Annotated in this window: 58 protein-coding genes (2 of these 58 cut by a window edge); 49 read left to right on the top strand and 9 right to left on the bottom strand. The window is 63.8% G+C overall.

The genetic code is table 11. The features are described 5' to 3' along the window. From ACFWEM_RS09900 to aroQ, 11 genes are all read left to right on the top strand, one after another. On the top strand, positions 1 to 520 hold the final stretch of the coding sequence (locus tag ACFWEM_RS09900; protein ID WP_378534517.1) for a replication-associated recombination protein A. 890 nt of this gene lie to the left of the window's left edge; the window shows 520 of its 1,410 coding nt (coding positions 891–1,410); the start codon falls outside the window, past its left edge; it ends in the stop codon at positions 518 to 520. Positions 521 to 597: 77 nt separating this feature from the next. Further along, positions 598 to 3,270 carry an alanine--tRNA ligase gene (alaS, locus tag ACFWEM_RS09895; RefSeq protein WP_378445931.1) on the top strand — a complete coding sequence of 891 codons (2,673 nt, stop codon included), beginning with the start codon at positions 598 to 600 and terminating at the stop codon, positions 3,268 to 3,270. Positions 3,271 to 3,272: 2 nt separating this feature from the next. Continuing rightward, positions 3,273 to 3,806, top strand: a complete 534-nt coding sequence (gene ruvX / locus ACFWEM_RS09890; protein ID WP_230815526.1) for a Holliday junction resolvase RuvX — start codon at positions 3,273 to 3,275, stop codon at positions 3,804 to 3,806. Further along, positions 3,803 to 5,113, top strand: coding sequence for an endolytic transglycosylase MltG (mltG, locus tag ACFWEM_RS09885; protein ID WP_378533172.1), 1,311 nt, complete (start codon positions 3,803 to 3,805; stop codon positions 5,111 to 5,113). Before ruvX ends, mltG begins: the two co-directional genes overlap by 4 nt. Next, the gene (locus ACFWEM_RS09880) at positions 5,103 to 5,942 is read left to right on the top strand and encodes a shikimate dehydrogenase (RefSeq protein ID WP_378533170.1); all 840 of its coding nucleotides are present in this window, start codon (positions 5,103 to 5,105) and stop codon (positions 5,940 to 5,942) included. The genes mltG and ACFWEM_RS09880 overlap by 11 nt, the downstream gene beginning before the upstream one ends. Positions 5,943 to 6,031: 89 nt before the next feature. Further along, entirely contained in the window at positions 6,032 to 6,676 is a 645-nt protein-coding gene (locus ACFWEM_RS09875) for a prepilin peptidase (RefSeq protein ID WP_378533168.1), read from the top strand. A 226-nt stretch (positions 6,677 to 6,902) separates the two neighbouring features. Next, positions 6,903 to 7,601 carry a S1 family peptidase gene (locus ACFWEM_RS09870; RefSeq protein ID WP_378445936.1) on the top strand — a complete coding sequence of 233 codons (699 nt, stop codon included), beginning with the start codon at positions 6,903 to 6,905 and terminating at the stop codon, positions 7,599 to 7,601. Positions 7,602 to 7,712: 111 nt separating this feature from the next. After that, positions 7,713 to 8,900, top strand: a complete 1,188-nt coding sequence (aroC, locus tag ACFWEM_RS09865) for a chorismate synthase (protein WP_003944974.1) — start codon at positions 7,713 to 7,715, stop codon at positions 8,898 to 8,900. A gap of 13 nt (positions 8,901 to 8,913) precedes the next feature. Then, on the top strand, positions 8,914 to 9,423 hold the full coding sequence (locus ACFWEM_RS09860; RefSeq protein WP_230815531.1) for a shikimate kinase: 510 nt from the start codon (positions 8,914 to 8,916) through the stop codon (positions 9,421 to 9,423). A gap of 25 nt (positions 9,424 to 9,448) precedes the next feature. Beyond that, positions 9,449 to 10,558 (top strand): 3-dehydroquinate synthase, encoded by a 1,110-nt coding sequence (gene aroB / locus ACFWEM_RS09855; RefSeq protein WP_283304619.1) that lies wholly within the window; start codon positions 9,449 to 9,451, stop codon positions 10,556 to 10,558. Continuing rightward, a complete protein-coding gene (gene aroQ / locus ACFWEM_RS09850) occupies positions 10,555 to 10,983 on the top strand; it encodes a type II 3-dehydroquinate dehydratase (protein ID WP_378445938.1) in 429 nt (142 codons plus the stop codon). The genes aroB and aroQ overlap by 4 nt, the downstream gene beginning before the upstream one ends. 87 nt (positions 10,984 to 11,070) lie before the next feature. On the opposite strand, the gene ACFWEM_RS09845 is transcribed toward aroQ, so the two are convergent. Then, positions 11,071 to 11,679 carry a B-4DMT family transporter gene (locus ACFWEM_RS09845; RefSeq protein ID WP_230815534.1) on the bottom strand — a complete coding sequence of 203 codons (609 nt, stop codon included), beginning with the start codon at positions 11,677 to 11,679 and terminating at the stop codon, positions 11,071 to 11,073. 111 nt (positions 11,680 to 11,790) lie between these two features. Here ACFWEM_RS09845 and ACFWEM_RS09840 point away from each other — a divergent pair, with 111 nt between their 5' ends. From ACFWEM_RS09840 to ACFWEM_RS09750, 19 genes are all read left to right on the top strand, one after another. Further along, a complete protein-coding gene (locus tag ACFWEM_RS09840) occupies positions 11,791 to 12,885 on the top strand; it encodes a M24 family metallopeptidase (RefSeq protein WP_378533166.1) in 1,095 nt (364 codons plus the stop codon). Between the two features lie 34 nt (positions 12,886 to 12,919). Continuing rightward, positions 12,920 to 13,483, top strand: a complete 564-nt coding sequence (efp, locus tag ACFWEM_RS09835) for an elongation factor P (RefSeq protein WP_230815536.1) — start codon at positions 12,920 to 12,922, stop codon at positions 13,481 to 13,483. After that, a complete protein-coding gene (nusB, locus tag ACFWEM_RS09830; protein ID WP_214886555.1) occupies positions 13,484 to 13,981 on the top strand; it encodes a transcription antitermination factor NusB in 498 nt (165 codons plus the stop codon). It begins immediately after the preceding gene. A gap of 206 nt (positions 13,982 to 14,187) precedes the next feature. Then, entirely contained in the window at positions 14,188 to 14,826 is a 639-nt protein-coding gene (gene pyrR / locus ACFWEM_RS09825; RefSeq protein ID WP_378445940.1) for a bifunctional pyr operon transcriptional regulator/uracil phosphoribosyltransferase PyrR, read from the top strand. Next, positions 14,823 to 15,767: an aspartate carbamoyltransferase catalytic subunit gene (locus tag ACFWEM_RS09820; RefSeq protein WP_230815538.1), complete on the top strand. Its 945-nt coding sequence runs from the start codon at positions 14,823 to 14,825 to the stop codon at positions 15,765 to 15,767. Before pyrR ends, ACFWEM_RS09820 begins: the two co-directional genes overlap by 4 nt. A gap of 26 nt (positions 15,768 to 15,793) precedes the next feature. Further along, on the top strand, positions 15,794 to 17,101 hold the full coding sequence (locus ACFWEM_RS09815) for a dihydroorotase (RefSeq protein ID WP_378445941.1): 1,308 nt from the start codon (positions 15,794 to 15,796) through the stop codon (positions 17,099 to 17,101). 6 nt (positions 17,102 to 17,107) lie between these two features. Next, the gene (locus ACFWEM_RS09810; RefSeq protein WP_003944773.1) at positions 17,108 to 17,674 is read left to right on the top strand and encodes a transporter; all 567 of its coding nucleotides are present in this window, start codon (positions 17,108 to 17,110) and stop codon (positions 17,672 to 17,674) included. Continuing rightward, a complete protein-coding gene (gene carA / locus ACFWEM_RS09805; RefSeq protein ID WP_378533164.1) occupies positions 17,671 to 18,846 on the top strand; it encodes a glutamine-hydrolyzing carbamoyl-phosphate synthase small subunit in 1,176 nt (391 codons plus the stop codon). Before ACFWEM_RS09810 ends, carA begins: the two co-directional genes overlap by 4 nt. After that, positions 18,846 to 22,202, top strand: coding sequence for a carbamoyl-phosphate synthase large subunit (gene carB / locus ACFWEM_RS09800; RefSeq protein WP_378533161.1), 3,357 nt, complete (start codon positions 18,846 to 18,848; stop codon positions 22,200 to 22,202). The genes carA and carB overlap by 1 nt, the downstream gene beginning before the upstream one ends. Then, positions 22,199 to 23,020 carry an orotidine-5'-phosphate decarboxylase gene (gene pyrF, locus ACFWEM_RS09795; RefSeq protein WP_378445944.1) on the top strand — a complete coding sequence of 274 codons (822 nt, stop codon included), beginning with the start codon at positions 22,199 to 22,201 and terminating at the stop codon, positions 23,018 to 23,020. The genes carB and pyrF overlap by 4 nt, the downstream gene beginning before the upstream one ends. 57 nt (positions 23,021 to 23,077) lie before the next feature. Continuing rightward, positions 23,078 to 24,277, top strand: a complete 1,200-nt coding sequence (locus ACFWEM_RS09790; protein WP_378533156.1) for a glycosyltransferase 87 family protein — start codon at positions 23,078 to 23,080, stop codon at positions 24,275 to 24,277. Positions 24,278 to 24,646: 369 nt separating this feature from the next. Further along, complete coding sequence (gene mihF / locus ACFWEM_RS09785) at positions 24,647 to 24,967, top strand: integration host factor, actinobacterial type (RefSeq protein ID WP_003944825.1); 321 nt, start codon at positions 24,647 to 24,649, stop codon at positions 24,965 to 24,967. A 33-nt stretch (positions 24,968 to 25,000) separates the two neighbouring features. Further along, complete coding sequence (gmk, locus tag ACFWEM_RS09780; RefSeq protein ID WP_230815545.1) at positions 25,001 to 25,600, top strand: guanylate kinase; 600 nt, start codon at positions 25,001 to 25,003, stop codon at positions 25,598 to 25,600. 98 nt (positions 25,601 to 25,698) lie between these two features. After that, positions 25,699 to 25,998 carry a DNA-directed RNA polymerase subunit omega gene (rpoZ, locus tag ACFWEM_RS09775; RefSeq protein ID WP_003944996.1) on the top strand — a complete coding sequence of 100 codons (300 nt, stop codon included), beginning with the start codon at positions 25,699 to 25,701 and terminating at the stop codon, positions 25,996 to 25,998. After that, positions 25,995 to 27,293 (top strand): bifunctional phosphopantothenoylcysteine decarboxylase/phosphopantothenate--cysteine ligase CoaBC, encoded by a 1,299-nt coding sequence (gene coaBC, locus ACFWEM_RS09770; protein WP_020969581.1) that lies wholly within the window; start codon positions 25,995 to 25,997, stop codon positions 27,291 to 27,293. Before rpoZ ends, coaBC begins: the two co-directional genes overlap by 4 nt. A 188-nt stretch (positions 27,294 to 27,481) precedes the next feature. Next, positions 27,482 to 28,696: a methionine adenosyltransferase gene (gene metK, locus ACFWEM_RS09765; RefSeq protein WP_230815546.1), complete on the top strand. Its 1,215-nt coding sequence runs from the start codon at positions 27,482 to 27,484 to the stop codon at positions 28,694 to 28,696. A 25-nt stretch (positions 28,697 to 28,721) separates the two neighbouring features. After that, on the top strand, positions 28,722 to 30,740 hold the full coding sequence (locus ACFWEM_RS09760; RefSeq protein ID WP_378533153.1) for a primosomal protein N': 2,019 nt from the start codon (positions 28,722 to 28,724) through the stop codon (positions 30,738 to 30,740). Between the two features lie 190 nt (positions 30,741 to 30,930). Then, positions 30,931 to 31,599 carry a PadR family transcriptional regulator gene (locus ACFWEM_RS09755; RefSeq protein ID WP_378534515.1) on the top strand — a complete coding sequence of 223 codons (669 nt, stop codon included), beginning with the start codon at positions 30,931 to 30,933 and terminating at the stop codon, positions 31,597 to 31,599. Positions 31,600 to 31,693: 94 nt separating this feature from the next. After that, entirely contained in the window at positions 31,694 to 32,713 is a 1,020-nt protein-coding gene (locus ACFWEM_RS09750; RefSeq protein WP_378533151.1) for an esterase/lipase family protein, read from the top strand. Between the two features lie 27 nt (positions 32,714 to 32,740). On the opposite strand, the gene ACFWEM_RS09745 is transcribed toward ACFWEM_RS09750, so the two are convergent. Beyond that, positions 32,741 to 32,947 (bottom strand): hypothetical protein, encoded by a 207-nt coding sequence (locus ACFWEM_RS09745; protein ID WP_003944900.1) that lies wholly within the window; start codon positions 32,945 to 32,947, stop codon positions 32,741 to 32,743. Between the two features lie 288 nt (positions 32,948 to 33,235). Here ACFWEM_RS09745 and fmt point away from each other — a divergent pair, with 288 nt between their 5' ends. The 16 genes from fmt (at position 33,236) to tpiA (ending at position 49,200) form a co-directional block, all read left to right on the top strand. Further along, a complete protein-coding gene (gene fmt, locus ACFWEM_RS09740) occupies positions 33,236 to 34,159 on the top strand; it encodes a methionyl-tRNA formyltransferase (RefSeq protein WP_378445948.1) in 924 nt (307 codons plus the stop codon). Further along, positions 34,156 to 35,604, top strand: a complete 1,449-nt coding sequence (locus ACFWEM_RS09735; protein ID WP_378533148.1) for an RsmB/NOP family class I SAM-dependent RNA methyltransferase — start codon at positions 34,156 to 34,158, stop codon at positions 35,602 to 35,604. Before fmt ends, ACFWEM_RS09735 begins: the two co-directional genes overlap by 4 nt. Before the next feature lie 40 nt (positions 35,605 to 35,644). Beyond that, the gene (locus ACFWEM_RS09730) at positions 35,645 to 35,992 is read left to right on the top strand and encodes an MmcQ/YjbR family DNA-binding protein (RefSeq protein ID WP_378533146.1); all 348 of its coding nucleotides are present in this window, start codon (positions 35,645 to 35,647) and stop codon (positions 35,990 to 35,992) included. An 85-nt stretch (positions 35,993 to 36,077) separates the two neighbouring features. After that, positions 36,078 to 36,761: a ribulose-phosphate 3-epimerase gene (rpe, locus tag ACFWEM_RS09725; RefSeq protein ID WP_230815552.1), complete on the top strand. Its 684-nt coding sequence runs from the start codon at positions 36,078 to 36,080 to the stop codon at positions 36,759 to 36,761. Positions 36,762 to 36,769: 8 nt separating this feature from the next. Next, a complete protein-coding gene (ribD, locus tag ACFWEM_RS09720) occupies positions 36,770 to 37,822 on the top strand; it encodes a bifunctional diaminohydroxyphosphoribosylaminopyrimidine deaminase/5-amino-6-(5-phosphoribosylamino)uracil reductase RibD (protein ID WP_378533144.1) in 1,053 nt (350 codons plus the stop codon). A 5-nt stretch (positions 37,823 to 37,827) separates the two neighbouring features. Beyond that, complete coding sequence (locus tag ACFWEM_RS09715) at positions 37,828 to 38,436, top strand: riboflavin synthase (RefSeq protein WP_003944892.1); 609 nt, start codon at positions 37,828 to 37,830, stop codon at positions 38,434 to 38,436. 110 nt (positions 38,437 to 38,546) lie between these two features. Continuing rightward, positions 38,547 to 39,821 carry a bifunctional 3,4-dihydroxy-2-butanone-4-phosphate synthase/GTP cyclohydrolase II gene (locus ACFWEM_RS09710; RefSeq protein ID WP_378533142.1) on the top strand — a complete coding sequence of 425 codons (1,275 nt, stop codon included), beginning with the start codon at positions 38,547 to 38,549 and terminating at the stop codon, positions 39,819 to 39,821. Further along, complete coding sequence (ribH, locus tag ACFWEM_RS09705) at positions 39,818 to 40,315, top strand: 6,7-dimethyl-8-ribityllumazine synthase (protein WP_230815555.1); 498 nt, start codon at positions 39,818 to 39,820, stop codon at positions 40,313 to 40,315. The genes ACFWEM_RS09710 and ribH overlap by 4 nt, the downstream gene beginning before the upstream one ends. After that, a complete protein-coding gene (locus ACFWEM_RS09700) occupies positions 40,312 to 40,785 on the top strand; it encodes a PH domain-containing protein (protein ID WP_378533140.1) in 474 nt (157 codons plus the stop codon). Before ribH ends, ACFWEM_RS09700 begins: the two co-directional genes overlap by 4 nt. Positions 40,786 to 40,859: 74 nt before the next feature. Beyond that, entirely contained in the window at positions 40,860 to 43,052 is a 2,193-nt protein-coding gene (gene uvrC, locus ACFWEM_RS09695) for an excinuclease ABC subunit UvrC (RefSeq protein WP_378533138.1), read from the top strand. Continuing rightward, positions 43,049 to 43,948, top strand: a complete 900-nt coding sequence (gene rapZ / locus ACFWEM_RS09690; RefSeq protein ID WP_172436543.1) for an RNase adapter RapZ — start codon at positions 43,049 to 43,051, stop codon at positions 43,946 to 43,948. Before uvrC ends, rapZ begins: the two co-directional genes overlap by 4 nt. After that, positions 43,945 to 45,027: a uridine diphosphate-N-acetylglucosamine-binding protein YvcK gene (yvcK, locus tag ACFWEM_RS09685; protein WP_378533136.1), complete on the top strand. Its 1,083-nt coding sequence runs from the start codon at positions 43,945 to 43,947 to the stop codon at positions 45,025 to 45,027. The genes rapZ and yvcK overlap by 4 nt, the downstream gene beginning before the upstream one ends. Further along, a complete protein-coding gene (whiA, locus tag ACFWEM_RS09680) occupies positions 45,018 to 46,001 on the top strand; it encodes a DNA-binding protein WhiA (protein WP_230815559.1) in 984 nt (327 codons plus the stop codon). The genes yvcK and whiA overlap by 10 nt, the downstream gene beginning before the upstream one ends. Before the next feature lie 158 nt (positions 46,002 to 46,159). Then, positions 46,160 to 47,179 carry a type I glyceraldehyde-3-phosphate dehydrogenase gene (gene gap / locus ACFWEM_RS09675; RefSeq protein WP_003944851.1) on the top strand — a complete coding sequence of 340 codons (1,020 nt, stop codon included), beginning with the start codon at positions 46,160 to 46,162 and terminating at the stop codon, positions 47,177 to 47,179. A 17-nt stretch (positions 47,180 to 47,196) separates the two neighbouring features. Continuing rightward, positions 47,197 to 48,408, top strand: coding sequence for a phosphoglycerate kinase (locus tag ACFWEM_RS09670; protein ID WP_378533134.1), 1,212 nt, complete (start codon positions 47,197 to 47,199; stop codon positions 48,406 to 48,408). A 6-nt stretch (positions 48,409 to 48,414) separates the two neighbouring features. Continuing rightward, entirely contained in the window at positions 48,415 to 49,200 is a 786-nt protein-coding gene (tpiA, locus tag ACFWEM_RS09665) for a triose-phosphate isomerase (RefSeq protein ID WP_214886570.1), read from the top strand. A gap of 88 nt (positions 49,201 to 49,288) precedes the next feature. Here the strand turns inward: tpiA and ACFWEM_RS09660 are convergent, their stop codons facing one another. Beyond that, positions 49,289 to 50,074, bottom strand: coding sequence for a tyrosine-protein phosphatase (locus ACFWEM_RS09660; protein ID WP_378533131.1), 786 nt, complete (start codon positions 50,072 to 50,074; stop codon positions 49,289 to 49,291). A gap of 209 nt (positions 50,075 to 50,283) precedes the next feature. Between ACFWEM_RS09660 and secG the strand changes: the two genes are divergently transcribed. The 3 genes from secG to ACFWEM_RS09645 all read left to right on the top strand — a co-directional run bounded on the left by secG (position 50,284) and on the right by ACFWEM_RS09645 (position 54,303). Next, a complete protein-coding gene (gene secG / locus ACFWEM_RS09655) occupies positions 50,284 to 50,517 on the top strand; it encodes a preprotein translocase subunit SecG (RefSeq protein ID WP_003944946.1) in 234 nt (77 codons plus the stop codon). A 103-nt stretch (positions 50,518 to 50,620) separates the two neighbouring features. Beyond that, positions 50,621 to 53,395 (top strand): phosphoenolpyruvate carboxylase, encoded by a 2,775-nt coding sequence (ppc, locus tag ACFWEM_RS09650; protein WP_378533129.1) that lies wholly within the window; start codon positions 50,621 to 50,623, stop codon positions 53,393 to 53,395. A 122-nt stretch (positions 53,396 to 53,517) separates the two neighbouring features. After that, entirely contained in the window at positions 53,518 to 54,303 is a 786-nt protein-coding gene (locus ACFWEM_RS09645) for an oxidoreductase (RefSeq protein ID WP_378533127.1), read from the top strand. Here ACFWEM_RS09645 and ACFWEM_RS09640 read toward each other — a convergent pair. The 6 genes from ACFWEM_RS09640 to pgl all read right to left on the bottom strand — a co-directional run. Then, on the bottom strand, positions 54,290 to 54,790 hold the full coding sequence (locus tag ACFWEM_RS09640) for a hypothetical protein (RefSeq protein WP_378533125.1): 501 nt from the start codon (positions 54,788 to 54,790) through the stop codon (positions 54,290 to 54,292). The genes ACFWEM_RS09645 and ACFWEM_RS09640 overlap by 14 nt on opposite strands. 121 nt (positions 54,791 to 54,911) lie before the next feature. Then, on the bottom strand, positions 54,912 to 55,232 hold the full coding sequence (locus tag ACFWEM_RS09635) for a TfoX/Sxy family protein (RefSeq protein WP_230815565.1): 321 nt from the start codon (positions 55,230 to 55,232) through the stop codon (positions 54,912 to 54,914). 29 nt (positions 55,233 to 55,261) lie between these two features. Beyond that, on the bottom strand, positions 55,262 to 55,984 hold the full coding sequence (locus ACFWEM_RS09630; protein WP_378533123.1) for an AAA family ATPase: 723 nt from the start codon (positions 55,982 to 55,984) through the stop codon (positions 55,262 to 55,264). 32 nt (positions 55,985 to 56,016) lie between these two features. Next, positions 56,017 to 56,361, bottom strand: coding sequence for an iron chaperone (locus ACFWEM_RS09625; protein ID WP_378533121.1), 345 nt, complete (start codon positions 56,359 to 56,361; stop codon positions 56,017 to 56,019). 25 nt (positions 56,362 to 56,386) lie between these two features. Next, positions 56,387 to 57,307, bottom strand: coding sequence for an SDR family oxidoreductase (locus ACFWEM_RS09620; protein ID WP_378533119.1), 921 nt, complete (start codon positions 57,305 to 57,307; stop codon positions 56,387 to 56,389). 327 nt (positions 57,308 to 57,634) lie between these two features. Beyond that, positions 57,635 to 57,671, bottom strand: partial view of a 6-phosphogluconolactonase gene (pgl, locus tag ACFWEM_RS09615; protein ID WP_378533117.1) — the end only. It continues 704 nt past the right edge of the window; the window shows 37 of its 741 coding nt (coding positions 705–741); its start codon lies off the right edge, out of view; the stop codon is at positions 57,635 to 57,637.

Below are 57,671 nucleotides of genomic sequence, written 5' to 3'. Positions count from 1 at the left end.
CGGCTCCGACGTCGACGCCGCGCTGCACTACCTCGCACGGATGCTGACCGCGGGCGAAGACCCTCGATTCATCGCACGGCGTCTGGTCGTTCACGCCAGCGAAGACATCGGCATGGCCGATCCGACAGCTCTGCAGACTGCGACCGCCGCCGCGCAGGCAGTGCAGCTGATCGGCATGCCCGAGGCGCGTCTTGCTCTGGCACAAGCCACCATTCATCTGGCGACAGCCCCCAAATCCGGTGCGGTCATCGCCGCTCTCGGCGCTGCCATGGCCGACGTGGCCGCCGGAAAATCAGGACTCGTGCCGCCGCATCTGCGTGACGGGCACTACAAGGGCGCCGAGCAATTGGGCAACGCAGTCGGTTACAAGTACCCGCACGACACACGTGATGGTGTTCTGCGGCAACAGTATCCGCCGGACGATCTGGTGGGTGTCGACTACTACCAGCCCACCGCGCACGGCAACGAGCGAGAGATCGCCGATCGGGTGAGCAAACTCCGCCGAATAGTTCGTGGCTGACGCCTGCCAGGTTCCACCGGTCGACGCGTTAGTCTGGACACCCATAGCTCGACGCTCTTGAAGGTAAGGACCGGTTAGTGCAAACCCACGAGATCCGCAGGCGATTCCTCGACCACTTCGTCAAGGCCGGCCACACCGAGGTGCCCAGCGCCTCGCTGATTCTCGACGACCCGAACCTTCTGTTCGTCAACGCGGGCATGGTTCCGTTCGTGCCGTTCTTCCTCGGGCAGCAGACGCCGTCCTACTCGCGCGCGACGTCCGTGCAGAAGTGCGTCCGCACCCTGGACATCGAAGAGGTCGGCATCACCACCCGCCACAACACCTTCTTCCAGATGGCGGGCAACTTCTCCTTCGGTGACTACTTCAAGAAGGAAGCCATCTCCCACGCCTGGCAGTTGCTGACAGGTTCGGTCGAGGACGGCGGATACGGCATCGATCCCACCCGCCTGTGGGCCACCGTCTACCTTGACGACGACGAAGCATTCGCGATCTGGCGCGACGAGGTCGGACTGCCCGAAGAGCGCATCCAGCGCCGCGGCATGAAGGACAACTACTGGTCCATGGGCATCCCAGGACCCTGTGGTCCCTGCTCGGAGATCTTCTACGATCGCGGCTCCGAATACGGCGTAGAAGGCGGCCCGGAAGCCGACGAGGACCGCTACATCGAGATCTGGAATCTCGTGTTCATGCAGAACGAGCGCGGCGAGGGCACCAACAAAGGCGACTACCCGATCCTCGGACCGTTGCCGAAGAAGAACATCGACACCGGCATGGGCGTCGAGCGCGTCGCGTTCCTCCTGCAGGGTGTCGAAAACGTCTACGAGACAGATCTTCTCCGCCCCGTCATCGACAAGGCCGCCGAACTGACCGGCAGTGTCTACGGGACCGACCACACTTCAGACGTCCGTTTCCGCGTCATCGCCGACCATGCACGCACCGCCGCGATGTTGATCGCCGACGGTGTGAACCCCGGCAACTACGGCCGCGGGTACGTCCTGCGTCGGTTGCTGCGTCGTATCGTGCGCTCGGCCAAACTGCTCGGCAGCGAGCAGCCCACCATGCGCGAGTTCATGATCGTCGTCCGCGACACGATGGCGCCGTCGTACCCGGTTCTGGAAACCGACTTCACGCGCATCGAGAACGTTGCCGTCGGTGAGGAGACCGCGTTCCTCAAGACGCTGGCCTCGGGATCGGCACTCTTCGAGAATGCTGCCGAGTCGGTCAAGTCGTCCGGAAAGTCGGTCATCGCCGGCGATCAGGCGTTTGCACTGCACGACACCTACGGCTTCCCGATCGACCTCACGCTCGAGATGGCGTCCGAGGCCGGTCTCACCGTCGACGAAGACGGTTTCCGCTCGCTCATGGCTGAGCAGCGCAAGCGCGCCAAGGACGACGCGCAGGCTCGTAAGCACGCTCACGCCGACCTCACGGTCTACAAGGAACTGCTCGATCGAGGCGCCACCGAGTTCACCGGTTTCGACGAACTCGTCTCCGAGGCTCACGTTCTCGCGTTGATCGTCGACGGCGTCCGCGTGCCGGTGGCGAAGGCCGGCCAGGACGTCGAGGTCATCCTCGACCGAAGCCCGCTCTACGCAGAGTCCGGCGGACAGATCGCCGACATCGGTTCGCTCACCGCTCCGGGCCTCGAGGCCAAGGTCAACGACGTGCAGAAGATCGCCAAGAAGGTCTGGACGCACAAGGTGACGGTCAAGAAGGGCGAGATCACCGAGGGTGACGTCGTACTCGCGCACGTCGACGCCGAGTGGCGCAAGGGCGCAACCCAGGGGCACTCCGGCACCCACATGGTGCACGCTGCGCTGCGTCAGGTGCTCGGCCCCAACGCGGTGCAGGCCGGCTCGCTCAACAAGCCGGGTTACCTCCGCTTCGACTTCTCCTGGCAGGGCGCGTTGTCCGAGTCCCAGAAGCAGGACATCGAAGCCCTCACCAACGAAGCCGTGGCGTCGAACTACGCGGTCAACACCTTCGTCACGGATCTCGACAAGGCCAAGTCGATGGGTGCGATGGCACTCTTCGGCGAGAACTACGGAGACGAGGTTCGCGTCGTCGAAATCGGCGGCCCGTTCTCGATGGAACTGTGCGGCGGTACTCACGTCGGAAGCTCCGCTCAGATCGGTCAGGTCACGCTGCTCGGTGAGCAGTCGGTCGGCTCCGGAATCCGACGCGTCGAGGCGTACGTCGGTTTGGATTCGTACCGCTACCTCGCCAAGGAGCGCGCGCTTCTGGCCGGACTGTCCTCCTCACTGAAGGTTCCTTCGGAAGAGGTGCCTGCTCGAGTCGAGGCACTCGTCGAGCGACTCAAGGTGGCAGAGAAGGAACTCGAGCAGACCAAGGCCAAGGCTGTGCTGGCGTCGGCAGGCGAGTACGTCGCCAAGGCCAAGCGCATCGGCAGCGTCCTGGTGATCGCCGAACCGGCTCCTGCCGGAGTCGGTGGAAACGATCTGCGCAGCCTGGTCACGGACATCAAGGGTCGCCTCGGCTCCGAACCTGCCGTCGTAGCTCTCCTCGGTGACGTCGACGGCAAGGTTCCGTTCGTGGTCGCCTCGAGCAAGGCAGCTCAAGGTCTCGGTGTGAAGGCCGGCGAACTGGTCGCGTCGTTCGGACCCAAGATCGGCGGCCGCGGCGGCGGAAAGCCCGACATGGCCCAGGGCTCGGGTTCGGACTCCGCAGGAATCCCGGCGGCGCTCGATGCGATCCGGGACAGAGTCGGAGAGCTGGCGGGCGGCAGCTGACGGTGGTGGCTACGCAGCAGGGTCCCGATCGCCCCGGCATCGACGACCCTGGTCGCGGGCGGCGCATCGCCATCGACGTCGGCAGTGTTCGCATCGGCGTCGCGTCCAGCGACCCCGACGGCATCCTCGCGACACCGGTGGAAACGGTTCCACGCTCGAAGGAGCGTGGGCCCGACGCGCCGGATATCCGGCGCATTATCGACATCGTGTCCGAATACGAGGCCGTGGAGGTTATCGTCGGACTGCCACAGACGCTGCGCGGTGAGCAAGGTAAAGCCGCCGGTATCGCGACTGCATTCGCCAAACGACTGCAGCGGGCCGTCGAACCGATCCCGGTGAGGCTGTCCGACGAACGACTGACGACTGTCACGGCTGCGCGCAATCTCCGCGAAAGTGGAGTCAAGGCACGCGGTCAGCGGCCGATGATCGATCAGGCTGCGGCGGTGGAAATCCTGCAAGGCTGGCTGGACGAGCGGAGTAGAGCTGTGAAACCAGGGGAGTCGTCGAAGGACGCTGCACTGGAGGGCGATCTGTGAACGCGCGGTGGGATGAGGGCGGCGGAAGCCGGCCCACCAGTTCGTTCGACTTCGACAACGACGAGACAATGGTCATGCGTGCGCTGCCGCAGAACATCGATCCGCCGCACATGTCGCGAGCGGAGGCACGCAAGCAACGCGAAGCGCGCAACAAGCGCGCCAAGCGAGGCAAGAAGGTCGGTGTTCTCGCCCTACTGGTGTTGGTGATCGCGGTTCTGGGTGTCGGTGCATACGGCGCTCTCTGGTACATGGATCGCAACAAGGCCGCAGAGGATTTCGCCGGCCCCGGCGGCGCACCCGTGGTAATCCAGATCAACAGTGGAGAAACCGCATCGGAAATCGGTGCGACGCTCGAGGCGAAGAACGTCGTCGCGAGTTCCGCTGCTTTCTACAACGCGGCGATCGCCAATCCGTCTGAGATCCAGAAGGTGCAACCCGGCTTCTACCAGGTGCCGGTGCAGAGTAGCGCCGCGAGCGCACTCGACACCTTGGTTGCCCCGGACTCCCGAGTCGGCAGTGTTGTCATCGCCGAGGGGCGTCAGCTGCACGACAGTTCGGACGCGCAGACGGGCTCACTCAAGAAGGGCATCTACAACCTCATTTCCGAGGCGAGTTGTGTCGGCCCGGTTTCCGCTCAGAAATGCGTATCGACAGATGAATTGAACACTGCGGGAGCATCTTCCGATCTGGCTTCGCTCGGCGTCCCGGACTGGGCCATGTCTTCGGTCAAGAGCGTGCCGGACAAGGATCGTCAGCTGGAAGGTTTGATCGCCGCCAGCAGTTGGGATTTCGACCCGACTGCGACGCCCACCGAGATCTTGCGTGCGTTGGTCGAGGGCAGTGCCGCCAAGTACGAGGCCACCGGGATTCTGACAGCCGGAAGCGGCGTCGGGATGTCGCCGTACCAGTTGTTGGTGGCAGCGTCGTTGGTCGAGCGTGAGGCATTGCCTGGCGACATGGCCAAGGTCGCGCGAGTGATCGTCAACCGACTCGCCGTCGATCAGCCGTTGCAGTTCGACTCCACGGTCAACTACTCACTCGACACCACCGAGGTCGCCACCACGGATGCCGACCGTGAGCGCGTCACTCCCTGGAACACGTACGCGATGCCCGGCCTGCCCGCGACGCCTATCGCTTCGCCGAGCATCGACGCTCTCAAGGCCGTGGAATCCCCGGCAGACGGTGACTGGTTGTACTTCGTCACGATCAACAAGGAAGGCCAGACGCTCTTCACCAAGAGTTACGAAGAGCATCTCGCCAACATCGAACTGGCACAGCAAAGTGGGATTCTCGACAGTGGACGGTAGTACCGCGGCAACACTCGAGACGCCGCGTAAGGCAGCTGTTCTCGGAAGTCCGATTGCTCACTCGAAGTCGCCGTTGCTGCACCTTGCGGCGTACGAGGCTTTGGGGCTGAGCGATTGGACCTACGAGCGGATCGAGTGCACCGGCGAGCAGTTGCCTGCCCTCGTGGATTCACTCGGCCCCGAATGGGTCGGACTCTCGGTGACGATGCCCGGCAAGATCGCGGCACTCGAGTACGCCACCGAACGCACACCGCGGGCGGTGACCATCGGCTCGGCCAACACCTTGGTTCGCATCGATGGCGGTTGGCGTGCCGACTGCACGGACGTCGACGGAGTCAGTGGTGCCCTGATCGCCGGCGGTGTCGGCGATCTGAGCGGGAGTTCGGCGGTAGTTGTCGGCGCGGGCGGCACCGCGCGGCCGGCACTGGTCGCGTTGGCCGACATGGGAGTTCGGGCAGTCACCGTGGTCGCACGTGATCCGGGACGCGCATCCGGTGCCATCGAATGTGGTGGTGCTGTCGGGTTGGACGTTGATCTGGTTGCGTTCGACGACGCACGGCTCGGTGGGATCTGCGCCGAATCCTCGGTCTTGGTCAGTACTGTTCCCGCAGATGCGGCAACGCCCTTCGCCCAGCAATTGGGGAAGGCGCGGTTTGTCCTTGACGCGATCTACAACCCCTGGCCGACGCCACTCGCTTCGGCTGTCGAGGCGGCTGGTGGCACGGTGATCGGTGGCCTCGAGATGTTGCTCAATCAGGCCTTCGGACAGGTCGAGCAGTTCACGGGCAAGCCCGCTCCGCGAGAGGCCATGGCAGCCGCTGTCGCCTAGCTCTGTTCACAGGGCCCAGGTAGTCCACAAGACGATTCGTAGTCTGCCGCTGGTGAACGCCAGACCCCATGCTCGAAACCATGTGGACAATGGTGGTCTTGGCAGGCGCTGGGGTCGTCGCAGGTGCCTGCGCTCGGGCGATCGCCGACAGTTGGTTGCGGCGACACGGTTATCGACCAGTCACGACTCGCTGGTGTGCGCCGCAGTGCGCCGTCGCAACAGGTTGGGTTGTCGTCGGTGCGCTGAATACTTCAGTGGTGCAGCTAATTTCAGGTCTCGCTGTGGTGTGGTGGTGCGTTGCGATCTCGACTGTCGACCTGGCTGTGCGCCGGCTGCCCAACAGTTTCACCTTGCCGGGTTACGTAGTCGTGATGGTCTACGCGACGGTGTCGGGAACGGTGTGGGCAGCCGCGGTGGGATCGGTACTGCTCGCCGGAATCCATCTCCTGGCGCACGTGATGTCGCCTGGATCCATGAGTCTCGGCGATGTGAAGCTTTCTCTTCCGTTGGGTGCGCTGACCGGATTGGTGGGGGCGGACGCCTGGCTGTGGTCGTTGATCTCCGCGTCGGTACTCACTGCAGCTCTGGGTATGGTGCTCGAACTTCGAAGACTCGAACGGCGAAAGCTGGAACGTCGAAAATCGGGTCCGGTAGCCCACAATTCGCCCGTCGCGCACGGGCCTTCGATGTGCCTGGCAGCATGCGGTTCGATTGCGTTTGCCGGGTGGACGTGACGAGCGCAACGTTCACGGAGAAAGCTCGCGTCATTGAGGATTCAACGACGGATCGTGATCTGCAGGAAAGACGTAACCGTCGGTTTCATTTGTTCGGCCGTCGTAGGCGCGCAGTCCCAGTATGCGGCGCGTCGGACTTGCCGAATGTCCACATACTGTCGTTCACTGTGGTTTCGGAAATGGGACAAAACGAATCTCGTTTCGCACTCGATTATCGGGGGAACCTATGCGCACAAGGCTTTTCGTCGCTGCGGCAGCCTGTTTGGCGGCTGTGGCTGCAGGGGCAGGCGTCGCCGGCGCCGCGCCTGCACCATCTTCGGTGGCACTGGGCGGGGGCTCAGGAATCCTGCTGCCGGACGTGGATCATTCCGATCCCGACCGAGTTGCGGCGTGCACGTTGACCGCGGTCGGCTATGACAACGCCGGTTCGCTCGTGGCACTCACCGCCGGACACTGCGGAGTTGTCGGGGACCGGGTGTTCGCCGAATACCTGCCCGAAGCTGGTCCTATCGGCCGATTCACCTACTCGAGTCCGGTCTCGGACATCGCCGTCATCGATCTCGACGACGCAAAGGTCGCTCCGCTGCGTACCGTCGGCGGAACGACGATCAACGGTATCGGCGCCCCGCCTGCGCCGGGCACGATCGTGTGCAAGGAAGGCCGTTCGACCGGTAACACGTGCGGTATCACCTGGGGCTACGACTCCGTCTACGGAGAGATCGTCGAGCACACGTGCTCGATTCCCGGTGACTCCGGTGGACCACTCGTCGTCGGCGATCGCCTGGTGGGGTTGATCAGCAACGGTTTTGCGCCGTACTGCTTCGAGCCGCTCCCGCCGCCGTTCCATGCTCCCGACAACTCGGCGGACATCAACATCGGATTGGCTGACATAAACGCCAACGGTGGAGGATTCCGCCTTCTCTAGACCCACAGGTACTGCTGAGATGGCCCACACGCATCGTGCGTGTGGGCCATCTGTGTTCACCTGGAGGGCCACTGTGACAACTGAGGTCTGCGACGTGGAAAGATGGTCGGCGTGCTGCGTTGGATAACTGCCGGAGAATCCCATGGTCCCGCCCTCGTCGCGATGCTCGAGGGCATGGTCGCGGGGGTCGAAGTGACCTCTGAGGCCATCTCGTCCGAACTTGCCCGTCGTCGACTCGGTTACGGCCGTGGCGCGCGGATGAAGTTCGAGGCCGACAAGGTCACCATCATCGGCGGTGTCCGCCACGGATTTACGCTCGGTGGCCCCGTGGCCATCGAAATCGGCAACACCGAGTGGCCCAAGTGGGAAACCATCATGTCTGCCGACCCGGTCGACCCGGACCTGCTGGCCGATCAGGCTCGCAATGCCCCGCTGACGCGCCCGCGTCCCGGTCACGCCGATTACAGCGGCATGCTCAAGTACGGCTTCAACGACGCGCGTCCCGTCCTCGAGCGCGCCAGCGCTCGCGAGACCGCAGCTCGGGTAGCCGCCGGAACCGTTGCACGGTCGTTCCTGCGTCAGGTATTCGGTGCCGAGGTCGTCTCACACGTCATTTCCATCGGTGCTTCCGAGCCTTACGTCGGTCCCGTGCCGGAGGGCAAGGATCTGGACGCGATCGACGCGAGCCCGGTCCGCGCATTCGACAAGGCCGCCGAAGAGTCGATGATCGCCGAAATCGAATCGGCCAAGAAGGACGGCGACACCCTCGGCGGCGTCGTCGAGGTCGTCATCCACGGCCTGCCGGTCGGACTCGGCACTTTCGTCAGTGGCGCCGAGCGCCTTGATTCGCGACTTGCCGCTGCCCTCATGGGAATTCAGGCCATCAAGGGTGTCGAGGTCGGTGACGGTTTCGAAACCGCGCGTCGTCGTGGCAGCGAGGCTCACGACGAAATCCGTCCGGGCCCGGACGGCATCGTGCGCTCCACCAACCGCGCAGGCGGTATCGAAGGCGGCATGACCAACGGTGAGGCTCTGCGAGTTCGCGCCGCGATGAAGCCGATCTCGACGGTTCCGCGCGCTCTGGCGACGGTCGACATGGAGAGCGGCGAAGAGGCCGTGGCCATCCACCAGCGCAGTGACGTGTGCGCGGTTCCGGCCGCCGGCGTCGTCGCCGAGTCGATGGTTGCACTTGTCGTCGCTCAGGCCGCACTCGAAAAGTTCGGTGGTGATTCCATTGCTGAAACCACTGCCAACTACCGTCGTTACGCCGAGGGCATCGCAGCCCGACCGCCTCGATAGGACTCACGTATCGATGAAGCCGAAGGCTGTACTCATCGGTCCGCCCGGCGCCGGCAAATCGACCATCGGTCGACGCCTTGCGCAGGCCCTCGAACTCGAATTGGTCGATACAGACGCCGAGATCGAACGGACCACGGGTAGGACCATCCCGGAGATCTTCACCCACGACGGAGAGCCTCGGTTTCGTGAGATCGAGGAAGCGGTGGTCCGCGACGCGTTGCAGGCGACCGACGGAATCGTCTCGCTCGGCGGTGGTGCGATCCTCTCCGATCGCACCCGCGAGTTGCTTCAGGGACACACGGTCATCTACCTGGAGATCAGTGTCGCCGAAGGGCTTCGCCGCACGGGGGCGAACAATCATCGTCCGCTGCTGGCCGGTGGAGATCCCAAGGTCAAGTACCAGGAGCTGATGAGGCGCCGTCGTCCGCTGTACCGGCGTTCGGCCACGATTCGGATTCGGACCGACGGCCGCAGTCCGGCGCGTGTCGTCGGGCAATTGGTGTCGAAACTTCAAGACAAATGAACAACCGGAGCGGAGTAGTGGAGCAGTGACCGAACCCGTACGTGTAGAGGTGAAGACCGCAAGTCCCTACCCGGTCGTGATCGGCCGCGGCCTGCTCGGTGATCTTGTTGCCGAGTTCGACGGCGCGCGCACTGTCGCGATCTTCCATCAGCCGCCGCTCGCAGAGACCGCGGAGGCAGTACGGGCTGCGTTGGCGGAGAAGGGAATCGACGCTCACCGTATCGAAATTCCCGACGCCGAGGACGGTAAGGATCTTGCCGTCGCCGGCTTCTGCTGGGACGTGCTCGGCCGGATCGGTCTGACTCGCAGCGACGCGATCATGAGCTTGGGTGGGGGAGCGGCGACCGACCTCACCGGCTTCGTGGCAGCCACCTGGATGCGCGGCGTCAAGGTTGTTCACGTGCCGACCACGTTGCTCGCGATGGTCGACGCAGCGGTGGGCGGCAAAACCGGTATCAACACCGAAGCGGGCAAGAACCTCGTCGGTTCGTTCCACGAACCCGGAGCGGTGTTCATCGATCTCGCGACGCTCGAGACGGTGCCGCACAACGAGATCGTTGCCGGCATGGCCGAGGTCATCAAGACCGGATTCATCGCCGACCCGGTGATCTTGGACCTGATCGAAGCCGATCCCAAGGCGGCTCTCGATCCGTCGGGAACTGTTCTGCCCGAGCTGATTCGGCGCTCCGTCGAGGTCAAGGCCAAGGTCGTGGCCGCGGATCTGCGCGAGTCGGACCTGCGCGAAATCCTGAACTACGGCCACACACTCGGCCACGCGATCGAACGTCGTGAGCGGTACAAGTGGCGCCACGGTGCCGCTGTCTCCGTCGGCCTGGTCTTCGCAGCCGAACTCGGACGGCTCGCCGGTCGACTCGACGACGCCACCGCGGATCGTCACAAGTCGATCCTCGACCTCGTCGGCCTGCCGACGTCGTACGACGGTGACGCGTTCGGTGACCTGCTGAAGGGCATGCAGACCGACAAGAAGAACCGTGCCGGGCTGCTTCGTTTCGTGGTCCTCGACGGACTGGCCAAGCCGGGCCGTCTCGAAGGGCCGGATCCGAGCTTGTTGGTCGCGGCGTACTCCGCGATTGCCCGCGATCCGAGGCCGGCCGGCGGAACGGTCCTGTTGTGAGGATCAATGTCGTCAACGGACCCAATCTGGGGCGTCTGGGTAAGCGTCAGCCCGAGGTCTACGGGGCGACCACACACGATGATCTGATCGAATTGTGTGTCGCGGCGGGCAAGGATCTCGGCGTCGAGGTGACCGTTCGTCAGAGCGATCACGAAGGTGATCTGCTCGGTTGGATCCACGACGCAGCCGACGCGGGGGAGCCGGTGATTCTCAACGCCGGTGGCTTGACGCACACGTCGGTGGTCCTGCGCGATGCGTGTGCCGAACTGACCGCCGGACTGGTCGAGGTGCACATTTCGAATGTTCATGCGCGGGAAGAGTTTCGGCACCATTCCTACCTGAGCCCGATCGCAACCGGTGTGATCGTCGGACTCGGCGTCGCCGCGTATCCGCTGGCGATCAGGTTCCTCGCCGAGCGGGGCTGACCGAAGCGAAGTCGAAAGTACAGCCACACGAGTGCGGCCCCGAGGAAAATTTCCTCGGGGCCGCATTCGGTTGTGTAGACGGTGGCGTTACTGCTCGCGCTTGCCCAGATCGATCGCCGGGAATACTGCGGTATCGGCGTCGGATTCCTCGACGGACATGGCGGCTCCGCTGTATGCGTGCTGCTCGGTGGGGGAGTCGTAGCCCTCGCTGACAGGCACTGGTTCGCGATGACGCTCGTGGGTCGGGGTCTGCGGAGCTGTTCCGTTCTTGCGCTGTTCACGGCTGACGAAGAAGCGTCCGACGGTGATGGCGACCATGGCGGGGACGAAGATGAGAAGGATCGTGAACGCCGCACCAGAGGTCACCTCGAAGAACAAGCCCTGCTGGGTCAGTTCGAGGGAGGGGACCAGGCTGAGTGCCCAGCTGGCAGCGCCGGCGACGAATCCGCCGACGAGTGCAGCCTTGAGCCACAGCATGGTCAGATCGGCGCCGTCTTCGGGTTCGGGGAAGTCTCGGCGGTCACGAATGCCGTCGATACCACCCCAGATCGCGGCGAAGACGATGACGATCAACAGGGACAGCCAGCGCAGGGTGGACCCCTGAAGTGGCCACTGTGCGATTGCTGCACCGAGCAACGCACGAAACACAACATGTATCAGGGCCATGCCGAGGCCACGTACCAACCACGCATTCATGGGTACAGCCTAACTAGAACCCATTACACCTTGTGGCCTAACCCACACTTATTGCTGTAACCGTGAGTTTCGAGTTGATCGGCAGGTCTGCGCGGGCGGTAGGTTCGAGGGATGCCGGTCGACTTCAGAACACGCCGTGAATCCCTCAGACGCCTCCTCGCGGAGCGCGAACTCGACGCGATTCTCGTCACAGATCTCCTCAACATCAGATACCTCACCGGATTCACCGGTTCGAATGCAGCGCTCGTCGTCAGTGCGTCCGATTCAGCGTCCGACGAACGCGCGACGGTGATCTGCACCGACGGTCGTTACGTGACGCAGGTGGCGGAGCAGGTGCCGGACCTTCGTGCCGAAATTGCCCGTTCGAGTGCTGCGCACTTGATCGAGACGTCCACGGTGCCCGTTCTCGCGTTCGAGTCACATGTGGCGACATTCGCCGAACATCGGGCATGGACCGAGGCAGCGCCGAAGATCAGGTTCGAACCGGTGAGCGGACTTGTCGAACAATTGCGCATGGTCAAGGACGAGCACGAGGTGGAGTTGTTGCGCGCGGCGTGCACCGCAGCCGATGTCGCGTTGGCGCAGTTGATCGCTCGCGGTGGCCTGCGACCTGGCCGAACGGAACGAGAGGTCGGCCGCGAGCTGGAAAACCTGATGCTCGACAACGGCGCAGACGGTATTTCCTTCGAGACGATCGTGGCGGCCGGTGCCAACTCGGCAATTCCCCATCACCGGCCGACCGGCGCGATTCTTGAGTCGGGAGACTTCGTCAAACTCGACTTCGGAGCTCAGGTCGGCGGGTATCACTCCGACATGACCCGGACCTACGTGCTCGAGTCCGTTTCCGATTGGCAACGGGAGATTTACGAGCTCGTCGCGCGTTCGCAAGCTGCCGGTTGCGACGCCCTCGCTCCGGGTGTCGAATGTGCGGCAGTCGACGCCGCTGCCCGTGCGGTGATCGACGATGCAGGCTACGGCGAGTTGTTCCTGCACGGCCTCGGCCACGGTGTGGGCCTCGAAATCCACGAAGCACCGGGGATCGGCAAGCTCGGCACCGGTACACTTCTTTCCGGCGCGGCGGTGACCGTCGAGCCGGGCGTGTACTTCTCCGGGCGCGGAGGTGTACGGATCGAGGACACGCTCGTTGTTCGTGAGCAGGGGCCAGAGCTGCTCACACTGACCGCAAAAGACCTTACCGTCGTCTGAGACGGTTTCCCGACCCCTAGGAGACGCGAAGCAAGTGGCTTCCACCAGTGATTTCAAGAATGGTCTGGTTCTGCAGATCGAAGGCCAGCTGTGGACGATCATCGAGTTCCAGCACGTCAAGCCCGGCAAGGGCCCTGCCTTCGTGCGCACCAAGCTCAAGAACGTGCTCTCGGGCAAGGTAGTGGACAAGACGTTCAACGCCGGTGTGAAGGTCGAGACCGCCACGGTCGACCGTCGTGACATGACCTACCTGTACCACGACGGCAGCGACTACATCTTCATGGACGGCGACACCTACGACCAGGTGTCGATCAGCGAAGCCACCGTCGGCGACCAGTCGCGTTTCCTGCTCGAGAACATGGCAGTCCAGGTCGCTACCCACGAAGACGTTCCCCTCTTCGTCGAGCTTCCGGTCACCGTCGAGCTCGTCGTCAAGCACACCGATCCCGGCCTGCAGGGTGACCGCTCCACCGGCGGCACGAAGCCTGCCACCCTCGAGACCGGTGCCGAGATCAACGTCCCGCTCTTCATCAACACCGGTGACAAGCTCAAGGTCGATTCCCGTGACGGCAACTACCTCGGGCGTGTGAATTCCTGAGTGTCCGGCACACATAAGAAACTCGGTGCACGCCACAAGGCGCGCAAGCGTGCTGTCGACTTCCTCTTCGAAGCCGAAGCACGTGACCTCGATCCGGTCGCACTCGCATCGGAGCGTTCAGACCTGGCTGTCAAGGACGATGCGGTAGCGCCCGTCGCGGCCTACACCGTCACGTTGGTCTCCGGAGTTGCGGAGAACCTGGATCGCATCGATCAGGTCATCTCCTCGCATCTGCAGGATTGGACGCTCGAGCGTCTGCCCGCCGTGGACCGCGCGATTCTGCGTATTGCCGTGTGGGAGCTCTTCCACGCGACGGACGTTCCGCCGGTTGTCGCCGTGGACGAGGCTGTCGAACTCGCGAAGCAGCTTTCGACGGACGACTCTCCGGGATTCGTCAACGGAATCCTCGGGCAGGTCGTTCTCGTTGCGCCGCAGGTCCGATCGGCTGCAGCTGCGACATCTCAGCGCGCGCAGGAATCGGATTCGGGTACCGAGTAGCAAGTTTTGTTCCACCACCCGCCGTGCGAGTCGCGCGAGTGTCACAGTGCGAGTCGCACAGGTGTCACAGTGCGAGTTGTGTGTCTGCACACAACCGGTTCGAGTGACTGCTCGCACGGCGGGATCAGGTCTGTCGGCTGATAGGGTGGGGACCGTCAGACATCCTTTAACGATCCGTCCAGTGAGGCGGAGAAGGAGGTCGCTGCATGAGCGTGCCCGAAGGGTCTCGCCCATCCGATCTTGCAGGTCCAGATAACGCGAAGGCACCCGGTGCCGAGGCAAGTAGCGAGACCCGCGAATTGTTGTCCGCCCAGGATGTGGGCCGGACCATCGCGCGGATCGCTCACGAGATCATCGAGAAGACCGCACTCGACGGACCAGAGGGAACAGCCCCGCGTGTAGTCCTGATCGGTATCCCGACGCGCGGCACCACCCTCGCCACGCGACTGCGGGCCAAGATCGAAGAATTCTCCGGTGTGCGTCTTCCCATCGGATCTCTCGACATCACGCTTTACCGTGATGATCTCCGGAACAAGCCGCATCGCCCGCTCGAGCGGACGTCCGTCCCTGAAGGCGGCGTCGACAATGCGCTGGTCGTTCTTGTGGACGACGTCCTATTCTCCGGTCGCACCGTGCGTTCCGCCCTCGATGCGCTGCGCGATCTCGGCCGTCCCCGTGCGGTGCAACTCGCCGTGTTGGTCGATCGCGGTCACCGTGAACTGCCGCTGCGCGCCGACTACGTCGGCAAGAACGTCCCGACTGCGAGGTCCGAGGACGTCAAGGTTCTCCTCCAGGAGCACGACGGCAGGGAAGCGGTAGTCATCTCCGGAGGTAAGAGCGCGTGAAGCACCTTCTTTCCATCGCGGACCTCAATCGTGAATCCGCGGTAGAACTTCTCGACGAGGCAGAACGGTTCGAGCAGGCGCTTCTGGGACGCGAGGTACGCAAACTCCCGACGCTGCGCGGACGCACGGTCATGACGGTGTTCTTCGAGAACTCGACGCGCACCCGGGTGTCTTTCGAGGTGGCGGGCAAGTGGATGAGTGCCGACGTCATCAACGTCAGCGCGTCCAGTTCCTCGGTGTCCAAGGGTGAATCCCTGCGCGATACGGCGATGACCTTGCGCGCGGCCGGTGCCGACGCACTCATCGTGCGCCACCCGGCGTCGGGCGCCGCCCATCAGATCGCCAAGTGGACCGGAGCGGCCGACGACGGTGGCCCGGCAGTCATCAACGCAGGTGACGGCACCCATGAGCATCCCACCCAGGCGCTTCTCGACGCTCTGACTCTCCGCCAGCGTCTCGGCGACATCGAGGGCAAGCGGATCGCCATCGTCGGCGACATTCTGCACAGCCGCGTCGCGCGCTCCAATGCGCTGCTGCTCTCGATGCTCGGCGCCGAGGTCGTTCTTGTCGCCCCGCCGACACTGCTCCCGGTCGGTGCGCACACGTGGCCGGTCACGGTCTCGCATTCACTCGACGCCGAACTGCCCGGCCTCGACGCGGTGCTGATGCTCCGTGTTCAGGCCGAGCGCATGAACGGCGGCTTCTTCCCGTCGCAGCGCGAGTACTCGATCAACTACGGCCTGTCCGAGAAGCGACTTGCGATGCTGGCCGATCATGCGGTGGTTTTGCACCCCGGTCCGATGCTGCGCGGCATGGAGATCGCATCCGCCGTCGCCGATTCCTCGAAAACTGCTGTACTGCAACAGGTTACCAACGGTGTGCACATGCGCATGGCTGTCTTGTTCCGACTTCTGGTCGGTTCAGAGGACGGTGCGCTGTGACGAGAAACGAGAACGGAGAATCACCCGTGAGTGTCCTGCTCCGCGGAGTCCTGATCTACGGAGAAGGGGAGCCCACCGACGTACTCGTCGGCGAGGGCACCATCCTCGAGATCGGCGTGAACCTCGATCCGGCCACGGCGTCCGAGGTGATCGACGCCGGCGGGCAGATCCTGCTTCCCGGCTTCGTGGACCTGCACACACATCTGCGTGAGCCCGGTCGCGAGGATACCGAGACCATCGAAACCGGCAGCTCGGCAGCCGCTCTGGGTGGATACACCGCGGTCTTCGCGATGGCCAACACGAGCCCCGTCGCCGATTCGGTGGTCATCACCGACCATGTGTGGCGACGCGGGCAGGAAGTCGGCCTCGTCGACGTCCATCCCGTCGGCGCAGTCACCGCGGGCCTCGAAGGCAAGCAACTCGCCGAGATGGCGACCATGGCGGCCGGCGTCGGCAAGGTCAAGATGTTCTCCGACGACGGTCACTGCGTCTACGACCCACTGATCATGCGTCGCGCGCTCGAATACTCCAGCTCGCTGGGCGTTCTGATCGCGCAGCACGCCGAAGAGCCGCGCCTGACGGTCGGTGCGGTTGCGCACGAGGGTCCCACCGCTGCACGTCTCGGCCTGGCCGGGTGGCCGCGAGCAGCCGAAGAATCGATCGTCGCTCGCGACGCACTGCTCGCGCGTGACGCCGGTGCCCGCGTTCACATCTGCCACGCATCCACCGCCGGAACCGTCGAACTCGTGAAGTGGGCTCGCAGCCAAGGGATTTCGATCACCGCCGAGGTCACGCCGCATCACCTGCTCCTCGACGATTCACGTCTCGAGACGTACGACGCGATCAACAAGGTCAACCCTCCTTTGCGTGAGGCCAGCGATGTTGCTGCCCTGCGCAAGGGACTGGCCGAGGGCATCATCGACTGCGTCGCGACCGACCATGCTCCGCACGCCGAGCAGGACAAGTGCTGCGAATTCGCAGCTGCTCGCCCCGGAATGCTCGGCCTCGAGACAGCGCTCTCGATCATCGTGCAGACGATGGTCCAGCCTGGCCTGCTGGACTGGCGCGGTGTTGCCCGGGTTATGAGTGAGCGCCCCGCGGCAATTGTGGGCCTCGATGATCAGGGCCGCCCGATCGAGGTGGGGGAGCCCGCCAACCTGACATTGGTCGATCCTTCGGCCGAGTGGACGGTCCACGGCCCCGACCTGGCGAGTGTCGCGCATAACACTCCGTACGAGTCGATGACATTGCCCGCTCGGGTCACGACCACACTGTTACGTGGCCGCATCACCGCACACGACGGGAATGTGCGGCTGCGGAGTAGCGAGGAGTAGCGCGTCATGGACAGAGCACTGTGGATCATCGGTCTGGCGATCTTCTGGGTCGCGATGATCGGCCTGATGTACGTCGGCTGGCGTGGACGCGCTCGACGCCAGAAAGACAAGATCGGCGAGTTGCCGACGGTACCGGCAACTCTGGGTGAACTGCTCGTCCTGCCGACCACCGGCCTGTACGTCGGCAGCACCATTGCGCCCAGCTGGCAGGACCGCATCGCCGTCGGCGACCTCGGTTTCCGCGCCACCTGCGAGATCAGCCGCTACAGCGGCGGAATTCTCGTCGAGCGTGACGGTGCGTCGGCGATCTGGATCCCGGAGAAGTCGATCCGCGCGATCCGCACGGAGAACGGTCTCGCCGGCAAGGTCATGAGCAAGGACGGCGTCCTGGTGATTCGTTGGGAATTGCCGAGCGGAACCGAGATCGACACGGGCGTGCGCGGTGACGACAAGACGGTTTATCCGGACTGGGTCAAGCCGGTAACTGCTTCGAACAAGACTGCTTCGAACAAGACGAATGACAATGAAGACGCAAGCTCTGGCGACATCGAGCAGAACGGAAAGAACGCATGAGCGGCTTTGACAACAGCCCCGCAGTACTGGTCCTCGAAGACGGACGGGTGTTCCGCGGAACCACCTTCGGTGCGGTTGGACAGACCCTGGGCGAAGCGGTGTTCAGCACCGGAATGACCGGCTACCAGGAAACGCTCACCGACCCCAGCTACCACCGCCAGATCGTGGTCTCCACTGCGCCGCAGATCGGCAACACCGGCTGGAACGACGAGGACGACGAGTCTGTCGGACCGACCGGCGACAGTTCCGGAGCGAAGATCTGGGTTGCCGGCTACGTGGTCCGCGATCCTTCTCGGGTTACTTCGAGCTGGCGTGCAACGGGCTCGCTGCAGGCCAAGCTGGAAGAGCAGGGAATTGTCGGAATCGCCGGGATCGATACTCGCGCCCTGGTGCGCCACCTGCGCACCCGCGGCTCGATGAAGGCCGGTGTCTTCTCGGGTGAGGCAATTGCCGCCGATGACGAGTTGGTCCGACGGGTTCAGGATCAGCCGACCATGCTCGGCGCCGATCTTGCCGGTGAGGTCAGTACCACCAGTGGCTACGTCGTCGAGCCGAAGGGCGGGGAGGCGCTGTACACCGTTGCCGCCATCGACCTCGGTATCAAGACCAACACCCCGCGCATGTTCGCCGAGCGTGGCATCCGCGTGCACGTGTTGCCGTCGAACGCGAGCCTCGAGCAGATTCTCGACCTGAAGGCAGACGGAGTGTTCCTCTCCAACGGTCCGGGCGACCCGGCCACCGCGGACGGCGCCGTCCACCTCACCAAAGAGGTCATCGGGCAGGGCTTGCCGCTGTTCGGTATCTGCTTCGGCAACCAGATCCTGGGCCGCGCCCTCGGCCTGAGCACGTACAAGATGAAGTTCGGCCACCGCGGCATCAACATCCCGGTGATCGAGCATCAGACGGGTCGCATCGCGATCACCGCGCAGAACCACGGCTTCGCGCTCGAAGGCGAAGCCGGTCAGGAATTCGACACACCGTTCGGTCGCGCCGTGGTCAGCCACACCTGCGCAAACGACGGAGCCGTCGAAGGTGTTCGCCTGCTGGACGATTCGGCCTTCTCGGTGCAGTACCACCCGGAAGCCGCAGCCGGACCGCACGACGCTGCGTATCTCTTCGACCGCTTCACCAGCCTGCTCTCCGCACGGAAAGAAACCGGAGTCAAGAACTAATGCCACGCCGTACAGATCTCAAGCACATCCTGGTAATCGGCTCCGGTCCGATCGTCATCGGTCAGGCCTGCGAGTTCGACTACTCGGGCACCCAGGCCTGCCGCGTCCTCCAGGAGGAGGGCCTGCGCGTCAGCCTGGTCAACTCCAACCCCGCCACCATCATGACGGACCCCGAGTTCGCCGACGCCACGTACGTCGAGCCGATCACGGCCGAGTTCCTCGAGAAGGTCGTCGCCAAGGAAGCCTTGCAGGGCAACAAGATCGACGCCGTCCTCGCGACGCTCGGCGGTCAGACTGCTCTCAACGCCGCCGTGGCGCTGCACGAGCAGGGAATCCTCGAGAAGTACGACGTCGAACTGATCGGCGCCGATTTCGACGCCATCCAGCGCGGCGAGGATCGCCAGAAGTTCAAGGACATCGTCGCCAAGGTCGGTGGCGAATCCGCGAAGTCCGCGGTTTGCTACACGATGGACGAAGTACATGCCACGGTCGCAGAACTCGGTTACCCGGTTGTCGTGCGCCCGTCCTTCACAATGGGCGGCCTCGGTTCCGGCATGGCGTACGACGTCGACGATCTCAACCGGATCGCCGGTGGCGGTCTGGCTGCCTCGCCGACGGCGAACGTCCTCATCGAGGAATCCATCCTCGGTTGGAAGGAATACGAACTCGAACTCATGCGTGACAGTCGCGACAACGTCGTGATCGTCTGCTCCATCGAGAACGTCGACCCCGTCGGTGTCCACACCGGTGACAGCGTGACGGTCGCCCCGGCGATGACGCTGACGGACCGCGAGTACCAGGCGATGCGCGACCTCTCCATCGACATCCTGCGTGAGGTGGGCGTCGACACCGGCGGCTGCAACATCCAGTTCGCGATGGACCCGGCCGACGGCCGCCTGGTTGTCATCGAGATGAACCCGCGCGTATCCCGCTCGTCGGCTCTGGCGTCCAAGGCGACCGGCTACCCGATCGCGAAGATGGCCGCCAAGCTGGCCATCGGCTACACGCTCGACGAGATCGTCAACGACATCACCAAGGAAACCCCGGCCTGCTTCGAGCCGACACTCGACTACGTCGTCGTCAAGGCTCCGCGGTTCGCTTTCGAGAAGTTCCCGGGTGCCGACGGAACGCTGACCACCACGATGAAGTCGGTGGGTGAGGCCATGAGCATCGGCCGCAACTTCACCGAGGCTTTCGGCAAGGTCATGCGTTCGCTCGAGACCAAGCGTGCGGGTTACTGGACCGGCGCCGACATCGAGACGGAGAGCCTGGACGCACTGCTCGCCGATCTGAGCGTTCCGCAGGACGGCCGCATGTACGGCATCGAGAAGGCATTCGCGCTCGGCGCAACTGTCGAGCAGCTCTTCGACGCCACCAAGATCGATCCGTGGTTCCTCGACCAGTTCCAGCAGATTCACGAGCTCGGTCAAAAGCTGCGCGCTGCAGAGTCTTTCGACGAGGCTTCCCTGCGTCAGGCCAAGTACCACGGCATCTCGGACCGCCAGATCGCGGCTCTGCGCCCCGAACTCGGTGGTGACACTCACGCAGGTGAGGACGCCGTTCGCGCTCTGCGTGATCAGCTGGGCGTGCGCCCCGTCTACAAGACCGTCGACACCTGCGCCGCAGAGTTCGAGGCCAAGACGCCGTACCACTACTCGACCTACGAGCTCGACCCCAACGCCGAGTCCGAAGTTGCTCCGCAGACCGAACGACCCAAGGTTCTGATCCTCGGATCCGGCCCCAACCGCATCGGTCAGGGCATCGAGTTCGACTACTCGTGTGTCCACGCGGCGCAGACGCTGTCCGAAGCCGGGTACGAGACCGTCATGGTCAACTGCAACCCCGAGACCGTCTCGACGGACTACGACACCGCTGATCGCCTGTACTTCGAGCCGCTCACGTTCGAGGACGTCTTCGAGGTCTACCGCGCGGAGGCGCAGTCGGGCACCGTTGCCGGCGTCATCGTTCAGCTCGGCGGCCAGACCCCGCTCGGATTGGCGAAGCGTCTCGAAGCTGCCGGTGTCCCTATCGTGGGAACGAGCCCCGCAGCCATCGACCTGGCCGAGGACCGCGGCGAATTCGGTCGCGTGCTGACCGAGGCCGGTCTGCCCGCACCGAAGTTCGGCACCGCCACCACGTTCGACGGCGCCCGCGAGATCGCAGCCGGCATCGGCTACCCGGTGCTGGTGCGTCCGTCGTACGTGCTCGGTGGACGCGGCATGGAGATCGTGTACGACGAGGCTTCCCTCGCCGACTACATCTCGCGTGCCACGGAGATCTCCGACGACCGCCCGGTCTTGGTCGACCGCTTCCTCGAAGACGCAGTCGAGATCGACGTCGACGCTCTGTGCGACGGCACCGAGGTGTATCTCGGCGGCGTCATGGAGCACATCGAGGAAGCCGGCATTCACTCCGGTGACTCGGCGTGTGCGCTTCCGCCCATCACCCTGGGCCGGGCGGATCTCGAAAACGTCCGCCGTTCCACCGAGGCTCTCGCGAAGGGCATCGGCGTAAAGGGCCTGCTCAACGTCCAGTACGCCCTCAAGGACGACATCCTCTACGTGCTGGAAGCGAACCCCCGCGCCAGCCGCACGGTTCCGTTCGTGTCCAAGGCGACCGCCGTGCAGCTGGCCAAGGCATGTGCCCGCGTGATGCTCGGCGAATCCATCGCCGATCTGCGCGCAAGCGGCATCCTGCCGGCGACCGGCGACGGTGGAAACACCCCGGCCGGTGCACCGATCGCGGTCAAGGAAGCTGTGTTGCCGTTCAACCGCTTCCGCCGCGCCGACGGTACCGGCGTGGATACCTTGCTCAGCCCGGAGATGAAGTCCACCGGTGAGGTCATGGGAATCGACTTCGACTTCGGTACGGCTTTTGCCAAGTCGCAGACCGCTGCCTACGGATCGTTGCCCACCACGGGCGCGGTGTTCGTCTCGGTCGCCAACAAGGACAAGCGTTCGCTGATCTTCCCGGTCAAGCGCCTGGCAGATCTCGGATTCACCATCCTTGCTACTGAGGGAACCGCAGATGTGTTGCGGCGCAACGGTATCGAGTGCAAGCAGGTCTACAAGCAGTCGGGTGAAGATGTTCCCGCAGGCGCCGAGACCATCGTCGACCAGATCCGCAGCGGTGAAGTCGCCATGGTCATCAACACGCCGTACGGCAACAACGGCCCGCGCGTCGACGGTTACGAGATTCGAAGCGCAGCAGTCGCGTCGAACATCCCGTGCATCACGACGGTCCAGGGCGCCTCGGCGGCTGTGCAGGGCATCGAAGCGGCCATCCGCGGCGACATCGGAGTTCACTCCCTGCAGGAACTGCACGCAGGTCTTCGTCAGCCGGCACAGCAGTCGTGAGTCACAGTTGGGGGCATCGTCTCCGGTCCGCGATCGCGGACCGGGGGCGGCTGTGCGTCGGTATCGACCCGCATCCCGCGCTTCTCGACGCGTGGGGACTGCCACGTACGGCTGAAGGCCTCGAGACTTTCGCCGAGATCTGCGTCGAGGCGTTCACCGGTGAGGTGGGGCTCGTCAAACCTCAGGTTGCGTTCTTCGAGGCGTACGGCAGCGCCGGCTTCGCCGTCTTGGAGCGGACCATTTCGGTCCTTCGCGATGCGGGAACGCTTGTCGTCGCGGACGCCAAGCGTGGTGACATCGGGTCGACCATGGACGCGTACGCACAAGCCTGGTTGGGCGATTCGCCGTTGACCTCCGACTCGGTCACCGTCTCGCCGTACCTGGGGTTCGGGGCGCTGGCTCCCACACTCGAACTGGCAAGACAGAACGCACGCGGGATCTTCGTGCTGGCACGAACGTCCAATCCCGAAGGTGGCGTCCTTCAACAGTCGTCGGCCGACGGTGTGAGTGTGGCTCAGTCGATCGTCAACGCTGCGGTCGACGCGAACGCAGACGGCCGCGACACCGTCGGACTCGTGGTCGGTGCCACTCGGGACCACGGACTTGACCTGTCCGACTTCAACGGCCCGATTCTCGCTCCGGGGCTCGGCGCGCAGGGCGCGACGGCAGCGGATCTCGCAGACATCTTCGCGGGATCGACGGAACTCCTGCTGCCGAACACTTCCCGTGGGGTGCTCCAGCATGGTCCTTCGGTATCGGCACTTCGGGAGGCAGCAATGCGTGACCGGGACGAGATCGAAGCCGCATTGGCGAACTGATCCGTGAGTGACCTCGAGGCTCGTTCGAGCGGTGGAACCCGGTGGTACCGTCCGTCGGTGAATCGTTGGTGGCGGATCGGACTTCTCATCGCGGCGTGTGCGCTGCTGGCCACCGGGTTCCAATCCGTCACCGGCGTACACGGCGACGATCTCGCCGTGTACCGGACGGCGGGCCAAGCCGTCCTCGACGGCTCGAACCTGTACGACGAGTCGTTCAACGCGAGATTGCCGTTCACGTATCCGCCTTTCGCTGCGCTCGTTGCCGTTCCGGTCGCCCTGGGTTCCTGGGGTGCGGTCCAGTGGGGATGGAGTTTTGTCAGCCTCCTGATGCTGGCCGCGATCATCGTGCTCAGCTATCGCGAAGTCCCGTTCACACGTCGGCGGCCCGTCGTCGTCTACGTGGGTTTCCTGGTCCTGTGGACGGTGGCATCTCCGATCTCCGATCACCTCGGGTACGGGCAGGTCGGATTGTTCCTGACGCTCCTGTGCCTGGTCGACGTGCTGGCTCGGCCACGGTGGATTCCCGAGGGTGTGCTGGTGGGGATCGCCGGGGCGGTCAAACTGGTGCCACTCGTCTACATCGGCTACTACGTGATCACCGGGCGTTGGAAAGCAGTTGCGGGCGGCCTCGCCGGCTTCCTGGGCGCCACGGCGCTCGGCTTTGCCGTTCTCCCGCGCCAGACGATCGACTACTTCGGTGACATCGCCTCACTCTCCGGACGCGTCGCGGTCGGTGACCCGTCCGTGTTCGGCAACCAATCCGTGCGTGGGATGGCCTTGCGGCTACTTCCCGAGGGCCTGGTGGGTCCCGCATGGCTCTTCGCCTGTGCAGTGTTGGGTGTCCTCGGAATCGTCGCAACGCGGCGTGCTCAGCGCCTGCGGGGTGATCTTGCCGGTTTCACGGTGGTGGCTCTGCTGGCGGCGATCGTGACGCCCATTGCCTGGACCCACCATTTCGTGTGGTTGGTGCCTGCGGTGGGCGTGCTCCTGGTGCCGATCAAGTCGGGGATGGGGGAGGACACTCGATCGGTGCCCGTGTGGTCCTGGATCGCGATCGCCCTCACCGCTGCCGTCGTACTGTTTCGGCTTCCTCGCGTCGGCGCGGACATGGATGTCCCGGTCTTCGGCTTCGTTCTGGAGAATTCATTGCTCTGGGCGAGTCTCGCGGTGGTTCTCGCTCTGGCTGCCCCCGGCGTGAGCCGCACCGAACCCGAGACGGTCGACGCCGACGATCCGAAATCGTCGCTGCAGACCTGAAAACAGGCCGCGACACGCGCATAGGCGCCGAAAATGCTCGAAAATTTTGAATGTGTCAGCGACCACGTTCATTCCGGCAGGTAACGATTTCGCACACATACACGGGGCCGTCGTGCCGCAATTGTCGAAATACTTTGTGTTACAGTCTATTTCGGTATTGTACGCACGTTCATGTTGCGCCGAATCCGTCTCGATCTCACCGAAAATGGCGACGATCCGTGACATCGATTCGTCGCGCATAACCCACCGCGATCCGCATCGGACCGCGGGGGGTGGGTTAGCAATTCGCGCCAGGCGTGAGTACGGTCGCTATCGCTGCTGGTTATCAGCGGAATAGACAAAATTTGCACACGACGAGACGGAGGAACCGTGGCCCTTCCCCAGTTGACTGATGAGCAGCGCGCTGCTGCTTTGGAGAAGGCAGCTGCTGCCCGCAAGGCCAGGGCTGAGCTCAAGGAGCGCCTGAAGCGTGGCGGCACCGACCTCAAGCAGGTCCTCAAGGACGCCGAAGACAACGAAATCTTGGGCAAGATGAAGGTTTCGGCACTGCTCGAGGCACTGCCCAAGGTGGGCAAGGTCAAGGCTCAGGAGATCATGACCGAGCTGGAGATTGCACCGACCCGTCGCCTTCGTGGCCTCGGTGATCGGCAGCGCAAGGCTCTGCTCACCAAGTTCGACTTCGAGGCCTGAGCCGACAAGTGATTGCTGACGCAACAGTGTCTGATGATTGCTGACGCAACAGTGTCAGAGAGCAAGACCGCAGTGCGGAGGGGTCGGCTGGTTGTACTGGCCGGCCCTTCGGCTGTCGGTAAGTCCAGCGTCGTTCGCGAGCTGAGAACTCGGTTGCCTGAACTTGTCTTCAGTGTTTCGGCGACCACTCGCGATCCCCGCCCGGGTGAAGTGGACGGCAAGGACTACCGATTTACCTCCCGCGAAGAATTTCAACGGATGATCGACTCCGGTGAACTTCTCGAATGGGCGGAAATCCACGGCGGCCTGCAGCGCTCAGGCACTCCCGCAGTTCCGATCGAAGAAGCACTCGAAGCTGGAAAGCCCGTTCTCGTCGAGGTCGATCTCGCCGGAGCACGAGCTGTCCGGAAGGCGATGCCCGAAGCTTTGTTGGTGTTCATGGCACCACCGAGTTGGGACGTTCTGGTGCAACGGCTGACCGGACGGGGCACCGAAACGGAAGACGTCGTGGCGCGCCGACTCGAGACGGCTCGAGTGGAATTGGCCGCACAGGACGAGTTCGACACGGTCATCGTGAACGAGGATGTAAGCCGTGCTTGCGATGAGTTGGTATCCTTGTTGGTCGGGAACTGATTCCACAACCTTCGGAAACCGATTTCCGGCCCGTTTCTCAGATATCCGGAACGATAAATCTAGTTCTTCAACGAAGATCTAATTCAGGAGACACAAGAGTGAGCAGCACTTCAGCCGCGTCCGCAGCAGGTCAGGGCGCTCTGCCTGCCTACGACACCCCGCTCGGCATCACCAACCCGCCGATCGACGAGTTGCTCGAACGCACCTCTTCCAAGTACGCCCTGGTCATCTACTCGGCCAAGCGTGCGCGCCAGATCAACGACTACTACAACCAGCTCGGTGACGGCATCCTCGAATACGTCGGACCCCTGGTCGAGCCCGGTCTGCAGGAAAAGCCGCTGTCCATCGCGTTGCGTGAAATCCACGCTGATCTCCTCGAGCACACCGAAGGCGAGTGAGCACCACGTCTGCCGCACCCGAACCTCGTTCGGGTGTCGGGGGAGTGTCCGACGCACCCACATCGATACGTAAGCGCATCGTCGTCGGTGTCGGTGGGGGTATCGCCGCGTACAAAGCGTGCTCGATCATCCGCAGCTTCACCGAGAGTGGTCATCACGTCCGCGTGATTCCGACCGAATCCGCTCTGGAGTTCGTCGGCCGCGCCACGTTCGAAGCACTCTCCGGCAACCCGGTTCACACCGGCGTCTTCAACGACGTCCCGCAGGTTCCGCATGTCCGTCTCGGGCAGGAAGCCGACCTCGTCGTCATCGCGCCGGCTACAGCTGATCTGATGGCGCGAGCCGTCATGGGCCGCGCAGACGACCTGTTGACGGCCACTTTGCTGACCGCTCGCTGTCCGGTCGTCTTCGCCCCCGCAATGCACACCGAGATGTGGGAACACCCCGCAACGGTGTCCAATGTCGCGACACTGCGCTCGCGCGGCGTCCACGTGATCGAACCTGCCTCCGGGCGTTTGACCGGTAAAGACACCGGAGCGGGGCGACTTCCCGAGCCTGACGAAATCGTCGGTTTGGCGTCGTTGCTCCTCGAGCGCTCGGATGCATTGCCGCGAGACCTGGAAGGTCGCCGCATTCTGGTCACCGCCGGCGGTACTCGCGAGCCCCTTGATCCCGTGCGTTTTCTCGGTAATCGCAGCTCGGGCAAACAGGGATACGCACTCGCCCGTCTGGCCGCACAACGCGGCGCGCACGTCACACTGATCGCCGGCTACACGGCCGATCTCGCCGACCCTGCTGCCGTCGACGTCGTGCACATCAAGACGGCCGAAGATCTCCGGTTGGCAGTGGAGAAGCACGCGCCCGGACACGACGGGGTCGTCATGGCTGCGGCTGTCGCGGACTTCCGCCCCACCACCGTCGAAGGCAGCAAGATCAAGAAGGGCGCAAACGAACCCGACTCGATCAGCCTCACTCGGAATGCCGACATACTTGCCGGCCTCGTCGAAGCGCGTCGTGACGGCGATCTGGATGCTCGAACGGTCATCGTCGGATTCGCCGCAGAGACCGGTGACGCTCACGGTGACGTCCTCAGTTACGCCCGTTCCAAGCTTGCCCGCAAAGGCTGCGACCTCCTCGTCGTCAATGCTGTCGGCGAGGGCAAGGCATTCGAGGTCGATCACAACGACGGTTGGCTGCTCGGTTCGGACGGTTCGGAGTCCGCTCTCGAGCACGGATCCAAGGCACTGATGGCCAGCCGAGTGCTCGACGCCCTGGTCAAGCTCTTCCCCGAGTAGCGACACGCGCCCGGTGGTGAGAGTTACCCCACGATAATCGGGTGAGTGCAAGGGTGTTGCGCAGGCGGTCCAACCGTTATCGTCGGCTCAGCCCCCAGCTAACAAAGCATGACAAAACGGTCACCGAACGGTGATTCGGATACTTCAATAAGCTGTAGTCAAGAACTCAGTCGTCGAGAGGGAGATCTGTGAGCAAGTCCGGCAGTCGGCTATTCACCAGCGAGTCCGTCACCGAGGGGCACCCGGACAAGATCTGTGACGCGATCAGCGACTCGATCCTCGACGCGCTGCTCACCCAGGACCCGCGCGCTCGCGTGGCCGTCGAGACGCTGGTCACCACCGGCCAGGTTCACGTAGCCGGCGAGGTCACCACCACTGCGTACGCGGATATCCCGAAGATCGTGCGCGACACGGTCCTCGAGATCGGCTACGACAGCTCCGCGAAGGGTTTCGACGGAAACTCGTGCGGCGTGAACGTCGCGATCGGCGCCCAGTCGCCCGAGATCGCGCAGGGTGTCGATCACTCGCACGAGGCTCGCGTCGACGGAATCAGTGACGACGAGATCGACCGTCAGGGTGCAGGCGACCAGGGCCTGATGTTCGGCTACGCCACCACCGACACCCCGGAACTGATGCCGCTGCCCATCGCGCTGGCGCATCGTCTGTCTCGCCGGTTGACCGAGGTCCGCAAGTCCGGCGTGCTGCCGTACCTGCGCCCGGACGGCAAGACCCAGGTCACCATCGAGTACGACGGCGACAAGGCCGTTCGTCTCGACACCGTGGTCATCTCCACCCAGCATGCAGCGGACATCGATCTCGACAACCTGCTGACGCCGGACCTTCGCGAGAAGGTACTCCACTCGGTGCTGACCGACGTGAACCTCACCGACCTGGACACCTCCGACGTTCGTCTGTTGGTCAACCCGACGGGCAAGTTCGTCCTCGGTGGTCCGATGGGTGACGCCGGTTTGACCGGTCGCAAGATCATCGTCGACACGTACGGCGGAATGGCTCGTCACGGCGGCGGCGCGTTCTCCGGCAAGGACCCGTCAAAGGTCGACCGCAGCGCTGCCTACGCCATGCGCTGGGTGGCCAAGAACGCTGTTGCCGCAGGTCTGGCCGACCGCATCGAGGTTCAGGTCGCCTACGCCATCGGCAAGGCAGCTCCGGTCGGACTCTTCGTCGAAACCTTCGGCACCGAGAAGACCGATCCGGCACGGATCCAGAAGGCGATCACCGAGATCTTCGACCTGCGTCCGGGAGCGATCATTCGCGACCTCGACCTGCTGCGCCCGATCTACGCGCAGACGGCGGCATACGGTCACTTCGGTCGCACCGATATCGAGCTTCCGTGGGAGAGCACCGATCGTGCCGACAAGCTGCGTAGCGCAGCTGGTCTCTGATCACTGACGTACAGACGGGGCGCGGGTGGGCGCGGAAAGAGTAGCGGCAGAAGTCGATCCGGTCGCCCGGGTGCTGCCGATGCTCCCGCTCGCTCACCTCGACCGTGAATTCGACTACCTCGTTCCTCGTGAACTCGAAGCGGATGCGCAGCCCGGAGTCCGGGTACGTATCCGCTTCGCTGGTCGGTTGGTGGACGGCTTCATCGTCTCGCGCGAGGCAACCAGTGACCACCAGGGGAAGTTCGGCTGGCTCGAACGCGTCATCTCGTCCGAGCGGGTCCTGACGGCCGAAATCGCGCAGGTAGTCGACCGCGTGGCCGAACGCTACGCCGGAACCCGTGCCGATGTTCTCCGCTTGGCGGTACCGCCGCGCCACGCGAAGGTCGAAGCCGAAGTGTGGGAGTCTGCCGAGCCGCCGTCTGCTCCGGAACCGATCGAAAATGGTTGGCATCTCTACAGATTCGGTGACGCATTCCTGACCGCGATTCGCGAATCGAAGAGTCCGCGCGCAGTCTGGCAGGCGTTGCCCGGCGAAAACTGGCCCTTGCGTCTGGCCGAACTCGCCGGCGCTGTAGCGGCAAGCGGGAAATCCGCGATTCTGGTTGTGCCCGACCAACGCGACCTGGACCGCGTCGTCGCCGCATGCACCGAACTCTCCGGAGCTGATGCAGTGGTGGGTCTGTCCGCGGGACTGGGACCGGCCATGCGATACCGAAAGTGGCTCGCTGCACTGCGCGGGACCGCCCGGATCGTCGTCGGCACGCGGAGCGCTGTTTTCGCGCCGACCCCCGAGACCGGTCTGGTTGTCGTCTGGGACGACGGCGACGACAATCTCTCCGAGCCGCGGTCGCCGTATCCGCATGCCCGTGAGGTTGCCGTCCTGCGTGGCTACGTCGCCGGGTGCGCGGTTGTGATCGGTGGGTTCTCACGAACGGCAGAAGCCCAAGTCCTCGTCGATTCGGGGTGGGCGCACGATCTGGTCGCCACGCGGGACGTCGTTCGGGCCCACGCACCCAAGATCACGGCGCTGGCCGACAGCGATCAAGCCTTGGCCCGCGATCCGGGAGCAAGAGCGGCTCGGTTGCCCGCCATTGCATTCGCGGCTGCCCGGCGCGCCCTGGGCGAGGGCAACGGAGTCCTGGTGCAGGTACCGCGCCGGGGGTACGTACCGACCTTGGCCTGCGGAAAGTGCCGTGCCCCGGCACGGTGCCGTCGGTGCAACGGCCCATTGGCGCTTCCCGCTGCGGCTGGCCCGGACGGCGCCGGGACGCCGGCGTGCCGCTGGTGCGGGGTTGCCGATGCCGCCTACCGTTGTCATGCGTGCGGCGCGAAAGCACTGCGCGCAGTGGTGGTCGGCGCCGGCCGCACTGCAGAAGAGCTCGGGCGCGCGTTTCCCGGAGTGAAAGTCGTGCTGTCCGGGGGTGGTGACGTGGTCAAGGAACTGCCGCACGGGCCCGCGTTGGTGGTTTCGACGGTCGGTGCGGAGCCGGTGATGACGGGCGGCTACGGCGCCGCGCTTCTGCTCGACGGTTGGGCGTTGCTCGGTCGGCCGGACCTTCGCGCCGCCGAGGAAACGCTCAGACGCTGGATGTCGGCTGCTGCCATGGTGATTCCGCTCTCCGAAGGCGGGGAAGTTGTGGTTGTCGCGGACTCGGGTATCCCGACGGTGCAGGCATTGGTCCGGTGGGATCCGGTGGGGCACGCACAGTCTCAATTCGAGGAGCGAGACGAGGTCGGCTTTCCTCCGGCTGTGCACATGGCTGCGATCGACGGTGGATCCGCCGCGATCGCGGAGCTGGTGGAGTCGGCTGAACTACCGGCGAGTGCTGTGCTGCTCGGCCCGGTGGAATTGCCTGCGGGGGAGCGGCTTCCGTATTCCGGCGAGGACGAGAGTGGTGTCGCGCCGGAGCGAATGCTGGTCCGCGTCCCACGCAAGGACGGTCGCGGCCTTGCGGATGCTCTGGCACATGCGCGTGCCGCGCGCAGTGCGCGGAAGTCTTCGGGTCCGGTCCGCATTCAGATCGACCCACGCCGCATCGGCTGATTTTCGAGTTCTCCAAGGCATGCTTGTGTGCAGCAAAAATCTTGCGCAACCCGATATGGCGATATATCGTCGAACTATCAACGATAGCGATGGAGGTTCGACGATGGATGCAAGTTTCCCGAACGAGGGGATGTTCGGCCGGCGCGGTTTCTTCGGCGGTTTCGGCCGTGAGCAACGGCCACCATTTGTGATGTGGGTGCCGACGGACGATGGTGCGCCGGATGACGCTCCCCGCGATCACGACGGCGGGCGTCGTGGTCGACCGCACGAGCGTCCGGGCTTCGGCGACATGCCACGCAGAGGCCACCGACGAGGGCGATTCGGTCCGGACGGCGGACCCGGCCCCGGCTTCGGTCCGGGCGCACAGTTCGGTCGCGGGCGAGGACGTGGTGGCCGCGGTCGTCGCGGAGACGTGCGCGCCGCGATTCTGCTCCTGATCGCCGAAGAACCGATGCACGGCTACGAATTGATTCAACAGATCGTCGAGCGCAGCGGCGGCGTCTGGAAGCCGAGTCCGGGCTCCATCTATCCCGCCCTGTCCCAGCTCGAGGACGAAGGTCTGGTGATCATCGACAAGGTCGCCGGTCGCAAGACCGCGAAGCTGACCGAAGAAGGGGTCGCGTACGTCGAGGAGCATCGCGCCGATCTCGGGGCGCCGTGGGATGACGTTCGTCTCAGTGTGGGAGAGCCGGAGCAGGACCTTCGAGAACTGATCGGCCAGCTGATGGGCGCAGCCGGTCAAGTGGCTGCTGTAGGCACACCCGCGCAGGTCAAGGCCGCAGCCGACGTGCTTGTCGAGGCGCGCAAGTCGCTCTACCGAGTGCTTGCCGGTGATGACGCCGATGAAGGCGGCAATTGAGACGTCGGATACCTACTGTTCGGTAGGGTATGCGCCTCGAAGTTTCTGGTGTTACGGTCAGCTCCCTCGTAGGATCAGAGCAGGAGCAGGAACAATGGCTGGCGTCAAACGGTCTGTGGGACTGACATTTTCGGTAGCAGTGGCGCTGCTGATCGGAGCACCGCCGGCAATATCGGGTGCCGCACCGACGCTTCCGTCTGCGAGTGCCGACGCGATGGACGTTCCTCTCGACATCGGTCCGGGTCAGGCGACCCGTTCCGTTGCTACGGCATATGCGCATGCTCATCCCGGATCCGCACCGGCCGGATCGAACGATTTCGGCTGTGAGCCTTCCGCCACGCATCCCCGACCGGTTGTACTCGCCCACGGAACCGACACCGAGGCGTACGCGGATTGGGCGGCCCTGTCGCCGGCACTGGCGGCTGACGGCTACTGCGTGTTCGCCCTCAATTACGGCGGTGCGATCAAAGAAGAAGACGGGGACGTCGCACACGAGACCTACGGCGTCGGCGACATCGTCGGCAGTGCCACCGCGTTCGGCTCCTTCGTCGATCAGGTACTGACTGCGACAGGCGCGGACAAGGTCGACGTGATCGGCTACTCCCAAGGCGCGACGGTGACGCGGTACTACGTCAACAAGATGGGCGGGAACCAGTACGTCGACCATTGGGTCGGGTTGGCATCGCCGACGTACGGCGGCGTGATGTTCGGGTTGGTTCCGATCGTCCGCGCGATCCCCGGCGGAGAAGACTTCGTCGAAGAAGTCTTCTCCCGAGCTGTCCGCGAGCAGATGCAGGGTTCCGATACGTTGAACGCCCTCAACGACGGCGGCGACACCGTGCCCGGTGTGCGCTACACGACAATCGGGTCGACTGTCGACGAGATGATCCAGCCGTCCTCGAACATCGCCCTGCGCGACGCCGGTGCGGAGAACATCGTCCTCCAGGAACTGTGCCCGTCCAACCTGACCGGTCATTTCCGCATGCCGTACGACCCCTACGTGATCGACGTCATCCGGACGGTCCTCGACCCCGATGCCGAGCGGCACGCTTCGTGCAGCGCGGTGCCGCTCGGCACGGATATTCCGCAAGTGGTCATCGACGCCAATTCGTGAGCGTCGAGTTCACGTGGGTCGGAATCTTTACTCGGCGAGCTTGGCAGTGGCCTGTGCCCAGAGGAAGAACTTGTTGGTTCCGAGATCGCGGACGGTCTTGATGTTGAACGCTGCCTTCAAATGCTCTGCATCCGAATCGCTTACACCGTTGAGTGCCGCGACCGGGGCATCCGCCAATTCTTCGACGGACTTTCCTGCGTAGGCCTTGTCGAACTTACTGTCGATGCCTGCCATCTAAGTTCCTCCGTGTGATCGGTGTATCCCGTATCAGCCTTCGCCGAGTGGCGACGACAGAGACAGTCAATACCGACAACCGGTGAATCTGCAGGGTTCTGATCAAAGAAATTCTCGAGAAAGTGGTTCGGTGTGGCGCGAGGTAGGTCGCAGCTCGTGCAGTCCTTAGACTGAGAGTTCCATCCACCGACACATCCGGGAGCATTTTCGTGAGTTGCAGTCCACCGCGTTCGACAGGCCGATCGGCTGATCAGAGTCCGAAGAGCCCACCGAAACGGGAGAGCTGACATGCGCGTCGTGTTCGCCGGGACGCCGGAACCCGCTGTTCCCTCCTTGCGTCGGCTGATCGAGTCGGCCAACCACGAAGTCGTCGCTGTCGTCACGCGTCCGGACGCCGTTGCCGGTCGAGGCCGAAAAGTCACCCGATCGCCGATCGGATTGCTCGCCGACGAGCACGACATCCCGGTGCTGACCCCGACCAAGGCGTCCGATCCCGACTTCGCGGCCGAACTCGCACGGCTCGAACCGGACTGCGCACCCGTCGTCGCCTACGGAAACTTGTTGCCGCAGAACGTACTCGACATCCCGAAATTCGGTTGGGTCAATCTGCATTTCTCCCTGCTCCCCGCCTGGCGCGGTGCCGCGCCTGTGCAGGCCGCGATCAGTGCCGGTGACGAGGTGACCGGAGCCAGCGCGTTTCGTTTAGAAGCCGGCATGGATACCGGCCCGGTGTACGGAGTGATGACCGAGCGCATTCGTGACACCGACACCGCAGGCGACCTACTCGGGCGTCTGGCGGAAAACGGCGCCGCTCTGCTCGAATCGGTACTCGACGGGCTCGAAGCCGGCGAGATCAACGCCGTTCCACAGTCTGCCGACGGCGTCTCGTACGCCCCCAAGGTGACGGTGGACGCTGCCCGTGTGAAGTGGGAATTGCCCGCGCGCACCATCGACCGTCACATCCGGGCCGTCACCCCCGCGCCCGGCGCGTGGACGATGATCGGTGACCTACGGGTCAAGGTCGGGCCGGTCACCGTCACGGACGAGACCCTGGCAATCGGTGAGATCTCGGTACGCAAGGATGGTCTGTACATCGGTACCGCGACCACCGCGGTACGACTCGGGCAGATTCAGCCCCCGGGCAAGAAATTGATGTCGGCAGGGGACTGGGCACGCGGTGCCCGACTCGACGCGGAGGTACGAGCACAGTGACCGAATCACGACGACCGGCACGACGGACACAGGGTCCCGGAGCCAAGAACGCGGCCGGTGGAAAGAACACCAAGCCGAAGCAGGCCAAGCGCCCGGATCCGGCCACCGCCGGGCTCGATCAGCCGCGCCTGGCTGCGCGCGACGTACTGCGCGCGGTTCGTGAACGTGACGCGTACGCCAACCTGGTACTGCCCGGACTGCTTCGCGATCGCAAGCTCGACGCGCGCGACGCTGCGCTGGCAACCGAACTCGCGTACGGCGCCGCACGCGCGCAGGGGCTGTTGGACGCGGTCATCGCGCACGCAGCGGGTCGACCGATCGAGGAGATCGACGGAACCCTGCTCGACGTTCTCCGTCTGGGCTCGTATCAACTGCTGCGGACCCGCGTTGCCCCACACGCCGCTGTTGCCACCTCGGTCGACCTCGTTCGCGCCGAAAACGGTCAGGGCCGAGCAGGATTCGTCAACGCGGTCCTGCGTCGTGTCTCCGAACGCACCCAGGACGAGTGGGTCGAGTTGCTGGCCCCGAAGGACCCGATCGGCCGACTCGCCTTCGAGCACGCTCACCCTCTGTGGATCGCGCAGGTGTTTTCGGATTCGCTCGGCGCCGCAGCCGGAGAGCTCGAAGACGTCCTGATCGCCGACGACGCCCGCCCCGCCGTGCACCTCGTCGCCCGCCCCGGTGAGATCTCCGCCGAGGAGCTCGCGTTGGTGACCGGCGGCGAGATCGGGCCGTACTCGCCGTACGCCGTCCATCTCGACGGCGGTGACCCCGGACAGCTCGAGGCGGTTCGCCAAGGCTTGGCGGGCGTGCAGGACGAGGGCAGTCAGCTGGTTGCCCGCGCCCTCAGCATTGCTCCTCTCGAAGGTGACGACGCCGGCCGCTGGCTCGACCTCTGCGCAGGTCCAGGAGGCAAGGCGGCGCTTCTCGGCGCTCTTGCCGGTATCGAAGGCGGACGGCTCGACGCCGTCGAGCCCGTCGAACACCGTGCCGAACTGATCCGCAAGACCACTCGCGAGCTTCCCGTGGACGTGCACGTGGCGGACGGCCGCGAATCCGGACTCGAACCCGGATACGACCGCATCCTCGTCGACGCTCCCTGCACCGGCTTGGGCGCCCTGCGCCGGCGCCCGGAAGCTCGTTGGCGTCGCCAGCCGTCCGATGTCGCGCCGCTCGTGAAGTTGCAGCGCGAATTGCTCGCCGCTGCAATCGAACTGGTACGCCCCGGCGGAGTGGTGCTGTACTCGACGTGTTCGCCGCACCTGTCGGAAACGCTGGCAGTCGTCGCCGACGCAGTGAGGCGTCACGGCGTCGTGGAACTCGACACCAAGGAATTGGTGCCCGGTGTTCCGGACGTCGGAGACGGGACTTCGGTTCAGTTGTGGCCGCACCGGCACGGCACGGACGCGATGTTCATGGCCGCTTTGCGCAAGCCGCTGGCCTGATCGGATGACTTCTGGGCATCGGTAGTCGTATGGTGCCTACATGGTTACGTGGGAACAGGTTGTAGTACTGGGTTCGGCTCTTCCCTCCGTGGAGGAGTCGACCTCGTACAACACCCCGGCACTCAAGGTGGCAGGCAAGACTTTTGCGCGACTCCGCACCGAAGCGGAGGGCGCTTTGGTCTTGATGTGCGGTCTGGACGAGAAGGAAGCGCTACTCGCCAATGGTGAGGCGCCTTTCTTCACGACAGATCACTATCACGGGCACGGCTCCATCCTCGTGCACCTCGAACTGATCGACGAGGTGCAATTGGCGGAGATGCTCGAAGATGCGTGGCGAATCAAGGCTCCGGCCAAGGTGCGCAAGCTTCGCAGTGTCGTGAAGAACTGATCGGATTGCGCCTGTCCAACGGTGTGGCCGTTCTCTGATGACGGGCATGCACGGTCGGCGATGAAGCACAGCTAAACTCGGCGTCGTGGCTTCCCCGATGATTGCACCGTCCATTCTGTCCGCAGATTTTGCTCGACTCGCCGATGAAGCGACTGCCGTGTCCGGCTCCGACTGGCTTCACGTCGACGTGATGGACGCGCATTTTGTTCCCAATCTCACGCTCGGTCTGCCCGTCGTAGAGAGTCTGCTGAAGGCGACGGATATTCCGCTCGACTGCCACCTCATGATCGAGAACCCGGAGCGCTGGGCACCGCCGTACGCCGAGGCCGGCGCGTACAACGTCACGTTCCACGCCGAGGCAACCGACGATCCGCGTTCGGTTGCCCGTGACATTCGTGCGGCGGGCGCCAAGGCCGGACTGAGCGTCAAGCCGGGAACCCCCATCGACGACTACCTCGAAATCCTCAAGGATTTCGACACCCTTCTGATCATGAGCGTCGAACCCGGCTTCGGCGGCCAGTCCTTCATGCCGCAGGTGCTCGACAAGGCACGCGCAATTCGCAAGCTCGTCGATTCGGGTGAGCTGACGCTGCTCGTCGAAATCGACGGCGGCATCAACGCTTCCACGATCGAGCAGGCAGCGGAAGCCGGTATCGACTGCTTCGTCGCCGGTTCGGCGGTGTACGGAGCCAGCGATCCCGGTGAGGCGGTGCGCAAGCTCCGTGCGCAGGCCGCTTCGGCGTCGCCGCACCTGACGCTGTCGGTCTGAGCCGCTCGATGGCAAAGGGTGGACAGGCGTCGACGGCTGATCTCGACGCTGCGATGCAGATCGCGCTGGCCGCAGCTGATTCCGCGCGCGGATTCACCAGCCCCAACCCGCCCGTCGGTGCGGTCATCCTGGCGGCCGACGGCACCATCGCGGGCGTCGGTATGACGCAACCGCCCGGCGGACCGCACGCGGAGGTCGTGGCTCTCGACGAGGCCGGCGATGCAGCGCGTGGCGGTACGGCAGTGGTGACTCTGGAACCGTGCAATCACCAGGGACGAACTGGACCCTGCTCGCAGGCGTTGATCGACGCCGGAGTCTCGGCGGTTGTCTACGCAGTCGGTGATCCCAATCCGGAAGCCTCCGGCGGCGCAGCGACGCTCATGCGAGCCGGCATCAGCGTGACGGCCGGCCTGCGAGCACCCGAGGTGGAAGCTGGTCCACTGCGACCCTGGCTGCACAAACAGCGGACCGGTCGCCCGCACATCACGTGGAAATACGCGGCCAGTCTGGACGGACGCAGCGCCGCCGAGGACGGAACGAGTCAGTGGATCACCGGTCCGCAGGCGAGAGCGCGCGTGCATGCGCAGCGGGCACAGATCGACGCAATTGTGGTCGGCACCGGCACCGTGTTCGCCGACGACCCGTGGCTGACGGCGCGTCAGCCCACGGGTGAGCTCGCGGGGCACCAGCCCGTGCGCGTCGTCGTCGGAAAACGTGAAATACCTTCGACTGCAAGCGTTCTCGATGACACCGCACCGACTCTGGTACTCAACACCGACAACATCGACGAAGTAATCGAGGCGTTGGGGGAGTACACAGATGTACTGCTCGAAGGTGGGCCACGTCTGGCCGGAGCATTCCTCGCCGCCGGATATGTCGACGTCATCGAGGCGTACATCGCGCCGATACTTCTCGGCGCGGGCGCTTCGGCGCTCGTCGATGCCGGCGTGCACACCATTACCGACGCCCACCGATTCCGTTTGGAGTCCGCGGTAACGATCGGCCCCGATATTTTGTTGAGTCTGGTTCCGGAGAGTTCTGCTCCGGGGAACGAGGAGTAGGGCGCGTGTTCACAGGAATTGTGGAAGAACTCGGCGAAATTGTCGCCAAGGAAGAACTGGTCGATGCTGCACGGTTCACGGTGCGCGGGCCACTGGTCACCTCCGACGCCGGTCACGGTGATTCGATCGCGGTCAACGGGGTGTGCCTGACGGTCGTCGACGTGCTTGCCGACGGTTCGTTCACCGCAGACGTCATGCAGGAAACGCTGAACCGCTCGAGCCTGGCGAAGTTGGACGTCGGTTCTCGCGTCAACCTCGAGCGCGCCGCGGCGCTGAACAGCCGACTCGGTGGCCACCTGGTTCAAGGGCACGTCGACGGAACGGGCCATGTCATCTCCCGCTCGCCTTCCGAGAACTGGGAGGTAGTGCGGATCGCACTGCCGGACTCCATTTCCCGTTACGTCGTGGAGAAGGGTTCGATCACCGTCGACGGTGTCTCGCTGACGGTTTCCGCGCTGGGTGGCGACCGTGGGTTCGAGTACTTCGAGATCTCACTGATCCCCACGACGTTGGAGTTGACGACGCTCGGTACCGCGGTGGTCGGTACTCCGGTGAACCTCGAGGTGGACGTGATCGCGAAGTACGTCGAGCGGCTTCACTCTGCCGGTCGGTAGGACCAGGCTGATCGGACCCGTCCGATTGGTCGTAGGGTTGTGAGTGCATCCGTCGGATGCACTCGTTGTATTCGATGATGTGAAAAGTCAAGACTTTGGAGTGCGAGCACGTGACCAGGTTCGACAGTATCGAGCGCGCAGTAGCAGATATCGCTGCAGGTAAAGCTGTTGTCGTTGTGGACGACGAGGATCGTGAGAACGAAGGCGATCTCATCTTCGCCGCCGAGAAGGCCACCCCGGAACTGGTGGCGTTCATGGTTCGCTACACCTCCGGCTACCTGTGTGTGCCGCTCGACGGTGACGATTGCGATCGGTTGGGCCTGCCCCCGATGTACGCCACCAACCAGGACAAGCACGGCACGGCCTACACCGTCACCGTCGACGCCCGTGAGGGAATCGGTACCGGCATCTCGGCATCGGACCGCGCTGCGACGATGCGTCTGCTCGCCAACCCCGAAACCGGCGCCAACGATTTCACTCGTCCCGGCCATGTCGTGCCGCTCCGCGCGAAGGAAGGCGGAGTACTGCGTCGTCCGGGCCACACGGAAGCCGCAGTCGACCTCGCCCGCATGGCGGACCTGCGTCCCGCCGGCGTCATCTGCGAAATCGTCAGCCAGAAGGACGAGGGCGCGATGGCTCAGACCGACGAGTTGCGAGTCTTCGCCGACGAACACAACCTCGCTCTGATCTCGATCGCCGACCTCATCGCGTGGCGTCGCAAGCACGAGAAGCACGTGCTGCGTATCGCCGAAGCCCGCATCCCCACCCGTCACGGTGAGTTCACCGCTGTCGGCTACACGAGCATCTGCGACGAGGTCGAGCACGTCGCGCTGGTGCGCGGCGACATCGCGGGCCCGGACGGTGACGGTAGCGACGTACTCGTCCGCGTTCACTCCGAGTGCCTCACCGGCGACGTCTTCGGTTCGCTGCGGTGCGACTGCGGCCCGCAACTCGATGCTGCACTGGACATGGTCGCTCAGGAGGGCCGGGGCGTTGTCCTGTACATGCGCGGGCACGAGGGTCGCGGCATCGGTCTGATGCACAAGCTGCAGGCTTACCAGCTCCAGGACGCCGGTTCCGACACCGTCGACGCCAATCTCGAACTCGGACTACCGGCCGACGCCCGTGACTACGGCATCGGTGCGCAGATCCTCGTCGATCTGGGTATCTCGTCGATGCGCCTGCTGACCAACAACCCGGCCAAGCGTGTCGGTCTGGACGGTTACGGCCTGCAGATCACCGACCGCGTTCCGATGCCGCTGCGCGCGAATGCCGAAAACCTCACCTACCTGCGCACCAAGCGCGACCGGATGGGCCACGATCTGATCGGACTCGACGAGTACGAGGCGAACCAGAACTCCGCACAGCCCGGAACCGCACTGTGAGCGGCGAAGGTCAGCCGCAGCTCGCGATCGCCGAGGCCAAGGATCTGAAGCTGGCGATCGTTGCGGGGCAGTGGCACGCGACGATTTCCGAGGCCCTGATCGCCGGCGCACAGCGCGTCGCCGAGCAGGCACAGATCAAGGATGTGACACTGGTCCGTGTCGCCGGTGCGATCGAACTGCCGGTCGTTGCGCAGGCGTTGGCTCGCACCCACGACGCCGTTGTTGCACTCGGCGTCGTCATCCGCGGTGGTACTCCGCACTTCGAGTACGTGTGCGACGCGGTCACCGCCGGCCTCACACGCGTCTCGCTCGACGAAAGTACTCCCGTGGGGAACGGTGTCCTGACCACCGACACCGAGCAGCAGGCTCTTGACCGTTCGGGTCTGCCGGGTAGCGTCGAGGACAAGGGCGCACAGGCCTGCGCCGCCGCACTGGACACCGCAGTGACCCTGCGTCATCTCCGAGCACCATGGACCGAGGATTCGTTTCGATGAACACACCCGGCGACAACGAGAACTGGGAACTGATCGCCTCACCGCGTAAGTCGACGCGGTACGCGATCGGCGTCGCTGTCCTTCTGGTGATCGTTCACGTCACACTTGCGCTCCTGCTCCGCCAGGGGTCCACCGGCGTGTACTTCCGCGCCGCGGACCAAATTGCGATGGCCGGCATCGGCACCGTTCTTGCTCTCGGTGTACTGATGTTGACCCGGCCTCGGGTCAAGGTGGGTAAGCAGGGAATCGCCGTACGAAACATCCTGGGCGAGAAGATCGTCGACTGGGATCTGTTCGAGGGGCTCTCGTTCCCCGACGGCGCCGCCTGGGCACGCATCGAATTGCCCGACGACGAGTACATGGCAGTGATGGCGATCCAGTCCAACGACCGCGAGTACGCCGTCGACACAGTCGGTAAGTTCCGCGAACTCGCCGACCGCTACGCACCGGTCGCGCACAAGAGCAACTGACGTCTTCCGGTCGGTTCGGTGCCCGCATCCTGCGTGTTTCCGAGTCGGTCGGTGGCGGCGACTAACCTGAAACCGTGCCGGATCCCTCGACTTACCGCCCCGCTACCGGAACCATTCCGGCCGCGCCGGGCGTCTACAAATTTCGTGATCCGCATGGTCGGGTCATTTACGTCGGAAAGGCGAAAAGCCTCCGTTCACGTTTGAACTCGTACTTCGCGGACGTCACGACGCTTCATCCCCGTACGCGGCAGATGGTGACCACTGCCGGCAGCGTCGAGTGGACCGTCGTCAGTACCGAAGTCGAAGCGCTTCAGCTCGAGTACAACTGGATCAAGGAATTCGATCCGCGGTTCAACGTGCGGTACCGCGACGACAAGACATATCCGGTTCTCGCTGTGACGCTCAACGAAGAGTTCCCGCGGTTGTTCGTCTACCGCGGTCCGCGGCGCAAGGGCGTCCGGTACTTCGGTCCCTACTCCCATGCCTGGGCGATCCGCGAAACTCTCGATCTGCTGCTACGAGTCTTTCCCGCACGAACGTGCTCGTCCGGAGTCTTCAAACGGCACAACCAGATCGGCCGTCCGTGTCTGCTCGGCTACATCGACAAGTGCTCGGCGCCTTGCGTCGGCCGCGTCAGTGCCATGGAGCATCGTCAGATCGTCGAAGATTTCTGCGACTTCCTCGCCGGCCGCACCGACAAGCTGGTCAAAGACCTCGAGAAGCGCATGCAGCAGGCTTCCGAGGATCTCGACTTCGAGACCGCAGCTCGTCTGCGCGACGACATCGGAGCCTTGCGTAAGGCACTCGAGAAGCAGGCAGTGGTGCTCGGTGACGGCACCGACGCCGATCTCGTCGCCTTTGCCACCGATGATCTCGAGGCCGCTGTCCAGGTGTTCCATGTGCGCGGCGGACGTGTGCGCGGTCAGCGTGGATGGGTCGAGGAGAAGGCAGGCGACGCCATCGACTGGGCTGCGCTCGACGCCGAGTCGGACTTGCCGATTCTGGTCGAACAGTTCCTCACCCAGTTCTACGGCGAGCAAGCGGCCCTCGACCCGGGAGCGGGCTCCGGGGCCGGGATCAGCGCCGTACCCAAGGAAGTTCTCGTGCCGGTTCTGCCGGCAAACGCGACCGAGATCCAGGCGTGGTTGAGCGAGCTTCGGGGATCGCAAGTGCAACTGCGGGTTCCGCAACGCGGCGACAAGAAGGACCTCGCCGAAACAGTCCAGCGAAACGCGAAAGAGGCTCTGGCGCAGCACAAGCTCAAGCGCGCCGGGGATTTCACTTCACGATCAGCGGCGCTGCAGGGCATTCAAGAAGCGCTTGACCTGGATTCGGCTCCGCTACGAATCGAATGTATCGACATCAGTCACGTCCAGGGAACCGACGTCGTGGCGTCACTGGTCGTGTTCGAGGACGGGCTCCCGCGCAAGTCGGACTACCGGCACTACGCGATCAAGGAAGCTGCCGGCGACGGTCATTCCGACGACGTGGCGAGTATCGCGGAGATCACGCGTCGGCGGTTCCTGCGCCACAACCGCGACCTGGGCGTTCTGGCGGCCTCGGCGTCGACCATGGACGCGGACGGCGGGGATCTCGCTCCCGAAGCGGCGATCGACCCGGCCACCGGTCGGCCTCGGCGCTTCGCGTATCCACCCAATCTGTTCGTCGTGGACGGCGGCGCCCCTCAGGTCACGGCGGCAGCTGCTGTCCTCGACGAGTTGGGGGTCACCGACGTCGCGGTGGTCGGATTGGCCAAGCGCCTCGAAGAGGTATGGGTGCCGGGCGAGGAAGATCCGGTGATCCTTCCCCGAACGAGTGAGTCGCTGTACCTACTGCAGCGCATCCGCGACGAAGCTCACCGCTTCGCGATCACCTTCCATCGCAGCAAGCGCTCGAGGCGCATGACGGCTTCGGCGTTGGACTCGGTCAAGGGGCTCGGTGAAACCCGTCGTACCGCTCTCGTGGCTCACTTCGGTTCCGTGGCGAAGCTGAAAACGGCAACGGTCGAGGAGATCATGCAGGTCCCTGGTATCGGTGAGACCACCGCCACAGCAGTTCTGGCCGCACTGGGAACGGATTCGGCTGCGGCCGATGCGGGTGCTGAAGCTCGAGCGCTGCCCGCCGCGGTAGGGGATGATGAGCTGGACACGGAATCCGAATCGTCTGTTACGTCTGCTGACGCGCCCAGCGCTGAATCCGGTAGCGGTGACGAGGGCTCCGAGTCGCGAGAATTGTCCATGCCGACGACGGGGCCGAGTGCACAGTGACTACCGACAGCGCCAAAGACAGTCGAACGATGGATTTCCTGCTGGTGACGGGATTGTCCGGAGCAGGTTTGAGTACCGCGGCCAAGGTGCTCGAAGACCTCGGCTGGTATGTCGCGGACAATTTGCCACCTGAGCTGATTTCCCGGATGGTCGGTCTGAGCTTGACCTCCGATCCGCCGGTCGATCGTCTCGCCGTCGTGATCGACGTGCGAAGTCGACTCTTCACCGGAGACCTCGGTTGGGTGCTCACCGAACTCGAGGCGGAACCGATCCACACCCGGGTGCTCTACCTCGAAGCATCGGACGACGTGTTGATCCGGCGGTTCGAACAGGTGCGCCGCAGCCATCCCTTGCAGAACGACGGCATCGACGGCACGTTGTCCGAGGGGATCGCAGCCGAGCGTCGGCAGTTGGCCGTGGTGAAGGCGGCCGCCGATCTGGTCATCGACACGTCGGCGTTGAAGGCTCATCAGCTGCGTCAGAAGATCGAAACGGCGTTCGGGAACGATGCCAACCGCACGATGAAGGTGACGGTTCAGTCGTTCGGATTCAAGTACGGCCTGCCGATGGATGCCGATCTCGTCTGTGACGTTCGATTCCTGCCCAATCCCCACTGGATCCCCGAACTTCGTCCGCACACCGGTCAAGATGCCGACGTCCGCGACTACGTGTTGTCCCGAGAGGGCGCCGAAGACTATCTCGACACCTACCGTCATCTGGTGGATTTGACGATCGCCGGATATCGACGAGAAGGAAAGCGCTACATGACAATTGCGGTCGGGTGCACCGGCGGTAAGCACCGCAGCGTGGCCATGTCCGAAGCTCTCGCGAGGCGTCTGGGTTCCGAGGAAGACATCTCGGTCAGCATCGTGCACCGGGATCTGGGGCGCGAATGAGTGAACCGACACAGCGCTCGCCGGAAGCACTCGAGGGGCCGGCCATCGTCGCTCTGGGCGGCGGGCACGGATTGTTCGCCACCCTCCAAGCCGTCAGACGCCTGACGGTCGACGTCACCGCGGTGGTCACGGTCGCCGACGACGGTGGTTCCTCGGGCCGGCTGCGCGCCGAGCTCGGCGTCATCCCGCCCGGCGACCTACGGATGGCGCTGGCGGCTCTGGCGTCCGACGAACCCGAGATAGTCGACTGGACGCGGACCATCCAGCATCGCTTCGGCGGTGTCGGCGCGCTCGCCGGGCACTCGGTGGGCAATCTCATCCTGGCCGGCCTCACCGAGGTGCTCGGTGATCCAGTCGTCGCGCTCGACGAGATGGCGCGACTGCTGCGAATCCGTGGCCGTGTGTTGCCGATGTCGCCGATCGCGCTCGAGATCGAAGCCGACGTTCAAGGACTCGAAGAGGACCCCCGCGTCAGCCGCTGCATTCGTGGACAGGTTGCCGTCGCGACGACGCCGGGCAAGGTCCGGCGCGTGAGACTGCTCCCGTCCAATCCGCCCGCGTGCCCCGACGCCGTGACCGCGATCGATCGTGCCGATCTCGTGGTCCTCGGACCCGGATCGTGGTTCTCGAGCGTGATCCCGCACGTCCTGGTACCCGAACTCGTCGAATCACTCTCGTCGACGAAGGCTCGAAAAGTGCTGGTGCTCAATCTCGCCCCCGAGCCGGGGGAGACAGCCGGATTCTCCGCGGAGCGTCACCTGCACGTACTCTCCCAACACGTGCCCGATTTTCGGGTCGACTACGTAGTGGTCGACTCGGCGTCGGTACCGGCCGGGCGCGAACGTGAACATCTGCAGCGTGCGGCGGATCAATTTTCGGCCGAAGTGAGGTACGCGGAAGTCGCGGACACCTCACCGGGCGCAGCGCATGTACACGATCCGGCAAAACTGGCCGACGTGTTGGCCGAACTGTCGAGCAGTGCGGCAGTGAGGGATTCGACACAGCGTTCCCGGCAAGACCAGCCTTCCCGGCAAGAACAGTATTCCGAAGAACAGAGGGAGAACGCTTCGTGGCAATGACAGCGGAGGTCAAGGACGAACTGAGCCGGTTAGTGGTGACTCAGGTCAGCTGCCGCAAGGCAGAGGTCTCCGCGTTGCTGCGCTTTGCCGGTGGACTCCACATAGTCGGCGGCCGGGTGGTCGTCGAAGCGGAGGTCGATCTGGGCTCCACGGCGCGACGTCTGCGCCGGGAGATCTTCGACCTGTTCACTTACAGCGCCGACGTTCACGTACTCAGTGCAGGCGGACTTCGTAAGTCCGCTCGCTACATCGTGCGTGTGGCGAAGGAAGGTGAGGCGCTCGCCCGCCAGACGGGACTACTCGATCTTCGCGGACGCCCGGTTCGCGGCCTGCCTGCGCAGGTGGTCGGCGGAAGTGTCGGCGACGCCGAAGCAGCTTGGCGCGGAGCGTTCCTCGCGCACGGTTCCCTGACCGAACCCGGCCGTTCGTCGGCGCTCGAAGTGAGCTGCCCGGGCCCGGAAGCCGCACTGGCATTGGTCGGAGCTGCGCGGCGTCTCGGGATCTCGGCGAAGGCACGTGAGGTGCGCGGAACGGATCGTGTGGTGATCCGCGACGGCGAAGCCATTGGCGATCTCCTGACCCGCATGGGAGCCCAGGACACGCGTCTGGTGTGGGAGGAGCGACGGATGCGACGCGAGGTTCGCGCCACCGCCAATCGTCTCGCCAATTTCGACGACGCGAACCTGCGACGCTCGGCTCGCGCTGCCGTTGCCGCTGCTGCACGCGTCGAGCGTGCGTTGGAGATCCTCGGCGAGGACGTGCCCGATCACCTCGCCGCGGCGGGCGCACTGCGCGTCGAGCATCGACAGGCGTCCCTCGAGGAACTGGGCCAGTTGGCGGACCCGCCGATGACCAAGGACGCCGTTGCCGGACGTATCCGTCGCCTGCTGTCCATGGCTGATCGCAAGGCAAAGGAAACGGGCATACCCGACACCGAATCGGCAGTGAATGCGGAGCTACTCGAAGAGGGGTGACCTGCCCTCCGTCAGGGTGGGCTGCGCACGTTCGGGCCACGCGCATTAGGGTATGAGTCACATCGACCGATGAACCCCACGTCCGCGTCGTGCACACACGGATTCGGAGTATGCGTGGGTCAAGTTGCACACCAGAATCATGGTCAAAGGAGCGAATTGTGACTGTCCGGGTTGGCGTAAACGGTTTCGGCCGTATCGGACGTAACTTCTTCAGGGCGGTGGATGCGCAGAAGGCGCTCGGAACCACCGATATCGAGATCGTGGCAGTCAACGACCTGACTGACAATGCGACGCTCGCTCACCTGCTGAAGTACGACTCCATCCTCGGCCGTTTGCCGTACGACGTGTCGCTCGACGGTGACGACACGATCGTTGTCGGCGATCAGCGCATCAAGGCCCTCGCACACCGCGGCCCGTTGAACGAACTTCCCTGGGGCGAGTTGGGCGTCGACGTCGTCGTCGAGTCCACCGGCATCTTCACCGACGCCGCAAAGGCCAAGGGACACCTCGAAGCCGGCGCCAAGAAGGTCATCATCTCGGCTCCGGCCAAGGGTGAAGACATCACCATCGTCATGGGCGTTAACGACGACAAGTACGACGGCAGCCAGAACATCATCTCCAACGCGTCGTGCACCACCAACTGCCTCGGCCCCATCGCCAAGGTTCTCGACGACGAGTTCGGCATCGTCAAGGGTCTGATGACCACGATCCACGCGTACACCCAGGATCAGAACCTGCAGGACGCTCCGCACGCAGACCTCCGTCGCGCCCGCGCAGCCGCCCTCAACATCGTTCCCACCGGCACCGGTGCAGCCAAGGCAATCGGCCTGGTCCTCCCGCAGCTGCTCGGCAAGCTCGACGGCTACGCACTGCGCGTGCCGATCCCCACGGGCTCGGTCACCGACCTCACCGCGAACCTGAAGAAGTCGGCCACCGCCGACGAGATCAACGCCGCGATGAAGGCTGCTGCCGAAGGACCCCTCAAGGGCATCCTGAAGTACACCGACGCACCGATCGTCTCCTCGGACATCGTCACCGACCCGCACTCGTCGATCTTCGACTCGGGTCTGACGAAGGTCATCGACGACCAGGTCAAGATCGTTTCCTGGTACGACAACGAGTGGGGCTACTCCAACCGCCTCGCCGACCTCATCGGCCTCGTCGCCAAGTCTCTCTGAGCGGAGTTTCGATAACAGTGGCAGTTCAGACGCTGAAGGATCTGCTGGACGCTGGGGTCGAGGGGCGCACCGTACTGGTGCGTTCCGACCTCAACGTCCCGTTGGATGGCGGAGAAATCACGGACCCGGGCCGCATCGTCGCGTCCGCTCCCACCCTGCGGGCACTTGCCGAGGGTGGAGCGAAGGTCATCGTGACCGCGCACCTCGGGCGCCCCGACGGTCAGCCCGATCCCAAGTTCTCCCTCGCACCGGTTGCTGCGAAGTTGGCCGAAATCCTCGGTCGCAACGTGCAACTCGCCGGTGACGTCGTGGGACAGGACGCGCTGGCTCGTTCCGAAGGACTCACCGACGGTGACGTCCTGATGCTCGAGAACATCCGTTTCGACCCTCGCGAGACCAGCAAGGACGAAGCCGAGCGGGTCAAGCTCGCCCAGGCTCTCGTCGAGCTGGTCGGTGACGACGGCGCATTCGTCTCCGACGGATTCGGTGTTGTTCACCGCAAGCAGGCGTCGGTCTTCGACGTCGCGAAGCTGCTCCCGCACTACGCGGGTTACCTCGTCGGCGCCGAGGTCGAGGTGCTCGCCAAGCTCACGCAGGACGCGGCGCGTCCGTACGCGGTGGTGCTCGGCGGCTCCAAGGTCTCGGACAAGCTGGCCGTCATCGAGGCACTGGCACCGAAGGTCGACACTCTGGTGATCGGCGGCGGAATGTTCTACACGTTCCTCGCGGCTCAGGGTGTGTCCGTGGGCAATTCGCTGTGCGAAGAGTCCATGATCGGGACCTGCAAGGATCTCCTCGACCGGTACGCCGACGTCATCCACATCCCTCAGGATGTTGTTGTCGCGGACTCCTTCTCGGCCGATGCCGAGTCGAAGATCGTTCCGTTCGACGAGATTCCCGACGGTTGGATGGGTCTGGACATCGGACCCGAGTCGGTCAAGCGCTTTGCCGCGATCCTGACCGGCGCCAAGACTGTGTTCTGGAACGGCCCGATGGGCGTGTTCGAGTTCCCGAAGTTCGAGGCAGGCACCCGCGGTGTCGCCGAGGCAATCGTGGAGGCAACCGAGAAGGGTGCCTTCAGCGTCGTCGGCGGCGGCGACTCCGCAGCAGCCGTTCGTCAGCTCGGTATCCCGGACGAGGGCTTCTCGCACATTTCCACCGGTGGTGGCGCTTCCCTCGAGTACCTCGAGGGCAAAGAGCTGCCCGGCATCGCAGTACTGGAAGGCTGATCCGACATGGCACGTAAGCCGTTGATCGCCGGCAACTGGAAGATGAATCTGAACCACCTCGAGGCTATCGCCCTGGTGCAGAAGATCGCTTTCTCCTTGCCTGCGAAGTACTTCGACAAAGTGGACGTCACGGTTATCCCGCCGTTCACCGACATCCGAAGCGTCCAGACGCTGATCGAGGGCGACAAGCTCCTCCTCACGTACGGCGCGCAGGATGTCTCGGCTCATGACTCGGGTGCGTTCACGGGCGAGATCAGCGGCTCCATGCTGGCCAAGCTCGGTTGCACCTTCGTCGTGGTCGGTCACTCGGAGCGTCGCACCCTTCACGGTGAGACCAACGAGACCGTCCTCGCGAAGACCAAGGCCGCTCTCAAGAACGGCCTCACGCCGATCGTGTGCATCGGCGAAGGCCTCGAGATCCGCGAGGCCGGCGATCACGTCGCCTACAACGTCGACCAGCTCAAGGGTTCGTTGGCGGGTCTGAGCGCGGAGGAGATCTCCAAGATCGTCATCGCGTACGAGCCTGTCTGGGCTATCGGCACCGGCCGGGTCGCTTCTGCCGCAGATGCACAGGAAGTGTGCGCTGCGGTGCGAGCAACAGTCGCCGAACTTGCCGACGCCGAGGTCGCAGCCGGCGTTCGCGTCCTGTACGGCGGTAGCGTCAGCTCCAAGAACGTCGGAGAGATCGTCGGCCAGACCGACGTCGACGGTGCTCTTGTCGGCGGCGCGTCACTCAAGGCTGACGAGTTCGCGACACTGTCTGCGATCGCTGCAGGCGGTCCACTCCCGTGATGTGATCGGGTCGTGAGCTGAAACTGCTCGAGACTGAAACTGCGGGCGTGTGACCGAGTAGGTCACACGCCCGCAGTTTTTTCGCGAGTCAGCTCAGGAGTTTGCTTTCCAAAGCGCCGACGAGTTCGGGAGCAAGCTCCAACCCGGCGGTCAGATAGTTCTCGACGGTCCCGTAGTGGTGGTCCACCTCTTCGAAGGCGGCGCCCAGGTAACTCGCGTCGACGGAAAGCAGCAATCGGATGACCTCGCCCTTGTCTGCATCTGTGGCAGCGGCGATCTTCGCGACTGTTGCATCGATGTACTCGGCCGAGTACGTATTCGTGAGCAGGTAGTCCGCCGTGATCGTTTCGCGCGGTACACCGGCGAGTGTCTGCAGTAGTGCTGCCGCCCAACCTGTTCGGTCCTTGCCCGCCGTGCAGTGGAAGAGCTGCGGCCCCTCGGTGGTCGCCAGGGCGGCGAACAACTGCGAGAATCCGTTCCGAGTGACGGGATCCGCGACAAAACTACGATTGATGTTCTGCATGAAAGCTGTTGCAGCGTCAGCTGTTCGGAGAGCCATTGCTTCGGCGTGGATGTTGCCGGACAGGATGGGAATGTGGGCGTACATCGCCGGAGCTGGCACGATGTCGGGAGTTTCGTTGGCTTCGGTTTCGGATCGAACGTCGTAGACGGCTGTCAGCCCCAGCGATTCCACGATTGCGAGATCCTCGGGCGAGGGTGTCAGAACGTTTGCGCGGTAGAAGACTCCTCGGCTCATCGCCTGTCCACTGGTCGTGACGTACCCGTGGCCGGCCACATCGCGGAAGTTGTGAATCGAAGCCAGACGTGGAGTGTCGGGCAGGGCAGTGTCAGGCAGGGCAGTGTCGGAAAGCATGGAACGGGCCTTTCGGAGGTAGAGTCGCGTCAACTGAAAAACTACTGAATCGGTATCTCGACGGTGTGATCGATGCCACTGACCAAGAGTCGTGCCTGGCCGGGTGCAGAGGTGTGTGCAAGGCGGGTATGTGGTCAGGCTATCTGTGCGCGCCTGTATGGTGTTATCGGTTGTAGTTGTCCCTATTGGATTGGTGGACGTAGACAGACATGAAACTGTTCCTGGATATCCTGCTGGTCATCACCAGCTTGCTCCTCATCGCCTTGGTGCTCCTGCATCGCGGTAAGGGCGGCGGTTTGTCGAGTCTGTTCGGTGGCGGTGTCCAGTCCAGCCTGTCCGGATCGACTGTTGTCGAGAAGAACCTCGACCGGTTGACGGTCTTCACCGCGTTGATCTGGCTCATTTCGATCGTCGGCATCGGCCTGGAGATCAAGTTCGCCTGATTCTCGGCTCATGACTTACAGCCGGTAGTTTTTCACACACGAATTTCAGACACGGAACCCCGCCTATCGAGCGGGGTTCTTTGTTTCGGTCGATAATTGTGTGATGACTGAAACCGCGTCGCATCGAGAAACACCGCGAGAGGCCACCGAGCCGCTGCGCGAAGACATCCGGCTTCTCGGCGGAATACTCGGACAAATAGTGCGAGAGCAAGCCGGCGACAATGTGTTCGATCTGGTCGAGCGAGCCCGTGTCGAGTCGTTCCGAGTCCGTCGTTCGGAGATCGATCGCGCCGAACTGGTGTCGCTGTTCGCCGAAATCAGTACGGACGACGCCATTCCCGTCATCCGGGCGTTCAGTCACTTCGCACTGCTCGCCAACCTGGCCGAGGACATCCATCGCGAGCGTCGACGGGCCATCCACGTCAACGCGGGGGAACCTCCCCGCGACAGCACTCTCGCGGCCACGTACACCAAACTTGATGCAGCCGATATCGATTCGGCCACCGTCGAAGAAGCGCTTCGGGGCGCCCTGGTCTCACCCGTCATCACCGCTCACCCGACGGAGACTCGACGCCGTACGGTGTTCGAGACGCAGAGTCGGATCACCGAGTTGATGCGATACCGCGAGCGCACGGCGCTGAGCGTCGCAGAAACCGCTGATGTCGATCTGCAATTGCGCCGTCAGATCCTGACCCTGTGGCAGACGGCTCTGATCCGGCTCAGCCGCCTCCGCATCCAGGATGAAATCGAGGTAGGCCTGCGCTACTACGACGCAGCGTTGTTCGAGGTGATTCCGAAGATCAACGCCGAGGTTCGCAAAGCTCTGCGCACTCGTTGGCCGGACGCCGGGCTCCTGCCGGAACCGATCCTGAGGCCGGGTTCGTGGATCGGCGGTGACCGAGACGGCAATCCGTACGTGACCGGCGAAATCGTCCAGCGCGCCACGTCGCGCGCTGCGGCGACTGCTCTCGAGCATCACCTCGAGGAACTCGAACATCTCGAGCGTGAACTGTCGATGTCGGCGCGGCTGGTTTCCGTCACGCCCGAACTCGATCTGCTGGCGTCCACTTCCGGCGACGATTCGGCATTCCGGGCCGACGAGCCGTACCGTCGCGCGATTCGTGGTATCCGTGGGCGATTGAGCGCCACCGCATTGTCGGTGCTGGGGGAGTTGCCCGCTCACGGTTCCGATGACGGTCTCGAGGCGTACACCGATCCGGCACAACTACAGCGGGATCTCGGAATCATCGACACCTCGCTGCGTCGTTTCGGCGACGAGACCATTGCCGACGATCGACTCGATCGGCTCCGAGAAGCGGTGGAGGTGTTCGGCTTTCACCTGTCCGGCCTGGACATGCGGCAGAACTCCGAGGTTCACGAAAGCGTCGTCGCAGAACTTCTGGCGTGGGCCGGCGTTCACCCGGACTACGCGTCGTTGCCGGAAGCCGAGCGAGTGGAATTGTTGTCGGCCGAGCTGACCACGAGGCGACCGCTGACTTCACCGGACGCCGAGTTCAGTGAATTGACCACCAAGGAACTCGCCATCATGGCAGCCGGCGCACAGGCAGTGCGGGTTCTCGGAGCGGGTGCGGTACCCAACTACATCATCAGCATGTGTACCTCGGTCAGTGACATGCTCGAGGCCGCAGTGCTGCTCAAAGAGGTCGGGGTGCTCGATCCCGGCGTCGGCAGCGAACCCTCCTGCCCGATCGGCATCGTTCCGTTGTTCGAGACGATCGAGGATCTGCAGGGCGGCGCCGACACACTGCTGGCGACGCTCGACATCCCGATCTACCGTGCGATCGTCCGGTCCCGCGGTGACAGTCAAGAAGTGATGCTCGGGTACTCCGATTCCAACAAGGACGGTGGCTATCTAGCTGCCAACTGGGCGCTGTACCGTGCCGAGCTCGACCTTGTCGATGCCGCGCGTAAGAGCGGAATCAGACTGAGGCTCTTCCACGGCCGCGGTGGAACGGTCGGACGTGGCGGCGGACCGAGCTACGAAGCGATTCTGGCTCAGCCTCCCGGTGCAGTCGCTGGTTCTTTGCGAATCACCGAGCAGGGTGAGGTGATTGCCGCCAAGTACGCCGAACCGCGCCTCGCGCATCGCAACCTCGAAACACTGATTGCAGCGACTATCGAGTCGACGTTGCTCGACGTCGAAGGTCTCGGCAGCGATGCAGACGCGGCCTATGCAGTATTGGACGAGCTTGCCGCCCTCGCCCGCACCGCGTACAGCGAACTGGTGCACGACACACCAGGATTCGTGCAGTACTTCGAAGCGTCCACACCGGTCGCCGAGATCGGGGCACTCAACATCGGTTCTCGCCCTGCCTCTCGCAAGCAGACCAAGGCGATCTCCGACCTGCGTGCAATTCCCTGGGTGCTCTCGTGGAGTCAGTCTCGCGTGATGCTTCCGGGTTGGTACGGCACCGGTGCCGCGTTCGAACGATGGATCGACGGAGACGACAGTCGGCTTGCCACGTTGACGGCCCTGTACGAGAAGTGGCCGTTCTTCCGAACCGTGCTCTCGAACATGGCCATGGTGATGTCGAAGTCGGATCTCGGTTTGGCGGCCCGCTACGCGGACCTCGTACCCGACGCCGAATTACGCGATCGAGTCTTCGGAATGATCACCGACGAGCACGAACGCACAATTCGCATGTACAAGGCAATCACGGGAAACGAGAACCTCTTTGCCGACAACTCGGGCCTCGAGCGTTCGGTCCACAACCGGTTCCCGTACCTCGAACCTCTCAACCATCTACAGGTCGAGTTGATCCGTCGATACCGGTCCGGCGACGAGAGCGATCAAGTACGTCGAGGCATCCAACTGACGATGAACGGCCTGGCCACTGCACTTCGTAACAGTGGCTAGGTGTAACAGTGGCTAGGAATGACAGCGGATAGGCCGGCAGGTTTACCACGGTGTGCGTGCGGCGACTCTAGGGCTGTCGCACGCACACCTCCCGCTGCGCACAAGACCGAACGGGGACCGCAGTGGATCTGCAATTGGACGGGCGAACTGCCGTGGTCACCGGCGCGGGAAAGGGCATCGGACTGGCTGTCACGCGGGCGTTGGTAGCCGAGGGCGTCCATGTTGTCGCCGGCTCTCGGACGCTCTCACCGGAACTCGAATCGCTGCAGTCCGGGGGCTGTATCACGTTTGTGGCGGTCGATTTGGCGAGTGCCGAAGGCTCAACTCGACTGCTCGAGGTCGCAGCAGGCAGGGGCGGCGTGGACATCCTGGTCAACAACGTCGGTGCTGTCACTCCGAGAACCAGTGGTTTCGCAAGTATCACGGACGACGAGTGGGCGTCGTCGTTCAATCTGACGTTCTTGTCGGCTGTGCGCACGGTTCGCGCCGCGTTACCGGAGTTGATCCGCCGCGGCGGCGGGAGCATCGTGACGATCAGTTCGGTCAACGCCTTCCTGCCCGACCCCACGGTGATCGACTACAGCGCCGCTAAAGCAGCGCTGACCAACTTCTCGAAGTCGTTGTCGAAAGAGCTGGGCGGGAAAGGGATCCGCGTCAACACCGTCAGTCCTGGGCCGGTGCAAACGGAGTTGTGGCTAGGCAAGCACGGTGTGGCATCGACGTTGGCGAAGGCGAGTGGATCAGCCGCCGACGACATCGTCGAAAGCGCCGCGGCCGGCGCCGAGACTGGGCGGTTCACCTTCCCCGAAGAGGTTGCCGACCTGGTGTTGTTCCTCGCCAGCGATCGTGCGGGGAACGTGACAGGCGCGGATTTCGTGATCGACGGCGGGTTGATCAAGACCTTGTGATCATTGCTGCCTGAAACCTGATCATGTGCGCGACGGTCGACGACGTGATGCACAGGATCACTGCGGACGCGATGACCACCCACAGTCCCCACCCGATGGACGGCCAGGTGACCTCGGGACTACGTCCCACGATGGCCGCGGCGTTTCCGACGGCAACGATCAAGACAGCGATCCCCACCAGCGGTCCGGTGCAGTGATTTTTCATCTCGGGGGTGACGTCGCGGACCATGATCGCGATCAGTGCAGTGACCGCGCACATCGCGAGGACGAGAGTGATCGCCCCGCATTCGTCGATACCACTGTGGTCGAGGGCGGAAGACGACGTCCACGGGCCGAGGCTGCCGGCGACGATTCCGGCGCACGCCCACAACGATCCGACGAGATTCGGTCCGAAACGGTCGGGCATGAGGGAGGGAATTGCGCGGGTCGTCGGCGGCTGAAAGCCGAAGGCGCGTTGGTGATCCGGCTGATTGGGTGTGAACGTCACGGGACGGACCACCTTTCCTCCGCGGCGTCGAGGCGCCCAATCCAATGCTTTTCCGGAGTCTAAGGGCCGCCCAGTTCACTTTTGCCGAATCGACCGAAATTGATCGAACCGGCAGTACCAGTCAGTGAACGAAGTCCAGCGCTTCCTTGATCCACGCATTGAATTCGACGTTCGAACTCGTTCCGGTTCGGTCGACGACGATCCATCCCTTGCTCATCGGCTTACCCCGCATCTCGGGCCAACTTGCACCCTTGTGCGTCAGAAGCTCGTCGACACGATCGGGGGCACAACGAACCATGATGTTGCCGTGTGAGTTCGCGCTGGCGGCCAGCTTCCCGTTGACCATGAAACTCAGGCCACCGAACATCTTTACTTCCTCGACGTCGTCCTCGCCCGAGAGCGCGTCGCGGATACGCTCAGCTAGCGCTTTGTCGTATGCCATGGAGGCCTCCTGGGGGGTGGAGTTCCAGGTTAGATCAGGTGGCGCAGGTACGTCTGTGGGTCGTGAAGGAACCGTCGCCAGTTCGAGACGAGATCGAGGTCTTCCCATCCTGCGGTTCTGATTCCCCATTCGCCGATCTCGAGCAGGTTGGCGTTCGGGAGCGCCGCGATGATCGGCGAGTGCGACGCGATCACTGCCTGTGCGCCGGAGTCCACCAGCTCACCGAGCAACGCGGCGAGCGTCAACGTTCCTTGGAAGGAGAGGGCGGCATCGGGTTCGTCGATGAGATAGAACCCGCCGTCGGAGGTCCTCGACGACAAGATCTCGAGCAGCGCTTCTCCATGGGAAAGCTGATGATACTGCGGTTCAGGGTGCCGGAGATTGGGGTTGTCCTCCAGGTACGTGTACAACCCGTGCAAGGTTTCGTCCCGAAGGTAGTACGCCCATTTCGACGCGCCGGGGCTCCGCTCGACCAGAAGGCCGAGGCCGCCCGGTTCACTCGATCGGGTCTGATGCCGCGTATTGGTCGACCCGCCTTCGGCATTGAGCCCGAGAACGGCGGCAAGAATTTCGATGACGGTCGACTTCCCGGCTCCGTTTTCGCCGACCAAAATCGTGACACCCGGTGGAAGTTCGAGACCGTCCTCAACGATCTGCGCGACCGCAGGCACCGTCATCGGCCAACTGCCTACGTCAGCGCCCGACGATGGCCCGGCCTTGATGCGGCGGATGGGTTGTCTCTGCACGGCCATACGTTCTCACAAGGCTCCGACCGGAACTGAGGCTAGTGGCGCTGCGCGAGCAATTCGACGATCCGAGCCACGAGATCGAGGGGGATCGGTTTGTTCAGCGGGAACTTCACGGTTGATTTCGCGGATCGGTACGGGTCGACGGACTTCTCGAACTCTGCGTCACCCGCCGGCAGTGGGTACATCGAGATGTGGTGTTTCCAGCCTGCGAAATGAACCAGGTTCTTGCCGTTCACCGTCATGGTCGGCATCTGATAGCTGATGGTTTCATCGAGGCCTGGAACCGTGTTGTGAATCGTCTCGCGGATGCTTTCGAGGGCTGGTTGCACGTCGGCGGGAAACGACGCGATGTATCCGTCGATCGTCGCGAATTCGGCCATGCTCGGATCCTAATCGCAGTCGGATTCAGTTGGTCCGCCAAAAATCGGGTTGGCTCCCGTCGGCGTCGGTGAACCCGTAGTCGGTTCCGAGTTCGCCGGAACTGACAGATCGCTGATTCCATCGCTTGCGGTTCGGATCGGCGGCGAGGGCCGCGATCGCACGTCCGATGAATCTCGGTGACTCGGAGCGTGCGAAATCCGGTGGCGCAGTCGGACCATCCCGATTCGGCAACAGCGCGTCACGCCAATTCGATTCGCCGACACCAAAATTGTCGAGCATCATCTCCGATCGCAGGAACCCCGGAGTGATGGCGACGGCAGTACATCCGAACGGGGCCAATTCGTGGCCTTGCGAAAAGGCGAGCCGGTTCACCGATACTTTCGCCAAGTCGTAGAACACCGAGATGCGATAGTTCGACGCGTTGTATTCGGTAGTGCCGTCGGTTATTTCGGCGACCAGTCCACCAGGTCGATCGATCATCAGCGGCAGGAGGTGATGCGACGTGGTGATGTGAGTGTCGATCGCCAGGCGCAAGATGTGAAAGCCCTTGTCCAGATCGTGTTCCCATACCGGTGTGTTCCACTCCGCCGGCCCACCCTTGAGCAATTCCGCGCCCCAGATGTCGTTGACCAAGATGTCGATGTGTCCGTAGTCGGCGCGCAAGCGTTCGGCGAGATCAGCCACTTGTTTGCTCTTGAGGTGATCGACGGCAATCGGCACTCCGACGCCGCCCAGTGCGGTGACAAGTTCCGCAGTCTCTTCGATGGTCTCGCCGCGCGGGTAGTCCGACTGAAGTATCCCGGCAGATGTGCTCCGACCAGTGCAGATGACAGTTGCACCCGCCTCACCCAAGGCTGCGGCGATTCCGCGTCCGGCGCCCCTCGTCGCCCCGGCGACAACAGCTACTCGCCCGCGGAGAGCGTCCGGATTCGGTGTCCACGACATTGTTCGATTGTTCCCGTCCGGTTTGCTTCGTTCAAGAGCGACGGCGATCTGCGGAACCGAACCTTGATCCGCGGCGTCCAAGGTAGTAATTGCTCGGGGGAGCGAAACAGGGGGAGAGATGAATCGTTGTGTCGGGCAGAGTGCCCGTTGGAGGAACGGGATCTCGGGATTGAGTTCCGTTCCGTCAAAAGGAAATTCGCATTTGATCCGGAGTCGGCGGGTAATCGAAACTCGCCGCTGTGAGAAAGTCGTCGACCTTCCACCAGGCCGGGAATCGCCCGAAGACGATTCCCGGCCGGTGTGAAAATCAGATCTGTGAAAATCAGATCACGGAAGCTGCGAGGCAGCGTCTGTATCGAGGAAC

It is taken from the genome of Rhodococcus sp. NPDC060176 (assembly GCF_042728675.1).
Taxonomy (GTDB): Bacteria; Actinomycetota; Actinomycetes; order Mycobacteriales; family Mycobacteriaceae; genus Rhodococcus_F.
Note: the sequence above shows the minus strand (reverse complement) of the source record. Positions and strands in the feature narration are given on the sequence as shown.

Excerpts from the sequence above, each read along its gene's own strand:
- gmk (WP_230815545.1), top strand. The coding sequence starts at position 25,001 with ATGATTGCTGACGCAACAGTGTCAGAGAGCAAGACCGCAGTGCGGAGG.
- fmt (WP_378445948.1), top strand. The coding sequence starts at position 33,236 with ATGCGCGTCGTGTTCGCCGGGACGCCGGAACCCGCTGTTCCCTCCTTG.
- ACFWEM_RS09750 (WP_378533151.1), top strand. The coding sequence starts at position 31,694 with ATGGCTGGCGTCAAACGGTCTGTGGGACTGACATTTTCGGTAGCAGTG.
- pyrR (WP_378445940.1), top strand. The coding sequence starts at position 14,188 with ATGAGCGTGCCCGAAGGGTCTCGCCCATCCGATCTTGCAGGTCCAGAT.
- ACFWEM_RS09870 (WP_378445936.1), top strand. The coding sequence starts at position 6,903 with ATGCGCACAAGGCTTTTCGTCGCTGCGGCAGCCTGTTTGGCGGCTGTG.
- ACFWEM_RS09625 (WP_378533121.1), bottom strand. The coding sequence starts at position 56,361 with ATGGCCGAATTCGCGACGATCGACGGATACATCGCGTCGTTTCCCGCC.
- ACFWEM_RS09635 (WP_230815565.1), bottom strand. The coding sequence starts at position 55,232 with ATGGCATACGACAAAGCGCTAGCTGAGCGTATCCGCGACGCGCTCTCG.
- carA (WP_378533164.1), top strand. The coding sequence starts at position 17,671 with ATGAGCGGCTTTGACAACAGCCCCGCAGTACTGGTCCTCGAAGACGGA.
- ACFWEM_RS09745 (WP_003944900.1), bottom strand. The coding sequence starts at position 32,947 with ATGGCAGGCATCGACAGTAAGTTCGACAAGGCCTACGCAGGAAAGTCC.
- ACFWEM_RS09810 (WP_003944773.1), top strand. The coding sequence starts at position 17,108 with ATGGACAGAGCACTGTGGATCATCGGTCTGGCGATCTTCTGGGTCGCG.
- carB (WP_378533161.1), top strand. The coding sequence starts at position 18,846 with ATGCCACGCCGTACAGATCTCAAGCACATCCTGGTAATCGGCTCCGGT.
- ACFWEM_RS09840 (WP_378533166.1), top strand. The coding sequence starts at position 11,791 with ATGCCGGTCGACTTCAGAACACGCCGTGAATCCCTCAGACGCCTCCTC.
- ACFWEM_RS09845 (WP_230815534.1), bottom strand. The coding sequence starts at position 11,679 with ATGAATGCGTGGTTGGTACGTGGCCTCGGCATGGCCCTGATACATGTT.
- ACFWEM_RS09620 (WP_378533119.1), bottom strand. The coding sequence starts at position 57,307 with ATGTCGTGGACACCGAATCCGGACGCTCTCCGCGGGCGAGTAGCTGTT.
- yvcK (WP_378533136.1), top strand. The coding sequence starts at position 43,945 with ATGAGTGAACCGACACAGCGCTCGCCGGAAGCACTCGAGGGGCCGGCC.
- tpiA (WP_214886570.1), top strand. The coding sequence starts at position 48,415 with ATGGCACGTAAGCCGTTGATCGCCGGCAACTGGAAGATGAATCTGAAC.
- ACFWEM_RS09630 (WP_378533123.1), bottom strand. The coding sequence starts at position 55,984 with ATGGCCGTGCAGAGACAACCCATCCGCCGCATCAAGGCCGGGCCATCG.
- secG (WP_003944946.1), top strand. The coding sequence starts at position 50,284 with ATGAAACTGTTCCTGGATATCCTGCTGGTCATCACCAGCTTGCTCCTC.
- ACFWEM_RS09730 (WP_378533146.1), top strand. The coding sequence starts at position 35,645 with ATGGTTACGTGGGAACAGGTTGTAGTACTGGGTTCGGCTCTTCCCTCC.
- ACFWEM_RS09860 (WP_230815531.1), top strand. The coding sequence starts at position 8,914 with ATGAAGCCGAAGGCTGTACTCATCGGTCCGCCCGGCGCCGGCAAATCG.
- ACFWEM_RS09875 (WP_378533168.1), top strand. The coding sequence starts at position 6,032 with ATGGTGGTCTTGGCAGGCGCTGGGGTCGTCGCAGGTGCCTGCGCTCGG.
- ACFWEM_RS09755 (WP_378534515.1), top strand. The coding sequence starts at position 30,931 with ATGTGGGTGCCGACGGACGATGGTGCGCCGGATGACGCTCCCCGCGAT.
- ACFWEM_RS09660 (WP_378533131.1), bottom strand. The coding sequence starts at position 50,074 with ATGCTTTCCGACACTGCCCTGCCTGACACTGCCCTGCCCGACACTCCA.
- ribD (WP_378533144.1), top strand. The coding sequence starts at position 36,770 with ATGGCAAAGGGTGGACAGGCGTCGACGGCTGATCTCGACGCTGCGATG.
- ppc (WP_378533129.1), top strand. The coding sequence starts at position 50,621 with ATGACTGAAACCGCGTCGCATCGAGAAACACCGCGAGAGGCCACCGAG.
- ACFWEM_RS09700 (WP_378533140.1), top strand. The coding sequence starts at position 40,312 with ATGAACACACCCGGCGACAACGAGAACTGGGAACTGATCGCCTCACCG.